Here is a 57,671-nt window from a genome sequence, read left to right on the forward strand (position 1 = left end):
AGAGATGTGACCGTATTCCCCGCGCGATAAATCATTTCTTCTTTTTCATAACTGCGTTCCTCCGCCCCCAGACAGGACAGCATCTCCCCGATTCCGGATTCGCCCGCGCCTCGAAACAGGGGGCTGCGGCTTAGAAGCTGCATTTCGAAGGGAGTTAAATTCAGGCTGGCGCCCGTTTTATAGTTTGATGCCATATAGATGTTGACCTTTCTGTTTTAACTAAGTGTTCTTATTATATCAAATATTTTTATATTTTTCTGCAATCTGATTTCCCGTTCTTGCACATCCATGCAACTTCTGCGATAATAGAAACATTCCTATATCAAATGAAGCTTTAAACCAGAAGATTTATCGGACAGGATATTTACATAAAGAGGAGACTTTCAAATGATCGAGCCAAACCAGCTTCTTCAGACATATATCCGCCAGTATCAGGCGGCAAGCAAGAAAAAAAGAAAGACCAGTTCCCGCCCCCGCGATCTGAGCGAGCGGACCAACCGGCTGTTTAAAACACTGAAACGCACCAAACCGACACAGGTCACCAGCCTCTCGCTGGAGGAATGGCACCGCCAGATCAAAAATCTGGCTTATTTTGCGTACCGTTCGCACAACGATTCTGTCACAAAGCTCATTGAAACCAGCCTGCTGCCACAGCTCATCCGCCTGGATGAGGCAATGTTTCTGCCCGCCCAGCGCGATGATATTTCCGTGGATTTTCTGAATTATCTGGAAACAGAATTGGATGGTCAGCTCTGCACGCAGACACTTCTGGAGCTTTACCAGATCTATAAGCGCTACGTCATCCAGTATAAAATCATGGATCTCGTCCCATCCCGCCCAGAGCTGGAATTTCCGGAGACTATGGCGATGAACCGCCGTTTCATTCTCCACATCGGACCGACCAACAGCGGCAAAACATTTCACGCGCTGGAACGCTTAAAAACAGCGAAAAAGGGCACCTACCTCGGTCCGCTGCGCCTTCTGGCGCTTGAGGTATATGAAAAAATGCACGACTGCGGCGTTCCCAGCACCATGCTGACCGGTCAGGAGTGTATCGCCGACGATGACAGCCGGATCACAGCTTCGACGATCGAGATGGCAGATTTCTCCGAGGAATACGATATTGCCGTGATTGATGAGGCGCAGCTGACCGCCGATCCAGACCGCGGTCATTGCTGGACAAAGGCGATTCTGGGACTGAAAGCCCACGAAATCCATGTCTGCATGAGTCCCGCCGCTGAATCTGCTGTCACACATCTGATCCATCTGTGCGGCGACAGCCTTGCCATCTGCCGGTATCAGCGCAAAACTGCGCTCATCTGTGAGGACACGCCATTTTCCTTCCCGGAAAGTGTTCTTCCCGGCGATGCACTCGTCGTATTTTCCAAAAAATCTGTGCTGGATGTAGCGGGACGTCTGGAAGAAGAAGGTATCAAGGCAAGTGTTATATACGGAAGCCTGCCGCCGGAGATCCGCCGCCGCCAGATGCAGCTTTTTACCAGCGGCAAAACCAAGGTGGTCGTCGCCACCGACGCGATCGGCATGGGACTCAACCTGCCTGTCCGGCGTATCGTATTTGTACAGACCCAGAAATTTGACGGTACCACCCGGCGCGGTCTGTCCGTACCGGAGATCAAGCAGATCGCCGGACGCGCCGGACGCTTCGGACTCTTTGACACCGGCTACGTCAATGCGATGGGGCAGGAATCCCTCGATTATATCCGGGAACAGCTTACTCAGGAGGAGGAACCGATCGAAAAAGTCAGCCTCGGTTTCCCACAGATTCTCCTCGATCTGGACGAGCCGCTGGACGTTATCATCAAAGTCTGGAAATCCGTTGAGCCGACGCCTCCGTTTGAAAAGGTCAGCGTCGATGAGATTTTAAGCCTTTATGCGCAGGCAGAACGCCACAGAGACGATATCTACGGATTCGATGACAAACGGATTCTCTACCGCATGATCAGCTGTCCGATCGATATCAAGGATCATCAGGTTGTCCTGCAATGGCTGCGCTACTGCAAGGATTACCCGGCGGACAAACGCCTGAAACACCCGGACAAAGGCGCCGGTTCCAAGCTGGGACTGCAGAAATACGAAACGTATTACCGCAAGCTCGACCTCTACTACCAGTTCTCCCACCGTTTTGACAAGATCATCGACGAGGACTGGCTCGAACAGGAACGCAGCCGCACTGAGGGTACGATCATGCGGTATTTGTCCAAGGGCAAAAAAAGCTACATCGCCCGCTGCCAGCGCTGCGGACGGATACTGCCGGTTGGATATCCGTTTAAGATTTGTGAGCCGTGTTTTCATCACAGTTCCATTATCGATTAGCCCCTGATTTTACCGTTTTATTTTCCGGCTGTTCAACACCACCAATGCTGTAAAAATCAAAAGAATGCCCAGCACATTTTCAACCCGCAGCATTTCTCCAAATACCACAATCCCAGCCACAGCTGCCACCATCGGCTCAGCAAACGCCAGAACCGAGGCTTTTCCTGCCTCCATCTGGCGGAGTCCCGGTGTGTAGCTTACAAACGGAAAAAAGGTAGATACAAGTCCCAGCGCCAGCCCTTTGCCAAGAAGCGCCGGAGAGGTCATCAGGCTCGAAAACACCTCCGGTAATTTTACAAAGGGAATCAGGCTGATGGTTACAGCCATAAAAGAATCTTTATTCTGAGGTGATGATATAATAACGGAAGATGCCATGACGACATAGGGGATGATGTTTCGGGGCAGCGCATGACGTGCTGCCTCTTTTTTCGAAATTTATGCTATAATACAGAAAGAGGGAATCAAATTTTAGGAAAACAAGGAGAATTTCAATATGTATGATGTGTTAATTATCGGCGCCGGTCCCGGCGGTATCTTTTCTGCCTATGAGCTGATGGAACGTAAACCGGATTTAAAGATCGCTGTTTTTGAGGTAGGACATCCGCTGGAGCACCGTAAATGTCCCATTGATGGTGATAAAATCAAGTCCTGTATTCACTGCAAATGCTGCTCCATCATGAGTGGATTCGGCGGAGCCGGTGCATTTTCTGATGGAAAATACAACATTACCAATGATTTCGGCGGTACTCTCTATGAGTATATCGGAAAGAAGACGGCCATTGAATTGATGGAATACGTGGATGGAATCAACCTCCGCTTTGGCGGGGAGGGAACGAAGCTGTATTCCACTGCAGGAACAAAGTTCAAGAAAACCTGCATGCAGCATGGTCTGCATCTTCTGGATGCTTCGGTTCGCCATCTGGGTACGGATATTAATTATGTTGTTCTGGAGCACCTCTATGATCATCTGAAGAATAAGGTAGATTTCTATTTTGACTGTGCCATCGAAACCGTGGAGAAGACCGAGAAGGGTTACAAGGTTTACAGCGATGATACAACCTTTGAGGGTACGAAATGTATCATTTCCGCCGGCCGAAGCGGCAGTAAGTGGATGCAGAAGGTATGCAGGGACCTGGATATCCATACGAATTCCAACCGTGTCGACCTGGGGGTCCGGGTTGAACTGCCGGCTGAGATCTTTTCCGATCTTACAGATGAACTCTATGAGAGCAAGATCGTGTATCGTACGGAAAAATACGAGGATTACGTGCGCACCTTCTGTATGAATCCCAAGGGAGCTGTGGTAAATGAGAATACCAACGGCATCGTAACGGTAAATGGCCACAGCTACGAGGATCCTGCAAAGCAGACCCATAACACGAACTTTGCCCTTCTGGTAGCGAAACATTTTTCAGAGCCCTTCAAGAATTCCAATGAATATGGAGAAAGTATTGCAAAACTCAGCAACATGCTGGGCGGTGGTGTAATTGTGCAGCGTTTTGGAGACCTGATCCGCGGAAAAAGAAGCACGCAGCAGCGAATCAATGAATCTTTTACGGTTCCAACCCTCAATGCGGCAGCCGGTGATCTGAGTCTGGTTCTCCCGAAGCGGATTCTGGACGGTATTATCGAGATGATTTATGCCCTGGATAAGGTAGCACCGGGTACGGCGAATGATGACACCCTTCTCTATGGAGTGGAGGTAAAATTCTACAACATGGAGGTGGAAGTGGATCATAACCTGATGACCTGTCATGATGGACTCTACGTCATCGGTGACGGCAGCGGTATTACTCATTCCCTTTCCCATGCATCTGCCAGCGGTGTCTATGTGGCACGGCAGATCGCGGAGACAATTTAATAATAAACGGTCAGAAATGTCTATTAAAAATGGATAAGATGCAGCCCCTATCGTCTGCCATCTTATCCATCTCATTTCACTTCTTTCGCTTACCAACATCTCATTCAGATGCATTTTCCTTGATTCCCACTCAGATCCCCAACTTCCGAAACAACACATACAATTCTTCTGCCTCATCCATCGAAGGTTTCCATCCATATTGTTTTAAATCGACGCGGTCACCGTCCTCGGTGGAGTCCACCCGTATTCCATCCTGTTCCAGCAGTTTTTTCTGCTGTCCCGGATAGTCGAACGCCGCTGCGCCGCTTAGAAAGCCCTTGGAATTAATCACCCTGAATGCCGGGACATCGCCCAGGCGGTTGGTGCGGAGCGCATATCCCACCTGACGGGAATGGCGCGGTGCACCGCACAGGAGCGCTACCTGACCGTAGGTCGTCACGCAGCCGTCCGGAATGCGCCTAAATACTTCTTTCATTCTCCGATAGATGTCCATAATTATTTTCCCAGCACCTCGTCCGCATGATCAAGTGCTGCCTCGATATTCGGGCAGAAATGATCGCGTCCGACCATATCCACAAATCCTGCTTTCTCCATCACGTGCATCGGCTGCTCGTTGACATGGGACAAAATCAATGTGACGCCGTTCTTCTGGCAGCGCTCATAGAGGGCAACCATCGAATTCATCGCTGTACTGTCAACTGCCGGAACAGCACGCATACGAAGAACCAGGCATTTCGTCTCCTCGCGGGTTTCAATCTGGTTGATGCGGTCTGCTGCACCGAAGAACAGAGGTCCTGTAATCTCATAAACAGCCAGTTCTCTCGGTATCTCCCGCAGACGTGCCTGTTCTTTCATGGCTGCTTCTTCATCTTCTGCAGCTGCCGCTAAGAGCTGTGCCTCTTCCACTGAAAGCTCTTTTCCGGCTTTTTTCGCTTTTCTTGCTTCCTGCGCTTTGCGCTTCTGCTCCTCTACTTCTTCGACATAAAGCCAGCTTCTGACGCCCGTCTCATCGCTCATCCGCTTCATAAACAGCAGGCAGGATAACAGCATACCGATCTCGATCGCTACAACCAGATCGAAGATAACGGTTAAGAAGAAGGTCAGCACCAGAACCGCAATATCACTCTTCGGAGCCGTCTTGGTCAGACGGACGAAGGTTCTCCACTGACACATATTGTAGGCAACCATAAACAGGATTGCCGCGATGGTCGGCATCGGGATCCAGCTTGCACACGGCATCAGAACTACCAGAATCAGAAGCAGGACAACCGCATGAACCATGCCTGCAACCGGGGTACGGCCGCCATTTTTGACATTGGCTGCGGTACGCGCGATCGCGCCCGTCGCCGGAATACCGCCAAACAGGGCGGAAATAATATTACCCGCGCCCTGTGCCACCAGCTCCGTGTTGGAACGGTGTTTTCCGCCGATCATGCCGTCCGCTACCACGCAGGAAAGCAGAGACTCAATCGCCGCCAGAACTGCAATCGTAAACGCATCCGACAGGGAACCCTGAATCACATCGTAGCTAAACACCGGCAGACGAAACGCCGGAAGCTTGTTGCTGACCGTGTAAAGGTCGCCGATCGTATTCACATGCAGCGGCAGGAATTTTACCATTAAAATACCTGCGATAACCGCTACCAGCGATCCCGGAATTTTCTCCGTGATCATCGGCATCACGATCAGAATCGCCAGACACACCACGCCGACGATGACCGCGTGCAGGTTGACACTTCCGAATCCGGCTGCGAACGCTTTCAGCTTCTGCATCGTCTCGATCGTCTCCATTCCTGCCGGATAGGTCACGCCGAAGAAATCCTTCAACTGACCGATGACGATCGTCACCGCGATACCGGAGGTAAATCCGGTTGTAATTGTAAACGGAATAAACTTAATCAATGAACCAAAATGGCAGAATCCCATGACGACCAGGATAATACCTGCCATGATCGTCGCAACTGCCAGCCCTTCCACGCCGCTCTTCGCCACGATACCTGCCACGATCGTTGCAAATGCCGCCGTTGGACCTGCAATCTGTACCTGGCTGCCGCCTAAAAATGAGATCACAAATCCGGCTGCAATCGCCGTGTAGATACCCTGTTCCGGACCTACACCCGAAGCCAGCGCCAGCGCGATCGAAAGCGGCAGCGCGATGATCGCTACGATGATACCCGCTACCACATCTGACATCAGCTGTGCGCCGGAATACTTCTTCAATGTTGTAAACAACATTGGACGTATTTTTTCCATACCTCAAACTCTCCCTTTTTCTTCCCAATTTAAATAAAAAGTAATTGCCAGCCCTAAAAAGAACCGACAATTACCTATTATACCGCAAAATAAGGGGGTGTCCAGTTTTTTCGAAATTTTAACACAGATTTCTTAGTTGTGATTTTTTTGTCAAAATGACGGATTTGTAAACTTTCTGTCACAAACTTCCGGCTATTTTTTCGATTGACTTTCCTTTAAAAAAGTCTATAATTCGTACTTGTAAAAAGCATTGAGCAGGACACGATTTCCAATTCTCCACGTTTTCAGAGAGCTGCCGGGCGATGAAAGACAGTAACGCCGATGGAAATTATCCCCTGTGAGCTGATCGGACAAACGCATGCAGGATACCAGTAGTCCGGTCCGGATTCCTACCGTTAAAGAGGAACATATTCAGAATGATGGATATGGCTGAGAGATCGGCTTTACAGCCGGTAAAAGAAGTGGTACCGCGGATGCTTATGCCTCCGTCTTCTTGAACTTTTAAAAGTTTCAGGAGGACGGAGGCTTTTTTGTTTCCCCGCTCCCGAAACTCCGGCAAACTGCCGGGACACTAAAAACCATTTGACCTATGGGAATGGAGGTATCTTTATGAACACACTAGTTATCGTAGTTATCGCAGCCGGTTGTCTGGCGGCTGGTTATCTGCTCTACGGCAGATGGCTCGCCCATAAATGGGGCATTGATCCAAACGCCAAAACACCGGCCGTCACAAAAGAAGATGGTCAGGACTATGTTCCGACCGATGGCTGGGTTGTATTTGCCCACCAGTTTTCATCCATCGCCGGTGCCGGTCCTGTCACCGGTGCTATTCAGGCGGCTGTCTTTGGATGGGTTCCGGTCTTTCTCTGGATCATCCTCGGCGGCATCTTTTTCGGCGCTGTTACCGATTTTGGTGCCCTGTACGCCAGCGTTAAAAATGAAGGCAAATCGATGGGACTTCTGATTGAACAGTACATCGGCAAAACCGGTAAAAAGCTGTTTCTTCTGTTCTGCTGGCTCTTTACTTTAATTGTAACCGCCGCTTTTGCCGACATGGTTGCTGGTACATTCAATGCATATGAGACGGTAGACGGCGTGACCAGCTTATCCGCCGCCGCAACTGTCAACGGCGCAGCCGGAAGCATTTCCCTTCTGTTCATTGCCTTTGCCGTTGTATTTGGACTGATTCAGAAAAAGGCTCAGTTCCATGGCTGGAAACAGACCTTGCTCGGACTTGTCTGCACGGTAGCTGCTTTCGTCATCGGCATGAACTGCCCGCTCATTACCACCAAGGCGAACTGGTCCTACATGGTATTCGCTTACATTTTCCTCGCAGCCGTTCTTCCGATGTGGCTTTTGATGGAACCGCGTGACCTGATGACAACCTTTATGTTTGCCGGTATGATTATCGGTGCCGTCGTTGGACTGCTTGTCGCACATCCGGCAATGAACCTGGCGCCTTACACTGGTTTCCACAATGAGAAATCCGGTGACCTGTTCCCGATTTTGTTTGTAACCGTTGCCTGCGGCGCCGTATCCGGTTTCCACAGCCTGGTTTCCTCGGGTACTTCCTCCAAGGCAATCACCAATGAAAAGGATATGCCGAAAGTTGGCTTCGGCGCTATGCTTCTGGAAAGTTTACTGGCTGTCCTGGCTCTGTGCGTTGCCGGTGCTGCCGCTTCCGCTGATGGCACGCCTGCAACCGGTACTCCGTTTGCTATCTTCTCCTCCGGTGTTGCCGGATTCCTGGAAATGTTCGGAATCCCGGTTTACGCTGCCCAGTGCTTTATGACGATGTGCGTCTCCGCACTTGCCCTGACAAGCCTGGATTCCGTTGCACGTATCGGACGTATGTCCTTCCAGGAGCTGTTCAGTGTCGATGACATGGAACACGCCGAAGGATGGAGAAAACTTCTCTGCAACAAATATTTTGCAACTGTTATCACCTTGGTATGCGGCTACATTTTAACCCAGATTGGCTACTCCAACATCTGGCCGCTGTTTGGCAGCGCCAACCAGCTGTTAAGCGCCCTGGTTCTCATCACCCTGTGCGTCTTCTTACGCGTCACCGGCCGCGAAAACCGCACGCTGCTGGTTCCGCTGGTTGTTATGCTGTGCGTTACCTTTACCGCACTCGTTGAGCGCTGCATCGCACTGGTAAAGGCTTACAATGCCGGAACCGCTGTCTTTATGGTAGAAGGACTGCAGCTTATCATCGCGGTTCTGCTGATGGTTCTGGGTGTCATTATTGTGGTTCATTCCGGTAAAGTACTGTTTTCGAAATCGACTGCTTCGAAGACAGAAAACGATAAAAGATCTGAAATGAATAAACCGGCGCATTGCTAATGATTTCATCAAAATCAAATTATAACCCGACTATAGGTGCCAAAAAGGGAGTCTCTCGCTCACGAAACGAGACTCCCTTTTTTGGTATTTTTAATTCTATTGATAACCACTCTGCTACTATATGATGCCAACTCTTCACCTCTGAATCTTTCTCACCGCGAATAATTGGCACTTTTGTTACTGTTCACGCATACGTGCCCAGTAACGCACTTTTTTCTATTCTTTCATCTTTTCTCAAATTTCTCTGGTATTTCCCCTGCATTTCGTCTATAATAGGAAGCAAATTTTTCAACCGAGCACAGCGCTGACAGGCGTTGTATCAGACAGGAGGAGACATGGATATTGTATGTTTAGATCTAGAAGGTGTATTAGTGCCGGAAATCTGGATCGCATTTGCTGAAGAAACCGGAATCCCGGAGTTAAAACGCACCACCCGCGATGAGCCGGATTATAACAAACTGATGAATTACCGTTTAAACATCCTGCGCGAGCACGGACTGGGACTCAAGGAAATTCAGGAAACGATCTCTAAAATTGATCCGCTTCCGGGCGCAAGGGAGTTTTTAGACAAATTAAAAGAAATCACTCAGGTAATCATCATCAGCGATACCTTCTCCCAGTTTGCCGGACCTCTGATGAAGAAACTTGGCTATCCGACCATCTTCTGCAACTCTCTGGTTGTCAGCGAAAATGGCGAGATTACCGATTTTAAGATGCGCTGTGAGAAATCCAAATATACAACCGTCAAAGCACTCCAGTCCTGCGGCTTCGAGACGATCGCCAGCGGCGACAGCCACAACGACCTCGCCATGATTGAGGCAAGCAAGGCGGGCTTCCTCTTCCGCACGACGGAGGAGATCAAGGCAGAATATCCGCAGATTCCGGCTTATGAGACGTATGATGAGCTGTTAGAAGCGATTAAAAAGGTATTAGCGTAAACATTCCGTATTTTCATAATTGCATATGCAATCGTAAAAGCAGCCCCCGGAATCCACACTCCGGGAGCTGCTTTTCAATCGTTTATCCTCTCAAATGTTCACTGATTATTTTTCAATAAATAACTGTTTTACATCAAATGCCTCGTCGATCATGCCGGATTCATACATGAAATCAGCGGTCTTCTGGAAGCCTTCTTTGTCATCATCTGTGATCTCGGTAGAGAAATCATAGAGATCGTACATGCTTTTGACTGCATCGGTGTCCAGATCCAGCTCATCGGCTACGATCTGCATCGTCTCATCCGGTTTTTCTTCCATGAAATCAGCAATCTCGGTCTGTGCTTCTTCCAGCTTCTCGATGATCTCCGGGTGCTCGTCATAGAATTTCTGTGTCACTGCCACTGCAATGATCGCCTTAATCAGGCCTTCGCCGTCGGCTACCAGGTGGTAACCCTGCTTCCCTGCATTGTAAGCAGTTGCGCCAGCAACCAGAGCCACGTCTACACTGCCGCCGTCCAGACCTGCTTTTGCATCCGGGATCGACATATTGACATAGTTGACGTCGTCGATCGTCATGCCAGCCATTGCCAGATAGGAAACGAGAAGCTCATGCAGGTTGGTTCCGGTCGGTCCTGCGATTGTCTTTCCTCTCAGGCTTTCCGGCGTCGTCAGGGACTCATCCTTAGAATACATACAGAATGCCTTCGGAGAACGGCTGTACATATTTAATACCTTGATATCCGCTCCATTTGCTGCAGACAGAATCACCGAAGTACCGCCAACCGCATACAAAACCTGCACATCGCCGGAAGCCAGCGCCTGTGTCTGATCTGCCCCGGAGGTCAGCTCCGCATAATCAACCTCAATCCCCATATCGCCAAATGTTTTTTCAAAAATACCCTGATTTTTCTCGATGATCGTCGGCACATTGAGCGGAGAAGTTACATACGTAAAGGTCAGCTTATCCAGATCAGATTCTTTCGCTGTCTCCTCCTCGGCTGCCGCCTCCTCTGCGCTGGTTTCTGCCTCTGCCTGCGTGCTCTCAGCCGCATCTTTTGTACCGGAGCAGCCTGCCAGGGAAGCTGCGGTAAGGCAGAGTGCCATTCCCATTGCCATCCATCGTTTCATCATAATCGTTCCTCCTCTAAATAAAATGTAAATTATTGTAACTGTTCAGTAGGTCTGCGCATTTACTGCGCTGACTGTACGAAAACATGGGCCAGCAGGCAAAAATCCCATTGCCGTAGGCAATTTTTAATGGATTTTTGCGCGTGACTGTGAAGGCACTGAACAGTTATAAATTATTTATAATATCCCTTTTCAGGGTTATCATCTCATCCTCCAAAAGATTCCTCTCTTCCTGCGGCGCCTTGACCTCATAGAGCGCCTTGACCATGCCCTTTTCAATGACCGCAATCTGGCTTCCCAGAATCAGTGCCTCATCGATGCTGTGCGTCACAAACAGAATGCTCGCACTGCGCTCCTGCTGGACACGCAGAAGCTCTTTCTGCATCTGTTCCCTTGTAAAATAGTCAAGCGCAGCAAACGGCTCATCCATCATGATAAAGGTCGGCTCATACGCCAGCGCCCGCGCGATCGCCGCCCGCTGCTGCATTCCGCCGGAGAGCTGTGCCGGATATGCTTTTTCAAATCCAGATAATCCGACCGTGCGGATAACCGCCTCTATTTTCCCCGGATCTGTCTCCTTTTTTGAAAGCCCGAACACCACATTTTCCCAGACGGTCAGCCACGGCATGAGGCGCGGTTCCTGAAAGACAAATGCCGTCTTGTGGGCGCTCTCCCAGCGGATCTCTCCGCTGTCCGCCGTCTCCAGTCCTCCGGTCAGCCGCAGAAGCGTCGTTTTCCCGCATCCGCTCTGCCCCAGAATCACGGTGATTCTCCCCGCCGGAAGCGACAGGTTGATCCCGTTTAAAACGGGAATCTCCCGGTTATCCACCCGGTATGTTTTATGAATATCAATCAGTTCAATTCCAGCCATTTTCCCCGGATCCTTTCAGCACAAATCCTATCATCCATCCAAACAGGCGATCCGTCACATATCCAACTGCCCCGATCGCCAGAATCCCCACGATCACCTTGTCGGTCCGCGACATCTGCTGTGCAAATAAAATCATATGTCCAAGCCCGGTGGACGCCGCCACCATCTCCGCACCGATAATGGCGCGCCAGCTATAGCCAAGCCCGATCCGCATTCCGACCAGAATATCTGCCCTCGCATAGGGCAGAATGATGCGGAAAAATTTACGGCGCTTCGAGTAGCCAAACATATCGCCCACTTCCAGAAGTTTCGAATCGCACCCGGTAAATCCCTTCACGATATTTAAGTACATCGGGAAAAAGGACGCCAGCACAATAATCACCGTCTTCGTCGTCTCTCCGATTCCGCACCAGAGAATCAGCAGCGGAATCATGCTGAGCGGCGGGACATTGCGGAAAAACTGCACAATATACTCATAGTAAACGCTGCTGCCCGGAAACAGCGCCCGGAACGTTCCCAGCACAAAGGCAAACAGGAACGCAATCGCAAATCCCTTCATGACACGCAGGAAACTGATTGAAATATCCCCCCACAGTTCCCCGGTTTTCACCATTTTTAAAAAGCTCGTCCACACCCGCGCCGGGGACGGCAGCACATACGCACTGACCATCTCCATGCGGCAGACCAAATACCAGATCAGAAATACCGCTCCGATTCCCAGCGCCGGACCGAAGTATTTCTGCCAATTATCCTTGAATTTCTTCGTTTCTTTCATTCTTCCCATTCTTTTGCCGCAATTCGTGCATTTTCCGCTTCTTCAAGCGTTTTCCATGAACCGCAGCTTTCTCTCACTCTGTCTGCACGCCATCCCCGTGATGGCATCCATCCTTACAATACAAAAGTTCCAGCAGATCCGCCTGCTTCCAGCTTCCGCTCTCCACATATGCCCGGATTTTCTCCGGACTGCTGACACTCTCTACCTTCGCCGCTTGTCCATCTTTCCGGCAGATTCCCGCAAAATACCCCGGCGGAATCGGGCTGTCTTCGATCGCCCGGACGCACACCTCACCGCCCGCCAGACGATTCCATGCGATAAACCGCGTATTCTCAAGTCCCAGCGAATTTCCAAGCACCGCAAGACTCTGGCATGGCGTCGTGATGATCTTCTCCCCATCCGCCAGATCCGGACGCGTGCTTAATTCCCGCGCACAGTGAAGTAAAATCGGCTCGATCGGGGCAACTTTCAGGTTTTCAATTCCAGATTCGTTTTCCGGCTCCTTCTGTATCTCTTCAAGCAGCCGAACTGCCTCCGGACAGCGCGCATCCGCAAGCGTCACGCCCGCCCGCAAACTAGCTTCATATCTTTCCCGGACGATCCGTCCCCAATCGCCCCGGCACTCGACCCGCGTCAGACCATGCCGTTCTAAAAAACGCTTCAGCGAATCTTCCTCACACATCCCGGCAGAAACCGGATTTATCCACAAATACTGCATTGTTTCTCCACTCTATCCAATCAGGCTGCCTAGCTTTCACACCTATGCACCTAGTTTACTTCGTTTTCACGTTCCCTGCAAGTTAGTTTTTTCTAACTAGCTTATCATAGCAAAAAATCGATATATTGTCCAGTTTTGATTGTAAACTTTTACAATTTTATAAGTTGACACTAGCCGGTAAAAATGATAAAATCGGTTTTAATGATTCCTATTTTCATACATCTTTAATAGGTTTTGTTCCGAACGGATTCCTGTTTTTATTGAATCCTATAAAAAAATATGCCTTGGCACATCCTCTCGGAGCGTTTTTTGATTGGAAAATGATGGAATTTAGTTACTTCTGTTTACTGCTGGCATACCATCTGCTACATAACTTCAAAAATTTATATACATTGATTACATAATTCACAAAGGAGATTTTTCTATGAGTACAGCTACTTCTACCCAGACCTCTTCCACCGAATGTCCTTCTACCGAATCCAGCACTACCGCCGCTGATCCAGTTCTGACCCGCGAAGAGGCGATCGCGATCCTAGCGGGTCCGGACAGCGAACTGCCGGAACTTTTAAAACGCGCCGGTGCGCTGCGCCGCAAATATAAGGGGAACCGCGTCAGCATTCACCTCTTAACGAATGCCCGCAGCGGCAACTGTTCCCAGAACTGCGCCTACTGCGCCCAGTCCTGCCGTTCCAAGGCGGATATCGAGACTTACAAATGGGTCGATGACAAGAAACTCTACGATGACAATGAATTTGTCCACGACCATCACCTTGCCCGCCATTGCATTGGTCTGAGCGGTATGGGATTTTCGGACGATGAGATCCGCGAGCTGGCAGACCGCATCCGGGTCATGAAAAAACAGGGAACACATCTTTGCTGTTCCATCGGATTCCTGACCGAAAAACAGGCGCTGATGCTCAAGGAAGCCGGGCTTGACCGAATCAACCATAACTTAAACAGCAGTCGTTCCTATTATCACAACATTTGCACCACCCACACCTTTGATCAGCGTGTCAACAATATCAAAATGCTGCAGCGGCTCGGTTTCGAGATCTGCAGCGGCGGTATCATCGGCATGGGCGAAAGCCACGCGGATGTGGTCGATATGTTATTAGAGCTGCGTGAGATCGCACCGCAGGCGCTTCCGATCAATTTCCTGCTTCCGATTCCGGGCACCCCGTTAGAGCACACAGACACCTCCGGTCTTACGACCGAATACTGCCTGAAAGTCCTCTGTCTTGCCCGACTGATGGTTCCACAGACCGATCTGCGCTGTGCAGCGGGACGCGAGGTCTATTTCAAAGGACGCGAGGGGGATCTTTTACGCGTCGTAGACTCCATCTTCGCATCCGGTTACCTGACGGCAGGCGGACAGGGCATCAAAGATACAATTCAGGCGATCGAAAATGCCGGATATACCTATGAGATCGAGTCGGATGACCGTGAGGAATAATGAGACCCATTCAAACAGAGCGTCTTTTCATGGGACGCTCTTTCTATGAAAAAAGGTTTTAACCAGTTCACATATTTATCGTGAAAACCAGCTAAAACCATTTTTCATTACAGCATATTAATAAACCCGGTCGATACCAGGAAAAGAACCAGCATGACAGCCGGCACAATATACCGGATTAAGAAGCTGTACATACCTGCTCTTGAAAAATGTTCCCCATTTTTCTCGACTTCTTCCACGATCCACTTCGGTCCGACCACCCATCCAATCAGGATGCTGGTTAAGAAGGAAATGATCGGCATAAGGAAGCTGTTGCTGATATAATCCATCACATCAAGCAGCTGTCCGGTGGAACCGTTCGGCAGCTTCAACTCAAAATACAGAACATTGTAGCCCAGACAAATGAGAACCGCCGTGATCAGGGAATAGATTCCGACCATCACACACATCTGTTTTCTCGTCTTTCCAAACACTTCCATGCAATTGGCAACCAGCGTTTCCATGACAGAAACGCAGGATGTCAGCGCCGCAAAGCCAAGCATCAGGAAAAATGCAAGTCCCACGATATGACCGGCGCCTCCCATCGCCTGAAATACCTTTGGAAGCGAAATAAAGGTCAGACTCGGACCGGACGCCATGCCGTCGCGTCCTAAAAATACAAAGACCGCCGGAATAATCATCATACCGGACAGAAGCGCCACACCTGTATCAAAAAATTCAATCTGGTTGGTCGCCTTGTTCAAATCGATCTCATCTTTGACATAAGAACCATATGTTACCATAATTCCCATCGACACACTCAGTGAGAAAAAGAGCTGGCTCATCGCATCCAGCAGTACTTCCAGAAATCCTTTTACCGTCAGTCCCGTAAAATCCGGGCGCACGTAGACGAGGAATCCCTGTATTCCCGTCCGGACCGTCCCATCCGCATCCGTGTAGGAAAGCGTCAGTGAAAAAATCGCGATTCCGATGACTAACAGGATCAGTCCCGGCATGATAAAACAGGAAAATTTCTCAATTCCCTTCTCCACACCTCTGTATACAACCCAGATTGTGAGCGCCAGAAAGATTCCCGTGAAAATCAGCGGCGCATTCTTTTCCGTGATAAACGATGTAAAATATCCGTCCTCCGCCACATCCCTGCCGGATGTCGTCAAATACTCAAAGAAATATTTCGTGATCCATCCGCCGATGACCGAATAATACGTCATAATTAACATCGGAACCAGAAACGTCAGGTATCCAACAAACTTCCACTTCGGATGCAGCGTTCCAAACGCCCGCAGCGCATTCTCCTTCGTTCTTCTGCCGATCGCCACATCCGTCGTCAGAAGTACAAATCCAAATGTCGCCACCAGCACCAGATACACCAGCAGGAACAGTCCGCCTCCGTCTTTCGCACATAAATACGGAAAACGCCAGATATTTCCTACACCGACGGCACTTCCGGCTGCTGCCAGCACAAACCCCAGCGAACCGCTGAAGCTGTTTTTCTTTTTTGCCATTTACTTATAACCCCCGTGATTGTAACTTTTATGTCCGTCTCCCGCGGACATAGACAGCTTCTATTCTACCTGTTTTTATTAGAATTACAAGTATCTGCCAGCAATTTTCTCCTCAAATCCCCCCCTCCCGCTTTTCTTCCCAGCCGCCCCAACGTTACTGTTCACGCATCATGCCCAGTAACGGAATTTGCCGTGGCTTCGCATTTAATTTATTTCCTCCCTTTCATCTCTACTTGCCTGCCTTATCATCTTCTGCTAAAATTAAAAAGATAAAAACAGAAATTTTCTCATGGAATGAGGCATATACACAATGAACAACAATCAAACATTCCCGCGTCTTTGCCGGGTTTTAGAAATATACGAAGCCGATTTTGGCTGTGAAGAACGCCCGGACGGACAGGAAACGATGGTCTGTGTCCGTCTGCTGGACACAACTGAAAATGCAAACCTCTCAGAGCATCCAGAATATACGATACGCACCGCGGATCAGGCACTCTATGATGCCGGAATCGATGAGGGCGATCGCGTCTGGTTTGACCCGGAATCCGGGCAGATTGAGAAAGCGGCTGAATCACACTAAAATATAAAGAATTACAAAGGAATATCAAAATGGAACCATTTTACTATAATCACATGAACAAGAACCAGCAAGCCGCCTACCGCGCCATGCAGCAGGGGCTTACCAATCTCTCCGACGAATTTCAGATTCCGCGCCTGGAGGGAAAGGATTTAAGCAATGTATTTTTTGAACTGCGGCTCGATCACCCGGAGATTTTCTGGGCTTCCGGCTTTAAATATAAGTATTACCCAGATTCCCCGAACCTGATCCTGATACCGGAATACCTCTTTGACAAGGGCAAGATCCGCGAACATCAGAAAGCGATGGGCGCCCGCGTCGAAAAACTTGCCCGCCCGGCAATGAAGCTGACTGAACTGGAAAAAGAACGCTATATCCACGATATTATCTGCGAACACGTTCACTATGACAAATTAAAAAAGCCCTACTCCCATGAGATCATCGGACCTCTGGGACAGGGCGTCGGCGTCTGCGAGGGCATTGCCAAATCGGTCAAAATTCTTTGTGATACGCTCGGCATCTGGTGCATGATCGCGCTCTGCGGCAATAACCCTGAAAAGGGCATCAAATACCGCCATACCTGGAACATCGTCAAGATCGGGAAAACGTACTACCATCTGGACGCTACCTTCGACAACAGTCTCGGCAAATGCAGCCAGACAGGGGAGGAGATCCGCTACGATTACTTCAATCTCGACGACAAGGCGATCTTCCGCGACCACGAACCGCTCATCGCCCCGGCGCCTGCCTGCACGGACAGCGATCATTTCTACTACAAAGAAAAGAAGCTTTCCTTTACCAAACAGGAGGATGTTTACAAGCGCTCCTTACAGGCGGCCAAAAAAGGAAAAACACTGACGTTTCACTGGCGCGGCGGCTATCTGACAAAGGAAGTTCTGCGTGAACTGCTCGATCTAATCGAAAAAGCCGGAAAAGAACGGCAGAAAACAGCCCTAATCAAGCTTAACTGGCCCCAGGCTGTCCTGCGCGTCCGCTATACTGATGAGGCCATCCAGCCGATTGTCACCATGGAGAAAGCCAATGAAGGGGAAGAAACCCCGGAAGGCACAGCGTCTTTATAGTTCGCTGTGCTTTTCCGCGGAGCATTTTTGTGTCATAGGACGAAGTTTCCTATGACATGAAGATTCTAACAATCATAGAGATCATCTTCCAAAACCAGATCCTGATGTTTATCAAAGCTGCCTGCCAAAGGAGCTTATCCAGAAAGTTTTACGCTGTTTTTTTGCTATACGTCAATGATTAGGATGAAATTTCTTAGAATTTTTCTCAAAGGAACTATTGCTATAGTCTCTCTTTTACTTCCATAACTGGGCACACACCAACTCCAGTACACTTCCCGCGATACATCTCGCCTTGTCCGAGATCAGAAAACAGTTGGAAAGTTCCTCTTTTCTCGGATCGACATCTGCTACCTTGAAATGTTCCGTCACCCGATAACCATCCCGCAAAAGACCTCGCAGAATGCCCGTGATCTGTGTCTGAACCAGAAGTTTCGTTCCGTCCTCCTGCCAAATCTCCGCGATCGTGTCCCCGGCTTCAACGATATCACCGATCACACGCACATTTTTGAAAATACCCGCTGCCTGCGCGTGAATCACCCGCTCTGCACCGTATCCACCGATCACGCCCGGAATCCCCGTATTCGGGATTGCCGCACCCTCGCGAATAATTCGCCCCAGCCGGTGACCGCGCTTTGTCTCCACCACAACATCCACATCCTCACCTGCCGTAAAGCCCGGACCAAGTGCAATAGTGAGCGGTGCCATATCCCGGCGGGTTCCAAGATTTCGCTTTGCTAGAATCGCATCGATCACAACAGCCGGTTTCAGCGCTCCAATCGACACGCCTTTCGGATCAATCAAAATCGGCACGCTATTTTCCTGCCAGACCGCTTCTGCCTCCTCATATCGATCAATCCGGACAGCACGAAGCCCCTCGACCTCAGTTGTTTTTGTATAAACCGCCTCACACAGAGCTACCTGTCGCCGGATCGCCGCCGGATTTTCAATCTCCAGCACCAGCACCCGAAGCCCTGCCGCCCAGAGCCGATGAATCGTTCCAGTTGCCAGGTCACCGCCGCCGCGCACAATAATTAAATCATCTCGTTTCATGAGGATGCCTTCTCCTATCTCACTTTTGTTACTATTATTTCCATTACCTGTTTATGCAGCTTCTTCTTCAAATAATTCTTTTGATTGTGTTTTCTGCTTTTAGAGTAATTCTTTTTACTGCCACACACACGACACCTTATCATAAACAGAAGTGTCTATCCGTCCGCTCCACTGCTCCCACTCCTCCGGGCGCATCCGCCACGCGAGACCACAGCCAGCAGAAATCTCTCTCGGAAGAGGAATCAGACGTCCCGGAATGCCGGTTTCCATACATCGTTTTTCCCATTCCATCGCCGCCACGGTCGTGTGAAAAGATAGAACAATAAATGGATGTTTTTCTCTCATACTGCCGCTTTCTCCTCATTCCCTACTTTTTTGCAGACCCATTGAAAACCCGATTTTTTCCCCAGTTTTTACGCTTCCTCTGCCAGTGCCCGAACTGCTTCTGCTGCCCTCTCAATCTCCTCTTCCGTATTAAAATGCGAAAAACTGAACCGCACCACTCCCTGACCGACCGTTCCAAGCGCCCGGTGCATGAGCGGCGCACAGTGTGCCCCCGCGCGGACGCAGATGCCGTATTCTTCCCAGAGTGCATCCGCCACACGTGCCGAATCTTCCCCGGAAAGGTTGAGGGAGACGATCGGCGCATGACATTTTGCCGCCGGATCTCCATACACAATGATGCTCGGAATTTCCTTCACCTGTTCGTAAAAACGGCGTGTTAAATCCCTCTCCCGTTTCTGCAATTTCTCGATCCCCTGATCCATCCGGTAACGGATGCCTGCTGCCAGCCCCGCCAGACCATGGACATTGAGCGTCCCGGCTTCGAGTGCCGTTGGCATTTCCTTCGGATGGTGTTCATCATAACTGTGAATACCGCTGCCGCCAACCAGAAGCGGTTCCACCGAAAGTCCCGGCTTCACATACAGCCCGCCGGTTCCCTGTGGTCCCAGAAGCGCCTTATGCCCGGTAAAACAGAGCACGTCGATTCCGAGCTTCTGCACGGAAAACAGTTCTTCCCCTGCAGTCTGCGACGCATCCACAATCAGAAGCAGTCCATTCCGTTTAACAAACGAAGAAATATAGGAAAGATCCGTCACATTTCCTGTCACGTTGGACGCGCCGGTAATTACCACCGCACGCGTCTCTGGGCGCAGAAATGCTTCCAACTCTTCATATTTTAGATTTCCACGCGCATCCACACCCACAAAACTAAGCATCGAACCCCGATCACGCAGACGATAAAGAGGACGCAGCACCGAATTATGCTCACAGACCGTCGTGATCACGTGATCGCCCGGACGAATCAGCCCGGAAATGGCTATGTTCAGCGCCTCTGTTGCGTTTGCCGTAAAGGCAATCCGCGATGCATCTTCCGCATCGAACAATTCTGCTGCTGCCGCACGTGCCCCGTACACCAGTCTTGAAGCATGTAAGGTTGCCTCATGCGCGCCGCGCCCCGGATTTCCTGCGGTGCGAAGCGCCTCAAGGACTGCCTGTTCCACCTGCAGCGGCTTTTGAAGCGAAGTCGCCGCATTGTCCATATAAATCATGGTTTTACCACATTTCCAGCGCCCAGCATTTTTTCAGCGATGACATACATGTTGGTTACACCGCCGACTGCCAGCTTCTCGGTCAGACCATAGAAATTCAGGCAGGTGCCGCAGGTCAGAATCTCCACACCTTTTGCCTCCAGTGTCTTCAGATCCTCCAGCATCGGAGATCCTTCACAGGTCAGACTGGCTCCGCCGTTATAGAAAAGAATGGTTTTCGGCAAGTTGTCCTGCTGGGTCAGGGCAAATGTAAATGCCTTCAAAAGCGTCTTTCCAAGTTCCTCACTGCCCTCGCCCATCTTATCATTGGCAATCACAACCACGGTATCGGTACGGCTGTCCGGAATACAGGCTTCGCATCCGGCTCCTGCCTGTGCTTTTTCCTCTTCTGTCTGTTCACCCACCGTAAAGATAACCTGATATTCCTGATCCGCCAGCTTCTTTGCACTGCTCTGATAGCCCTTCTGCTCTGCCATTTTCGTCAGATTCTGAACTGCAATCTCATTATCCACCAGCACTTCCACCTGTCCGGCACCCGAAAGTTCCTCTATCGCGTGTTTTGCCTTTACGACCGGAATCGGGCATGCGTCTCCTCTTGCATCTACTTTCTTCATTTCTGTTTCCTCCTATCCTCGTACAAAAATTTCAACCTCTCCCGGTTCCGTGATCGTTCCCACGATCCGCGCCGGAAGCCCGGCGTTCTGCAGCTCCTGTTCCAGTTTCTCCGCCTCATCCGGGGCAGCTGCCATCAGAAGTCCGCCGGAGGTCTGCGGGTCAAACAAAACCTCTTCCATTGAAAACGGTACATTTTCAAACTGCACCGCCGCCCCGACATGGTTGCGGTTTCTCTGTCCTGCCGCCGTGTATAAAAACGCATCTGCCGACTCACGTGCGCCCGGAAGCACCGGAATATGGTTCACATCAATCTCGCACGACAGCCCGCGCCCCATCATTTCATGCAGATGCCCCAGAAAACCAAACCCAGTCACATCTGTGCACGCGTGAACCGTGTACTTCCGGCTGATTTCCGCCGCTGTTTTATTGAGCGTCGTCATCGACTGTACCGCCCCGTCCATCTGCTCTTTTGTCACTTCTCCGACGCGGTTTGCCGAACAAATCAGCCCAACCCCCAATGCCTTTGTCAAAATCAGGCGGTCGCCCGGCTGTCCGGCATCATTGGCGTACAGCTTTTTCGGATTTACCAGTCCCGTCACGGACAAACCGTATTTCACGCCCGTGTCCGCGATCGAGTGACCGCCCGCGAGAATGCCGCCTGCTTCTGCCACCTTCTCCGCGCCGCCCTGTAAAATCTGTCCCAGAACATTCAAATCCATTGATTCCGGAAAACACACCAGATTCAGCGCCGTCTTGACCTCACCGCCCATCGCGTACACGTCGCTCAGCGCATTTGCCGCTGCAACCTGTCCAAAAATATACGGATCGTCCACCATCGGCGGGAAGAAATCAACCGTCTGCACCAGCGCCAGATCCTCCGTGACCTGATACACTGCCGCATCGTCCCGGCTGTCATATCCGACTAAAAGATTCGGATCCTTCTCGCCGCGCGGTAGTTTTTCCAAAATGCGGCTTAAAACACCGGCTCCCAGCTTTGCCGTACAGCCGCCGCCCGTACAAAATACGATATCCTTTTTCTCACTCATCTCTCTCACTCCTGATTTCATTCTGTTCCTGAAAAGGAAGTTAAAATTCCCTGAATTCCGTAGCTATGTTTCAGGATATCCAGTACCTTTCTGCCATCCTCCCGGCGCTCTGACGTGTCCGCCTGGTTCAGAACCGCAAAAAACGAACGCCCCGATATATCTTTTCTGGCACCGTTTTCGCTACCAAGAAGCCACGCCAGAAGTTCTGGGGTCAAAGGCGTATCTTTCGAAATGGGCACTTCTTTGATCAGTCTTTTTCCTTCTTTGGGATAAGCTGCGTCCCCATACTCGCACACATCCCTGTTCCACGCCTCAATCGCCAGTTCCGCCCGGAAGCACACCTCCCCCAGCGGACGATACAGGGCACTCAGCCCCGCGACCGCCAGCACGATATCGCTCTGCGGCAGTATCACCGGCTCATGCGCCGCCGGGAATTTACACGGAAGACATTTCGCGCCATCCGCCTCCAGAAATGTGATATCTGCATCCGAAATCCACTCGCTTCGAATCGCTTCTGGCAGAATTGTCAATTTTTCGTGTGGGGCTGGGGTTCCGGCTACGACGTAGGTTCCCTGCTGCCAGAGACGATCGCGCTCTTTTCCGGCATTCTCCCACGCGGTATTTTCTTCCTCATTTACCGCAATCCACGGCACATTTACCGGCTTCCGAATATGCGTCGTCGTCGCCGTCAGCACCCGCCATCCCTTCGCCGTGCAGTACGCCGACAGCGCATACAGAAGCGTCGTCTTTCCGCCTCCGCCAATCAGCGAGACCACGTGTCCTTTTTCACGTAAGAAAGGAAACTTCTGCTCCCAGTCCATCACCGCAGCTTCTCTTCCCATTCCTTCTCCCGAAATCCCGTTAAAACAGTATCTCCATCCACAATGACAGGGCGTTTTACCAACATCCCATTGATGGCAAGCAGCTTCAACTGTTCGTCCTCGCTCATCTGCGGCAGCTTATCCTTTAACTGCATTTCCTTATATAACATCCCGCTCGTATTGAAAAATTTCTTGATCGGCAGCCCGCTTCTCGCTTGCCACTTCTTCAATTCCTCATACGTCGGATTTTCCTCCACGATATGGCGCTCTGTATATGAAATTTCCTGTGCATCCAGCCATTTTTTCGCTTTCTGGCAGGTACTGCATTTTGGATAATAAATAAACAGCATCTTATTCCTCCTTTGTGAGTATGCTTGCTATTATACGGCACCTTCTATTTTAAATGCGACCGTTCTAAACAAAGCATTTTACCTTTTTAAATTACCTACAGAAATTATACCCAGACACCAGAAAGATTGCAAGGGATGCCTGAAAATGATACAATAATAATATCTGCAACTATATTCAAGTCGAACGTCCGTGAGACTTGGCGCGTGATCCTGGTCAGCGAAGCTGACATATTCCTATCAGAATCACTGCGCAACCTCGCGGAGCGTTTATCTCAGTCGGAGACAAGGCTTCCACTGAGACAAATTTGCTATTACTCACCACCTGAAGAGGTAGGAATCTTCTCGACTGAGATAACTCCCCCTCTTTTATACCAACAGGGAAACACATTCACCCAAAAATTATTATAAAAATATCCACTATGAAAGAAAAAATATTTAACATCATCCAGATCGGCGACAAAAGCAACCGTATCAGCCGTGCATTCGATATTTTCATCACCTTCACGATCATCTGCAATATCATTGTCACGTTTCTGGAAACATTCGATCAATTAACATCCTTCGGTGGTCTGTTTACCATGCTGGAACATGCCAGTGTCCTGATTTTCTGTATTGAATACGCGCTGCGCATCTGGACTGCCGACTATCTCTATCCAGAAAAAACACCGGGACGCGCCCGGTTCTGCTTTCTCATTTCCTTTGATGGAGTGGTGGATCTGCTGACGATCATCCCTGTCTTTTTTCTGTCGGGCTTCATCATTTTCCGTATGCTGCGCGTGGCGCGGATTTTCCATCTGTTCCGGCTCAATGCGAAATACGACTCGTTCAACATCATTACCACCGTACTCTATGAAAAACGGAACCAGATCATTTCCTCTGTATTCATCGTCATGGTGCTGATGCTGGCGAGCAGCATGTGCATGTATAGTGTCGAGCACAACGCTCAGCCGGACATTTTCCGCAATGCATTCAGCGGCATCTGGTGGAGTATGTCCACGCTGCTGACCGTCGGTTACGGCGATATTTACCCGGTCACAACGCTTGGGCGCGTGATGGCGATCTGCATCGCCTACCTCGGAGTCGGTGCCGTCGCAATCCCAACCGGTATCATCAGCGCCGGTTTCGTCGAACAGTACCAGCGCAAGAGCAGCCTGTCCAGCATGAAGGACGCGGATATTCAGGAAATTGCCGAGGTTTTCGTCGATAAACGGTATGCCGGAAAAACCATTGAAGAGATGGAAGAAGAGCAGAATATCAAGATATTTCTGGTGCTGCGCGATGATCTGTCGGTGCTTCCGCAGAAAAATATGGTTTTGAAATTAAATGATATTGTGATTATACGAATAGAAAATGAAGCGTAATCAAACTTATCATCAAACATTTTTTGTGAACACAAAAAGACTGCCGTCCAAAGTTTCTCTCTCTGGACAGCAGCCTTTTCTTTCCTTCAAAATCAGCTTCTCAGCTCAATTCCATACGTCTTATTCAGCTGTTTCAGCACTTTCTTGACATATCCGTCAACGGTATCTGCCTTGAACGCCTCTTCCTTCGGAGTGAAGAGAACGGTAAATGCCATCGATTTCTTATCGGCTGCGATCTGTCTGCCCTCGTATACGTCGAACAGGCTAACATCCTTGACGTAAGCACAAGCCTCGCGGATACAGCCCTCAACCTGTCCGCAGGTGATGTCTTTGTCCATAACCAGCGCCAGATCACGTTTTTCCTCCGGGAATTTTGGAAGCGGCTCAAATACTTTGGCTTTTCCATACCATTTCTCCAGCGCTTTCATGCTGATCTCCAACACATACGCATCTTCGCGCATTGCCTCTTCCTTCATGATCTCATATTTTACCTTACCGAGGTAACCAATCTCCTCGCCCTCGCAGAAGATCGCTGCGGTCTGATACGGATGCAGGAACGGTTTCTCTGCTTTTTCATAGTTAAAAGTAATATTTAAAACATCGGCAACTGCCTCTGCCATTCCCTTTAAGGTAAAGAAAGACTCTTCCTTACCAAATGCACCGATGCACAGCGTCTCTCGCTCTTCCGGATATTCCGTCAGAGGCAGGGACTTCGGAATAAATGCATTTCCAATCTCGAAGATACGTCCCTCGAAGATGCCTCTCTTCTGGTTGCGTCCCATCGCATGAATCATCTGCGGTGCCAGTGTTGTTCTCATCAGGGACAGATCCTCGTTGATCGGATTCATGATGCGGATCGCCCTGCGCTCTGGCGCGTCCTCTGCAAATCCCATTTCATCCAGATCCGACGGGGAGAAGAAGGAATAGTGGATTCCCTCAAATGCGCCAACACTGCACAGCGTTCTCTTTACTTTCAGAATTGTTCTCTGACGCAGGTTGCTTCCACCGATCGTCACCTTAGCACTCGGCATGAAGGTCGATGTGATGTGATCGTAGCCGTACATACGGATCACTTCCTCGGCAACATCCGGATAATCTTCCATATCCTCGCGGTATGCCGGGAAATGCATGGTCAGTTCGTCGCCGTTGATCTCCGGCTGGAAGTTTAAGCCAGTCAGGATGCGTAAAATATCCTCGTCCGGAACGGTAATACCCAGAACAGCGTTTACCTTCTTAACACTTGTCTTGAAGGTAGTCGGCTCTAAGGAGTTTCCGGTATTTACATTTTTATGGGTCTTGGAAATCTTACCAACTCCCAGCTCCTCAACCAGGTGCAGGGCACGTTTCATCGCCATCTCGGTTGTGTACTCATCAACACCCTTAGAATATCGCTGGCTCGCGTCGGAGCCCTGTCCTAATGCACGGGAGCTTCTGCGGATGTTGTCACGGGCAAATTTAGCTGCCTCAAACATCACTTCCGTCGTGGTATCACGGATCTCAGAATTTAAACCACCCATGATTCCGGCAAGTGCTACCGGCTTTTTGCCGTCGCAGATAACCAGATTGTTCGGATTTAAGGTAAATTCTTTCTCATCCAGCGTCACGATCTTCTCGCCCTCGGCCGCGCGTCTTACGTTGATCGCATTGCCCTCCAGATAATCGCAGTCAAACGCATGAAGCGGCTGACCTAACTCACGCATGATATAGTTTGTAATATCAACAATATTGGAAATGGAATTATTCCCTACCAAAGCCAGACGTCGTCTCATCCATGCCGGGGACTGACCCAGTTTTACGTCATATACATAGTGTGCAATGTAACGCGGGCAAAGATCCTGTGCCTCTACCGTTACGTTGAAGCCTTCTTTCTCAACTTCTGTCTCAGTGTAATCCAGTGCCGGTGTCTTGAGCGGCTCGCCCAGTGCGGCGGCAACCTCTCTTGCCAGACCGAAAATACTCTGGCAGTCCGGACGGTTTGCCGTGATAGAAACATCGAAGATCCAGTCATTTAAGCCAGTCAGCTCTTTGACATCCGAACCAATTTCCGCATCCTCCGGCAGAACCAGCAATCCGTTGTAACCAGCACCCGGATACAGATCCTCGTTTAAGCCAAGCTCGGTACCGGAACACAGCATACCCTGGGACTCATAACCTCTCAATTTACCCTTTTTAATGGTAGCCACGCCCTCGATCGTCACATGATCTTTTGCAGTTGCATATACTTTCGCGCCAATCATGGCAACTGGGAATTTTCCGCCAGCTTTTACATTGTCAGCGCCACAGCAGATCTGTAAGAGTTCCGGACCACCTACATTGACCTGGCACACATGAAGATGTGTTTCCGGAATCGGCTCACAGGAGTCAACATAACCAACGACGATGCCACTGATATCCTTGCCAACCTGCCATTTTTCTTCTACCTCAAATCCACAGTCAAAAAGCTTCTTCTCCAGCTCATCTGCGGAAATATTAATATCTACATAATCTTTTAACCAGCTTAACGGTACAAGCATTTCTAATCCTCCTGTCCTGATCAGTCATCGATCTGATCCAGCACACGCAGATCAGACTCAAAAAGCATCTTGATATTGTTGATGCCGTATTTCAGCATTGCGATACGCTCCAGACCCAATCCGAATGCGAATCCACTGTATTTATTGGAATCAATGCCGCAGTTTTCCAGTACCTTCTTATTTACCACACCAGCGCCGAGAACCTCGATCCAGCCTGTTTCCTTGCACAGACGGCAGCCCTTGCCGCCGCACTGGAAGCAGCTTACATCGACCTCAACAGACGGCTCCGTGAACGGGAAATAGGACGGACGAAGTCTCGTTTTTGTCTGCTCACCGAAAATTCTCTGAACAAACATATCCAGCATACCCTTTAAATCACACAGGGTGATGCCCTCATCAACAACCAGACCTTCCATCTGGCTGAACATCGGAGAATGGGTCGCATCATCGTCAGAACGGAATACTTTACCCGGGGAAACAACCTTGATCGGCGGTTTTTTCGCTTCCATAACATGAACTTGTCCAGCCGATGTCTGGGTACGGAGCAAGAATTCCGGAGACAGATAGAATGTATCCTGCATATCGCGCGCCGGATGATCCTGCGGTGTATTTAAAGCTGTAAAGTTATAATAATCGGTCTCGATCTCGGTTCCCTCATATACCTCAAATCCCATAGAGGTGAAGATATCCGTCAGCTGATTGCGGACCGTCGTAACTGGATGCAGATTACCGTAACGGATTTTAACCGGCGGCATCGTGATATCAATCTTCTCCGATTCATAGCGCTGCTGCTGCTCTTTCTCTTTTAATTTCTGATCCAGCTCGTCAAAGAAATTGTTTGCCCACTCCTTGGCGCCGTTGATAGTCTTACCAAATTCCGCTTTCTGGTCATTGGCAACATTGCGCATTTCTTTCATCAGCAGACCAATTCTGCCCTGCTTATTATCCAGAAAGGTCTTCTTAAACTCATAGACACTCTTGGAAGTCGTCAGAGCATCCGCACCCTGGCGGATTTCCTCTTTGATCGCAGTGATCACTTCATTCAGCTCTTTTAAATCCTGCATGATTTCTCTCCTTCTATTACTTTTGTTGCTTTTTATCTTGATATTGCTTTAACTTGTGGACACGAATTTGTGCATAAAGGATGTTCTCTGGCACATTCGGGCGTCTCGCGCGGTCGCTTGCGACATGACATAAAAAAATCCCTTCGCACAAAACGTGCAAAGGGACGATCATATCTATACCGCGGTACCACCCAGCTTCCTGTCGGCAGGTCATTTTTTCGTCTGCCACAGACACTTTCCGGTATGTAACGTACACCAGACGGCAATGCCTACTCTAAATTTCAGCAATGCAACTCCCGTGGGAAATTCGGATATCTGTCTGAACGGAAAAAGGCTCACAGCCGCTGACCTCTTCTCTCTGACCGGAAACAGTATCTTATAGAACACGATCATAGCTTTTGGTTTGTTTGGTTTGATTGATTTCATGTATGCAATCTGTTTATTATTTTAGGCATGTTGGTGGGAAATGTCAAGGGATTTCTTTCCTTGATATTTTCATTGATATTTTCATCTTGGTATTTTCAAATTATAAGAAATTTTACTTACTGCAAGCATTTTGCAAGCACAAAGCCCAGAAACCTCTAAAAAAGCAGATGTTTCAGTTTGAAAACTTCCGTGTAAGGAAGCTCACTGCAATCAATGCCCTAAATTTTTATATTACCCTGTGCATGGCATTTCTGGCACATATATCCATGAAATCAGAAACGCATGCCCTGAAGGTTGCAATCATACAGAAAGCAGACCCTATAAAAGAAAAAATCCATTTCAGCTATTATCGGCTGGCTAAAGGTATCTCAGGCATACTGTCGTATGTAAAAGAAGGGATCAGGCTATGGTTTCGGACAAAACGTCCGATATACCGTCAACTTTGCCTTAAGCTGGTCGCTTAAATAGATAAAAGAATAACTCTCCCAAGTAGTGAAAGGAATCATCCATTTATTATTTATCTCCTTCTTCTATCATATAGAATAATTATAATTCAAACATTTAGAATTGTTATTATATTTGTGGTGTATGTCAACAACTTTTTTTCTTTTTAATTCTACCAGCAGACAGCATCTCTTTTTATGAAAGGTTATCATTTTATCAACTGTATAAGCACGCAAAAAAGCACCAGCCAACTAAGTGACTTATGCTTCTCACATCTGATATCCTTTATTTTTTATAAACTGTATTCCCTTTTGCAATCACTTCAACAAGCTGAAGTTCCTGGTCGAGAATACAAAGATCCGCATCATAGCCTTCTTCAACCTTACCTTTTCCCTTAAGACAAAGAATATCTGCTGGATTCGATGTAATTGTAGAAATTGCTATTTCTAAAGGAATTTCTGTTTTAAATACACATTCCTTTACTTCCTTCAGAAGGCAGCTGGACTGTCCAACGCCCATTCCAAGGAATTTGCCATCACTACTATACATCGGAAGGCTTCCCTGCCCGTCAGAAGAAATTGTTATGCGGTCAGGATTTACTCCTGCATCTAACATCCGTTTGATACCATTACATACACGTACCTCATCACAGATAGTTTCCCAATAGTCAATATCTTCATTTCCAGTAAAGTCTACTGCTCCGCCTTTCAGTGCATACTCAATCGACTTGCCAAAAAGCATCTCATTTCGATTGATATGTGTTGGCAGTATTTGAGTTGCCGGTATCTCTGTCTCATCGACTACTCGTTCAATCAGATCTAAGCATCTCGGACTATCGCCCAGATGAACATTTACAATGCCAGCTTTCCCGGAAAGAACACCACCAAGCCTTGTATCCGCAATGACACGTGCAAATTCCTCGAAAGTCGGCTGTGAAGAACGATGATCAGAGATCGCGATTTCTCCCGTTCCAATGATTTCCTGAATCATCATAATATCTTTCACAATACTGTCAGTCAACGTGCGGACCGGAATCTGATAACTTCCGGTATAACAGTATGCAGACATTCCCTGCTCATTCAATCCTTTTGTCTTTGCAACCAGTGCACACATATCACGACCGATTCCATCTGTTCCAAGGCAGCCAACAACGGTTGTCACTCCAAACTTCGTAAGTCCTTCCATGGTTGCTTCCGGAGTACGATTGGCGAATCCGCCTTCGCCACCGCCTCCGAGTACATGAACATGACTATCAATGAATCCCGGAGTTAAAAGTAGCCCCTCTCCATTGATCCTTTCTGCCTCAGAAAGAAATCCGTCTGCGGATATAGAACCCGCATCTTTAATCTTAACAATCTTATCATTGATTATAAGTACATCTTTTTTCCCCAGATGCTGTGGAGCATAAACATCAATATTCTGAATTAATTTCATCACAAATCACTCCCACTGAGACAAATTTGCTATTACTCGCCACCAAAAGAGGTGGGAGTCTTCTCGACTAAGATAAAATACATATTTTAGAATCCAATTCCAACTGCAACAAGAACTGTAATGATTGCACCAATCATTAAGACACCAAGGAATTTCCACATGAATTTAATCCAGTTAGACCACTCAATCTTTGCAATTGCAAGAGAGCCAATTAAGCATCCGGATGTAGGAACAATCAGGTTGGTAAATGCATCACCCAGCTGGAATGCAACTACAGCTGTCTGACGCGAAACACCTAACAGGTCTGACAGCGGAGCCATGATCGGCATTGTGATGGCAGCCTGTCCTGTTCCGGATACAACGAAGAAGTTAAATACGGACTGGAACAGATACATAAGTACGGCTGCAACTGCTCCGGAAACTCCAGACAATGCATTTGAAATATTATACATAATTGTATTAATAACTGTAGGTGTTGTCGGATCAGAACCACCAAGAACCTGCATGATTCCCTGTGCCATAGCAACGACAAGGGCCGCACCGATCAGGTCTTTTGCTCCATCTTTGAAAGATGTTGCAATATCATTCAGTTTCATATCATTCAGTTTAAAGATAACTCCAAACACACCGGAAACAATTCCCATAATAAAGAACTGTGTTGCAATCTCCGGCATGTAGTATCCCTGAGTCATAACTCCCCAAACTACCCATACTACTGTAACAGCCAGTGTCAGAAGGACTAAAATGTGTCCAAGACCAAATGAATGTCCTTCGTCAATTCCTGTTGTTTCATTCTGCTCACGGAAATATGAATCCGTCTTATATGCGATTGAGATTGTCGGATTCTTTTTAATCTTTGATGCATAGAACATAGTCATTCCACAGCCGAGTGCTGTAAATACGACCCACATTACCATACGGAATCCTGCACCGGAGAATACGTCAATACCTGCAATACCCTGTGCAATGCCTACAGAGAACGGATTCATCCAAGATGAACCGAAACCAATCTGTGTGGCAACATAAGTAACAAGAACTGCGATAACTGAATCATATCCAACTGCTACAAACAACGGACAAAGAATCATAGTAAACGGAAGCGCTTCTTCTCCCATTCCGAAAACTGCTCCACCAAGAGAAAACAGTACGAAAAGTATCGGAATCAGTAGTTTTTCTGCTCCCTTGGCCTTACGGATCAATCCGATCAATCCAGATTCAATCGCACCTGTACGGATCATGATACCAAATGCACCACCTACTACCATAAGGAATGCGATAATCTCGATTGCAGAACTATTTACGATTCCGTTGTACATATAGTTGAAAAATCCTGTTCCACCATCTCCACTAAAGAGTGCTACTCCTTCTGTTACTGCGTTTCCCGCATCATCTGTCAGATACTGGAAACTTCCGTCTTTGATTACTGTACGGGTTTTCTCAACACCATTGATCATATATGAAATATCCTGTGTTTCATAAAATCCCTTTGGTACAAGGAATGTCAGAAGTGCTGCGATAACGACTACTAAAAAGATGATAATGTAGGTATCTGGCACTTGGAATCCCTTGTTAAAGGACTTTAGCCCTTTTTCTTCTTTTTTGCTCATTTTTGAGTCTTCCTCCCATTTTTTGATATACCATATTAGTGTACCATAGAATGCGTAAAATCCAAGTGAAAATTTACATATTTTATGTCATTCTTCTGTATTTTTATACATCAAAAAAGAACCCGGCTTCTGCCGGGCCCTTTCATAGCTAAATTTGTATATGTTTTGAGAATAACCTTTCGTTTCACTTACTCTGCCGGATTCCCTGCTTCATTCTCTACATTTTCCTTCTTCTCTTCTGTTTCCGTAATTGTTTCTTCAGTCTCCTCCTTTTTTTCAGTGGTCTCAGTTTCTTCTATTTTCTCCTCTTTTCCTGCATTCTCTGTTCCCTCCGGCTTCTCTGTTCCCTCCGGCTTCTCTGTTCCCTCCGGCTTCTCTGTCTCACCTGTTTCATGGGTATAATATACAAATACCTTCACATCCTTATCCACCGTAAATCTAGGATCCGGATTTGATTCCAGTGTATGACCATCAAATTTCTCCACCGGAGTTGTGATGATGCTTCCGTTTTTCACACGCCCTTTGCTCTGAGACAATACCTTATCATCTGTCGTACAGAGATAAACTATCGTAAAATTATAATATCTTGCATAGCGAACCTCAAAGACGTTTTGGGAACTGATTTTATTCAGTGTAAACGGCGTAATCTCCTGATCAAGTTCATAGCCCTCAAAGGTTTTCTTTTTCGGTGTAACGGTGGTGCCAGCCCTTCCGGTTCCTTTTACCACGTTCAGAACGCGTCCATTTTCATCTACATATTTGATCTGGTACTCTGTTGTGACCAGATGATCCGGTTTCTGAGATATCAGATACTCCTTAACTGCCTCCGGTCCGTATTTCGTTCCTGTTGCCTTCAGCGAATTCGGACTCCAGGTTTTGTGAGATCTCTCGTTCCGAATCTTATCATCCGTCAGATTGATGTACTTGTTTCTGAGATTTCCAAATCCATAGGAATTGCCTCCAATTGGATCCTCCCAGGTTACATCCACATGATACCAGTCACCATCCAGCTTAACCAGATTCCATGCATGGGAGGAATTGTGGATATATCTTGCATCCAGTCCGCAGAGCTTGGCTGTCTGCAGAAATGCATCTGCATATCCGGCACACTGTGCCTTGCCGAGAATGATACAGCTGTATGCGGTAGAGCGGGACCAGTCGCTCTTGGACTGATACCGGCAATTCTGCACCAGCCATTCGATAATCTTAATCTCCTTTTCCATGTCACTCATGCCATCGGTAATATATTCCTGTTTGAATTTCTCGATAGCGGCTTTTGTTTCCTTCCACTGGCTGGAAGTCATCATGCCGAAATTCGCTGTCTTGAAATCATTGGCAGAACCGGACACCGATCCATCTGCATAATCATCCCATTCATCATCGTCATCATCCTCATATCTGTGACTGCCGCCATGAGAACCTCCGCCGGATGAAGAACCGCCTCCGCCGGATCCTGTTTTTCCGGATGTTCCGCCTCCGACACCGGCGGGTCCACCACCTCCTCTGGTTGCTTTTTTCGTTTTCACTACCTGGTTCTCCACCCAGGCGCCTTCTGCATTTACCAGGAATCCATCCGGTGTCAGTCCAGAAGTGACAGCCCAGCCATTATCGTCGAAATAGTAGCATTCTGCCACACCATCCTGATTGCCGTCCAGCCACCTCCAGGTATGGATCGGATAGCTTCCATTGGGATTCAGCCACCACCATTTACCTGCATTGACTCCGTCTCCCTTCACCCATCGGCCTTCCGGCACGGTAACGGTTTCCGGTGTTCCCATGGTTTTCACGGTTCCATTCTCCACCCAGGCACCTTCTGTATTTACCTGAAAACCGTCCGGTGTCACGGTATTGGCAAGCATGTAGCCATTCGGTGCGAAATAGTAACATTCCGATACACCATCCCGGTTTCCGTCCAGCCACTGCCAACTGCCTGCATGATAGGATCCGTCATCGTTTTTCCAACGCCATCCTGCTGCATCCTGCTGCCAGGAACCTGCCAATGCCGGCATCACATTGCCTGCTGCCATTAAGAATGCCAGAGTTAAAAGTCCACCGCTTTTCATCTTTTTATTCTTCATACTCATTACCTCCATCTCTTTGATGAGTATATTGTAACAGGCAGTTTTCATCGTTTTTGGACACTTACAAAGGTATTCCCACTAAAATGAAAGAACCAGGAAAATCCATTTACCATTTCCCGGTTCTTTTACATTTCTGCTTATTTACTGTTGTTCTTTTTTCTTTTTTTGAATATAACTCCTCTGAAATTCATCAGCGCTCTTATCCCCACAAACAGTATAATAAAACTGCACAATACATGAAGAGGCACGATAATATTCAGATGACCCTCGCCCATAAAGTCCTCAATCAGTGTCTGCAGATAGTCACATCCATCAATCAGCGCTGAGAAAATAGCTAAGAACGAAAGCGCTGCCAATGCCCGCTCCATCTTGCCTTCCTGCTCAGCCCTGACTTCCTCGGCCCATTCCATCTGCATGCTGCTGAGTTCGCTGACCGGTTCCATCACATCGTCAAATAATGCAGTCAGTTCCATCCTCTCTTCGATTTTTTTATACAGATTGTGATACTGCGGCACTTCTGTGATCCGTTCATACTCATAATCCGTCCGATAGATATTCAGATGCTTCTGATAAGACTTCAATGTCTGCAGATCATTCTGCTCTCCGATGCCGAAATCGGTCATAATCTTATACAAATCGAACTTTCGATGCAGCAGAAGGATATAGGTCAGCAGATATTCCGCCTGAAACCGCTTCTGAAACCGTTTCGTTACATGTTCTGTTTTCTGCAGCACCAGACAAGCCAGATTTTCCCCGGTCACCCCCCATACGTAGTCACCGGAGGTAAACAGCGTCTCATTCTCCTGATCCATCCACTCGTTATAGAAGAATCCCTCAGTACGGTAAGCATTTTTCAAAAAATACAGATGCTCTTTCCATTTTTCCCGTTCCGGCTCAAAGGCAAGACTCATGGTATTGGCCCGCTCCATTCCCTCATTCAGATAAGGAAAGAAACGAAGCTTTTCTTTCAGACAGGGTGGAAAGAGTCCGCGGACTGCTTCCAGAATAGTTTCTGTTTCTTCCATCTGAGCATCCGGAATCAGCATTTCCTGATGCACCTTTTTCAGGTAATACAGGCCTTCTGCAATATAGAGCGGAGCATCCTTGGCAAATTCCAGCTGAATCGCCGCTATCTTTATTTCCGTCTTGAAGGTGAACAGATGCACCGTTTGAATCTGAAACCGGATGTCAGTATCCTTGATTCGATAGAGCCTTCCAGCCTCACCCCAGCCGCGTTTTCTGGCTGCCTCATCTGCGAGGCAATAGTGCAGATACAGACAGTCCGCTTTATTTCCCAGATCCATCTTGTCCGTAATATAACGGTAGATATAGCGGTTACTGTCCTTATCATCCTTCAGTTTCCACGCATCGCCCTTCTCCAGCTCTTCCCGGAATGTTTCACAGCCCATCTTCTGCTCCGCCGTTTCATGGTCTAAATCCATCGGGATAAAAAGAAATGCCGTTCCCAGCGTTTCATTTTCAAAAAAATCATCCTGATTCATGTTCTTATCCTTTCCCTGCAGCACAGTCCACGGTCCGTGCTGCTGTTATCCCACACATGCCTAGCAGCCTTTCCGCTGTTATCCCAAAAGGCGGTGTGCTTCTGATTTGACCTTTTCTAAGTCTACTGGAATATACTCGGTAAATGGAGTCTTCCGAAGTGCGGTCATATCCTTAACCAATGGATATTGTGCTGCATAAAGCCTAAATCCGGCTCCTCTGGCATCATCCCGAGCCATCTGAATCTGTTCCAGACCGGCAGCATAACTGGATTCTCCCACCTGATACAGATACTGGATAGATACCCAGATTCCCATTCCTTCATACAGAATATCCCGGGCAGCTGCCGTATAGGCCTTCTTCTCCATTTTCAGATTCCAGGCCTTTTCCCTGTCTTTCCAGTTCAGATACTGCCAGATATGAGTCAGCTCATGAACCATGGTTTCAATAGCTGCCAGACGCGGACTTCCGTTTTCCACTACAATCCGGCAGATACCGTTTTTCATCTGTGCATAGCCCACTGCACGAACTGCAAACTTCGTTCCGGGCTTATACACAATTCCTGTCTGCTTCGCCACTTCTTCTGCATTGGTCACATGAAGCTGAATCGGTGCGTGAATCTTGATTCCATACAGAATTTCCATCATCTTCAGGCATCGCAGGAATATCTCCTGAAATTCTCCTGTGGTCTCCACAGCACTGGACGCACAATCGCTGCATCGGATCCGGCCATCATTCAGACGCTCATAGCTGACTTCCGAAAGTGGAAGGCCACAGAAATCACAGGTATTAACTGCCTGCAGATCGAACTCCCTGGCATCGATAAGCTCCTGTTTTCTCGCATGGGTCAGTGGATTTTTTCTGCTGCCGCAGCGCTTTAGATAATCCCGTATCTCCGAAAGCTTCAGATGACTGCTCACCTTTTCGCCTCCAAAAAGGAAGTAATGTTCCTTCCTGTAGGGATCTTTTTTTGCCTCTTCTGATTCTCCTTCTGTCTGCTCTTTCTCCTCTTCTGCAGCCTCTTCTCCCAACTTTTCAAGATGCCAGGAAAGATAATCCTCCAGTATCTCCATCATACGCGGCATATTTCGGATCACACTGTCAAGGAGTCCCAGATCAAGTTCACTGTCTTCCACTATGTACAGATTCTCTGTACTGTTTTCTTCTTCCAGGTCATAAGTCAGGAGACTGTATGTTTCTTCTAAATCTTCCGGTTTTTTCGCGAGAACAGCCAGATACGCCCATCCGGCTGGATACAGTGAACGAAAAAGTTCGGAGAATAGAAGCCCCAGCGTATAGCGCATATCTTCATCCATATCCGGAAGCTTGACAGTAAGAATCCGCTTATTGTGATAGCTTCGTCTGTAGGATCCGGCCTTCGGATCTTCTCTCAGATCCACGTGTCTGGCTGTCCTGCAGTCATGCAGATCCTGCATATCCAGATAACCATCCGTATCTACAGAAAAGTCACAGCAGCCTGTCATAAGCTTCATGCCTGCCACATTCCGGCTGCTGACCATCTCACTCTGTTCTACTTTACCCATATGATAGGTTCTGAGCTGACGGTAATACCGTCGGCTGCTGTACAGATCAGAGGCACGGCGCAGCACAATTCCGTAATCCGGAGAAATCTCATGCACTTCATAATATTTTCCGTTGTAAACCACATACTGGCCTGAAAGGATCGTCTGGGTTATATGTCCGAAAAATTTTGCATCTTTAATAATGATAGCACAGTTCATGCAAAATCTCTATGGTATCTTAATTTTATGCCAGCTATAAAGCCGCCAGCTGCAACTGTTCCAGGCAGGCATTTTCCGGACTGAAAATTCCGTACCATACAGTTCTGGCAGCAGTTTTTTTGCAAATTCCATATTCATTTTAAGACTTTTCCACCATTATCTGGTATACTCAGAGTATCACATCAAGTCAAACATATGAGAGGATTTTGCTTATGGGATCAAAGAAAGTGGAAGAAAAGCTTCAAACACTGATTCATGCATTTTATGAACAAAAGGAACTGTCTGCAAAAAACATCCAGAACCTTCTTGTCTGCAATCGGGCCAGCACTTACAACTACATAGAACGCCTCAAAGAACGAGGTTTTGAACTGGAAAGCACAACCAGAAATAAAACTGCCTACTATACACTCATCTCAGAAGATCCGTCTGCTCCTCCTGTTTACTACCTACCGATATCCAAGGAAATTTTACGAAAATACAATGTTATCCAGAACCTCCAGCGCAAACACGACACTGCGAAATTGCTAAAAGATCGCTATTTCCTGCCAGGTAACAATAGTAAAACAGACGATAACTGTGATAAACTGCCGATGGATATCACTAAAACCGCATTCGACAATCTGTGGAATGCACTAATACAGGAAAAAGAAATTGCCATTACATCCGATGGCACATACCATGCCACCGGTCGTTCCGTTCCGATTCTGCATCATTTTTCCAAGGAGACGGTCAGCAAACTTTTAGAACAGGTAAAACTGCTTCCAGCTGCCTCTCCTTACCACAGCCAGCTGAATTCCATCGCACATAAACTAGAAATCATAAAGCTATCCGACAATCTTGGTTCCGTCTCCAGTCCCAACTACTTGACCTACGGAAAACAGCACGAAATGCTGGAGGAGATTAATCAATGGATGAAAAAGCTCTCGGATTCCAGCTATGCGGAAAAGCTGATACGCATCACTTACAAAACCAAAGCCGGCCAGATGCTTACGATTCTCTTCCAGACCGGCCTGGTTATCTACAGTGTAGAAAAAGCAAAGCTGTATCTCCTGGGAAAAGAATATACGGAAGAACCAGCTCTGACCGAAAAATACAATTCGATTATCGATATGAGCCGTATAAGCACCATTGAAAACACGGATTTTCCAAATGACAGCTATCGTTCTACCACATATCAGCATATCTTCTCCGAGATGTTCAGCATATCGCTGGAAGAACCGCTTATGGTCAAGGTCCGCTTTGATCTGGAAGCCAATGTCAAACGAAAAATTCACTACCTGAAACAGCATCGCAGCGGTGCTTCCATCACCTATTTTCCGGAAGAAAATCAGCTGGAATACCAGGACACCATCCGCGGTCTGGGCGATTTTGCAAATTATCTCCGGCAATTCGGACGTAGTGTCCACGTCATCGAACCTGCCTCATTAAAGGACAAAATGAATTTTTCCATAGACCGAACCTTATCGAGATACGAGGAGGATGAGTATGAATAATTACGAAAACCCTTATATCCGTCTTCAGACCTATTACAGCTGGATCTCCAGAGGCAGTTATGACCTTGACGGAATGTCCATCCTGGAGCTCCATCATTATACGCAGATTCCGATCGATACGATCCGCCTGGACATCGCTGCTATCCTGAAATGGCAGGCAGCCATAAACTCAAAATATGATGGTGATATTTCTTTTATCCCGGAGAATCTGGAAAACAGGATCTTCCTGGATTTCGAAAATATCAAGGATCTGTTTAAAGAAAATCAAAGCGATGGTGACATGTCCGATGAAGATAGCCAGTTTGAATATACTATCGCAGATATGCTTAACCGTTTTGATCCAGATTTAGAAGAAAAACTTTTAAATGGTGGCTTCGATCATATCCCGATTGATATCGAAAACTGCTCCTTAACCGAATCTGATAACTTCAATATTGCTTTAAGTTACGATGAATCTCTGGCACTGGATGCCATACGGAAGGATATTACACCTGACAAGCCTTCGCCAATTACAAAAACATCCTTTCTTCAGATAAAGGACAGCTATCGTACCATCCATGATTACCAGGAATTGACATCCCGCCTTCAGATCATTGATGAAGCAATCAAAAAAAAGAAATCTCTTTCCATGAATTATAAAAACTCCATAGGAGAGATTCTAAAGATTACCTTCCAGCCCTTGAAGATATCCTACGATGAGTCTGAAAACCTGTACTGCGTCCTGTCTGTTTCTGAGAATAAGATTCAGGTTCACCGCTTAGATCGCATCCTGGATCTGCGGCCCGGGACTGAGAAAGTCGATGCAGGCGATAGTTCCATCATTGATTCCATCGCTCCCCAGGTATGGGGAAACTGCTTCTCCGAACAGCCGGAACATGTCAAGGTAAAGTTCTATAACGAGGCTAATGTCTGGGAAAAAGTAAAACGGGATCTGGCCTGCCGTACAAAGGGACATCTCTATGAAAAAGACGGCTATCTGTACTACGAAGATACCGTCTACGGCATCAGCAAGTTCCGTCCCTGGATCTACGGATTTGGAAGTTCTGCTATCGTACAGGAACCTAAAAGTCTGAGAGAACACATCATAAAGTCATTAAAAGAGCGAAAAAACCGGGGATAATCCCGGTTTTTTCTATGGGTGGGAAACTATCTGTTCCACATTATGAATCGATTTTTATTCCTGCAAACACGCTGGCCATAGACGTGGTCGCATTGCCACTGTCTTTATATTCTCTGCTTCCTGAATTCTTATTTCCATAAGAATTATTCTTGCCCCATTTTCCACTGTTATATCCATTTCCATGACTACCCTGACCAGTCTGTGCCTGAGTTTTTCTCTTCTCCTTACCCATAACAACTCCAATGGTATCCAGCGGAATCTGTTCCCTATTGCGGACCTGATAGTCGCTGTCACGCCCCTCGATGCTCATATAATGTGTCTTACTGTCATCCGGGATCTCATTGCCATTTTTCATCAACAGGAAATCACGAACCGGCGGATGTTCCATCACATCTTTTCCGAGGAACCGGGTCATATCTTTCTTAGCTTTATCCACATACTCACTGCAGCGTTCTTTCTCTTCCCGGTAGGGTTCTAAGCAAAGGGTCTCACTGTCATACATGGCAGCCGTATCCAGAATATTCAGCTGTTTCAGCGAAATCTCTACACGGCCAAATCCATAGGGTTTTCCTTTTCCTATGTTCTGCTGGCTGTTCTTTTCCAGAAGCAGGCTCCAGAGAAGCATACCAAGCTCTTCTTCACTCAGATTTGAAAAACGAATCTGCCCGGTGAAAGAAGTTTCCTTCGGGTATGGATAGAAATCAGATCCTACGTCCTTGTTATTTCCAAGGCCACTGGCAGCCTCTTTCGTATGAAGCCAATACTGTTTCATACCTCTTAAAGCAAAATCACCGCGATACGTAACTGCTTCACCATTCTTTCCAACCAGATAATCCAGATAACTGGTAGGCTTCGGTTCCCCAAGCACTACCGCTGTTTTTCCATTTTCAGAAATATTCTTATCTATCACGGCCTCCTGGAAAGAAAGTCTGGAACGGTAGCTTTCATTATCTGTCGCAAATCCGAACATGGACTTGCAGTAGTCAAGGCTATTGTCTCTCTGTTTTTTCGACAATCCATCATAGATTTCCTTCTCATAGAAAAGACGAAGTCTTGGAGTAAATCCGAAGTACAGTTTTCCATCTAACTCAATATAGAATACCGGTTTGATCTCACCATTCTCCGGCAGGCCAAAGAAACGGCTCACTTCCTTTTTCAGTTCTTCTTTCTCATCCTTCTCCATCTTAGCCAGATTAAATCCGGTTGCCACGGTCAACTGATTCTTTCTTCCCTCAAAATCACGTTTAAAACTATCTATATCCTGAGGTGCAATCGGGATCCACTCGCTTACCGGAAGTTCTGCCATCTCCGGGATTACATAAAATGCTTTTTTCTGATTCATGAAACCGGTGGTGATAAGTGTACCCTTTTTATAACCATTCTTCGGTTCTTCTGATAAAGCAGAAATATTCCGCATTCCCTTCGGCTGATAATAAACTGTTTTGAAATACGGCTTATAATTTACATTCTTGTCGCCTTTATACTGAACACGGTTTCCTCTTGCTTCTTTCACAAAAGGTCTCGTGTTGGAGTTCTGAAGTACACAGGGACTTTTTCTCAACATCTCAAATCCACGAAACTTATCTTCAATGATCCGGCGCTCACTTAAAACATAGTAATTCATCTCGCCTAGTTCACGCTGAAGTGTCTGGATGCTGGATGGAATAATGTAATATTTTCCATTCTTGCAGCCGATATATCCACCCTTAACGTTCTTTAAGACAGAAAATCTTCCCTTGCCGACAACAACCGTATCAGAACCTAAGGTACCATCGTACACCTTTTTATTCAGGTTTCTTGAACTTCCGCCTACGCACCGGTACATCAGCTTTGCATTTGCAATATCATCCGCGATAGAAGACTGACTTAAGATCTGCATATTGCTGCGCACCAGCCCCCGCATGGTACTTCCCGGAATGGCTGCCTTTCCATCCTTATTTTTATAAAAATGCTTATCTCCGCCGTCAACTATGATAGGAGTTTTGGCAGTAACCTGATACTCCAGATATCCGGATAAGCCACTTATCTCACTGTGCTTTGTGATTTCGTCTTTCCGGTATACTTTTTTGCCCAACGGTACGAAGTTATAGGGTGCTCCTACATAACTCATTCTGCTTTCGCCTCCAATCCAAAGGGTCTTGTATAGACAACTACAGCCTGTCCGTCTTCATCCGCCTCGAGATACTCTTTTACTGCAAGTCTGCATGGAGATTTGACAGCGGAAACTGATTTACGAACCTGATAGTACTTGATCACGGTATCCTCTTCTGCATCAGCATTCTCTTTCTCCGTAATCTCTACAGCCTTCAAAGAACCATTCTGCTCGTATACATGCAGTTCGCCTTTTTCATCAAATGCTCTTAATTCCACCAGTTCATCCCAGTTAATCCCATCATGAACACAGTTTCCGCACAGGATGTCACTGTACATATGAGCAATTACATAAGGATACTGTGCTGCTTTTTCCTTCAGTTCTGAACGCTCCGCAGATACCGCCCGGACATCCAGATGTTTATATGTTTTCATAATCTGCCATCCCTTCTCAGACCGCTTTCACATACTCTATGATCAAATCTGCGCCCTGTTCAATCTGTCTGCTCTTTAAGTTGATCTTTGCGATCACTTCGGTTCCTTCTTTGATCAGCAGCTCACTTCCGTCTATATAACCTCTGCCGATGCTGCTTCCGCTTCCCAGAGGGAGAATACCCAATCCTACGTCACGCAGTGCCATAAGAAGAAGGCCTGCAGCCTTTTTATTCTCCTCCTCCAGATCAACCCGGATAGTGAGTTCACCATAAGCCGGAGTCTCACTGAAAAGTCCTCCATACATCACACCACCGGTAAATTTATCGATGTGAATCCGCTTCTGTGGCGGACGCTCACCGCCTTTTTCCAGCATCGCATCAAAGAAATGAATGCAGCCCAGAAATCCTTTTTCTTCTTTTTCTGCATTTTTACCGAATACAGCCTCAATATCCGATACCGGAAGCTGTCTCAGCTTTGCGATTTTCTCCATCTGGCTTCGCAGCACACCTTTAATCGAAGTGGCCGGAATCAGAAGTTCTCCGTCTGCTCTGCGCATCTGTTCTGCATCCGCTGATTCCTCATTATAATCTCTTACATCGATGGATTTGACCAGGATCTCGCTGTCCACTTTACCCTTCAGTTCAAAATGAATGCGGTGATCCAACGTGGATACCCGTCCTTTTAGCTCCTCCAGAATAGACTGTCCCTCTTTTGACTCATCTCTCCAGAGTTTCCGGTCTTTTTCCCGGGTCATATCATAATCGGTTTTCATCAGCTCTTTGAACTCAACATATCCGCAGCCATTGCTCTTCTGACCGCCAATCTGAATATTGCCGGCCTGCAGGGCACCTAATATCCGCTCTATTGTGGCTTCATGTTCATGATTTCGTTCATACAGGTACATCTTAAATGTAAATTCAGAACCCGCTGCCACTGACTCCATCTCAAACTTCTGGCCGGACCAGTTCTGTCCACCCTTTGTCTGAACCGTCTGGCAGGTACCAGTTTCCCGGTTAATCTTAACTCTTGGTCTTAATTCGGTATCTACCACATTTCCCGCGAAAAATGCATCGCTGATGCGGACTTTACTTCCTGTATCGGTGCCGTCTGCACTAGAGCCAAACAGTTGATTCTGCAGTCCCGGCTCATCTGCAAGGTAATCTCTCATCGCTCCGGCTAATCCGGTTGCCTGAATAAATGGGACATTCTTTACCGGATGAATCAGAATTCCTCCGGCTCTGTCATCGTTTCCGCCGATGTGCAGCGGTTCCTTACATATCGCCGTGATCTGATAGGATACGATATGATCATATAAACTTCCGTATTTATCAGCCATGATTTCTTCCCTCCCTGTTTGCGTAGCGTATCTGCCGCTCCATCAGCTGAAGCTTATACCGAATCTGCTCATCCGGCTCAAACAACTGATCAGCCGGGATTCCCATCACCTTTTTTCCGTCTATTTCAAGCAGTTCAAACAAATCAGAATTAAGCATTTTCTCCAGATAACGATGGTAGGAATCCGGTTTTTTCTTGTTATCCTGCTTTTTGTAGCGTTCTGTCTTTTCTTTGGAATGAACCAGAAAACTTCCAAGCTTCCACTCTGCCTTTTCCGGCTTATACTGACAGCTGATACACATCGATGCAATCACGCCCAGCTGACTGGAGGTAATTCCTCTCAATTCATCCGTATGTTCTACTACATAACGTTCCATGCCTCGTTCAATCCGATGCTGTAAAAGTCCTCTGGCTGCCAGTCGGCAATCCTCCTCTGCATGGATTTTGCTCTTTTCAGGAGTCTGTACTGTTTCCACCTGCTCAGCCATTTTTTCCATCGGTTTTTTATAGATGATCTGACCAAATCCTTCCATAAATGCCACCTGGCCAAATCCTTCCACAGTCCGGATACCCAGTCCTTCTGTTTCTACACGGCGGAAATTTTCCTCTGGAATCTCCTGATCGGCAATCAGGCAGAACACACTTCCTGCTTCGTACATGTTGGCGGAAGGAATGGTCCCCTTCCAGATCCGGTTATAACCATAGATCTGGGCCGTAGAGGTTGCACAACGTTTCAATTCCAGTTTATCACAGCCTAAACGCTCTGCCAGTTCATCCAGGTTCAGCCCGCAGAGCTCTCCGAGCTCACTTCTCATCACCAGATTGGAAAGAAGCACCAGATAGAACTCCTTCGATGATTTCTGAGTCCGTACCTCTCCGTAAGGAGCTGCCCCATTCATGGCTTCCAGAACCGTACAGCAGGTTCCATAGCCGCCGCTGCGTCTGTTTCCTACCCGGATCTCTTTGCTCAAAACTTCCAGAACCGCTTCCCTAAGCTCTACATCGATGTCATCTGTCATCGATACATAACCGGTAAAATTCTGTCCTTTTCGCAAGTACTGACTCCGGAAAACATTTCTTTCACTTGTGCGTCCCATATTAATATTGATATCTTCACTCAATTCAAGACCTGTATAGCAGATGCAGTCTCCCTCAACATAGCAGTAGCTGCCGAGAGATGCCCGCTTATATCCCGGCTCCACATCCTTTTCAATAACGTTCTGAATCTCTTTTTTATCAATACAAGGTGTCTTATCTTCGAAAAATCCCTTTAAAGAAGGAATTAATTCCTTTCCATTCACCGTCAGATAGGCATTCATAAAACGAATCTGTCCATTGAAGAATGCCGGTTTCCAGGTCTCAAACTCAGCCTGCTTTGCCAGTTCTGACATCACATATCCCCGAAGCGCGCTGCCAGGAATATAGCGCAGTGTGTCTGTCTGTCCGTGCTGACTGCTTTTATCATCCGCAATTCTCAGCGGATCCATGTTTTTCAAACGAATCTTCCAATAATTATTCATGCTGATCCTCCACGCAGATACTTACTTCTCCAAAACCGCGGTTTCTCATGGTACCGACCCATTTGATCAGTCCTAACACCTCTTTCACCAGTTCAGCATCCTGTGCATCGCAGACACAGGTGCCGTAAAAATGAAATCCGCTCTTTACGCAGCGGCACTGGCGAAGGGAACCTTCCTTAGCCATACCATTTTCCAGGCTGGTAAAATCTCTGGTATACGTAAACATAGCTTTATGTTCTGAAAGATCTCCTGTTTCCTCCTCTGCTGCACTGCGCAGAAGGGGATGAACTACTAAGTCGGAAAAACTAACTTTTCTGGATTCATCCAGAAGTTCTGAACCGCCTTCTCCCATCAGAGTGCAGACGATATGGTCTGTCTCTGCCGTATCTTTTCCAGTCCATCCAAGAAGGTTAATCAGTTCTTCCCGGAAGATTCCCCTGAAGGTATTTCCCTTCAGATACGGAAACCCTGCATCATCCATCTGTGTTGCGATATCTTCTCCGCCCGGAATGCTGAGTCCGTTGCCAAACACGGCATCCGACTGCAGTGTCATTTCTATCAAAAGCTTCATGCCTGCTCTCCTTTCTCTTTCAGACCGATAAAGGTATCCAGCATCTCAACTGCATCAAAATAAAGTGAATGCTTCTTTCCATCGATATCCAGGAATGCACGGCGCTCTAATCCGCTTCCGGTTCCAATCTGTCTGAGCTGTTCTTCCAATTTATGATCTTCAAAAATATCCAGATTTAAAATATCCATAAGAGAAGACTGAAGATAATATTCGGTTGCCTTTTCGCCTTCTTTCAGTACCCCTCGAAGCTCCTTGATCTTGCCTCTCGCATAGACTTCTTTCTTATCAAGCAGCATGCTTAAAAGCTTCTTGAAAGAGCGATAACGGCGTACCTTTTCTAATTTCCAAAGCTCCGGTTCTGCACACAGCATATAGGGTCTTAACTCCAGGGTTCCGCCATCCTCTGTCTCATATTTCTGGCGCATCTCAGCAAGATCATCGATGATCTCACCGAATTCGATATGCCAGTCAATCGCACAGCCCTTGGTTCCGGAATCCTTAATCCGGTCATCATATGAAGCCAGGAAACGCTTTGCATTAGAACAAAGCATCTCTGATAACTCGTAGGCTTTGTAGAACGGATATTTCTGATGTACAATCGCAACACCCGCACAGGCTGTATATTTCTGATGATCCACTGCATTTTCCAGTGCAGATAACTTCTCAATAAAGATACGTGCTGCCTCCAGACCGATTCGGCCTTCTGTGACAAAGCAGACATCATCACCGGCGAGAATCAGTTTTCTAACCGGGAAAGAACGGTTCTTCAGGTTCAATCCTGCATCCACCAGAGCCGGAATCTGCTCTCCGATCTCATCTAGCATGCCTCGAAAAGCTGTCTTGAAATCCGCATCAATCGCATCACTAAAGCTGCGAAGTGTTTTCTTATATTCCTCCCACGAAAGATCCTTACACTTAGTTCGAAGGTTTTCCACCCGTTTGCCCATGCCGTTTCCATCGATATGAACAATCGCCACAAAACTGGAATCATCCTTGCTGACTCCCAGTTCTTCTAGTTTATAAGGCATAACATAACCTTCCGGCACATACTCATGCTCCGTCGGCATCTCAATTTTGTCCACACGTCCGGTAATTACCTTGGCACGGCGAAGATTCGAATCTTTCTCTTCTACTCCGAAAGAGCCCTGATGGAACGAAGCTGCACGAACTGATTTTTTCTTTTCCAGTTCCTGGGAAAGACGGAACAGGTTCTCTCCCGCTCCCTTGCTCTCATCATACTCCATCGTCTTGATAAAGTACTCCAGCTCCGGATACTCACGGCGCACCCGAGAAGAGATCGCATAAGCAAACTTCTCTGCGGACTCCCGATCCGGGAACTCCAGAACCGTATGGCCGCCGCCGGAATATACCACATTTTTCTCCTTGTCAAAAGCAAGGCCGCTTCGCTTTGCAGCCAGTTCAAAATATGCCGGATCTGTCACCCTGCATATCTCCTCTGACCGTTCCACATTTTCTTTCAGTTTCGTACTCTCAAAGATGTACGCCTGCTTTTGAGATACTTCTAAAATCATCAGTTGTCTCATGAAATTGTCCATCCTTCCTATAATTTTCGAACACTTTTAGGCAATTATACCACTGTAATCAAATAATTGTCCATCTTTTGCAGTATTTGTCTATCTAAAAACACACATCAAAAGTGCGTCTACAAATATTCATTTTCGTTTCATGAGTTAAGTCTAACATGGGGAATTCAGAAAAATTAGACAAGTTGTTCTTTAACAATAAGTATTTCAACTGTTTTCATAGATTTGCGCAAAAGAATAATGCCTCAGATTAGTATCAATGCCCTGAAAGGGGCGACCTTCATTTCTACAGACTCTTGACTTAACAACGGAAAAAGGAAGGAAAAAAGTGTCAATGCCCTGAAAGGGGCGACCTTCATTTCTACATGCTCATGTCAATTTCAATGATCGTGTGCCTTGTAATGTGTCAATGCCCTGAATGGGGCGACCTTCATTTCTACCCTGCGCGGAATTAAGGAAAATGATGTGATTATCATTGTGTCAATGCCCTGAATGGGGCGACCTTCATTTCTACCCTTGCCTTTGGAAACCCTTGTAAATCAAGGCTTTGCGGGTCCATTTTTCCAGAAGTTTTTCAGAATATTCTGAAAAAGGCATTTTTGAAGGGTGTTTTTTGGAAGTTCACAATTTGTTCATATTTGACAGTCCCATTCCTTCTTTTAGTATACCTCTTTTTTCTGGGTTTGAGAACTACTTACAGCACACTTTTAATTGGTTAATTTTAATTGACTCCATCAAAAAAAGCTGAGTAATGATATCTTCTCATCATCTCCGATACAGAATGGGCATCTAAACCGACCAGATAATCGTCGGTACAATATTTCCAGAATATCTCCGGATAATACCAGTTTGCTTCCATTGAACTGATATTTTTTTCTAAAGGAATGTGATATTCTGCGGCGGCATTAATTAGTTCTTTTACAATTCCTATGTCTGCTTGTTCTCCAGGTTTTAAGTAGCGATAGCTCCGATCCGGATGTGCTATGCCGGAAAAATATCCGCTTTCCACTCCCTCTAGCTCTGCTCTGACGATTCCGTCTGCACGGCCGCTCAGTCCTTTTTTAGAGAAACTGTATTCACCGGGCGCTAACTCATAAAAATGTTGTCCCAAAAGCAGATATTCTATCCCTTCGTCTTCTTTCAGCTTTTCATAATAAGCTTGAAATCCGGGCAGATATTCCGCCTCTAGTCCTATTCTTACCTGTATTTTCCCCTGATATTTGGCTCGAAGCTCCCACAGTGTGTCTTCATACTCCGGAAGTTCTTCCATTTTCATTCTTCCGCGGAAAAGATCACCTGGAAATGGTGCATGATCGGTAAATGTGATCTGTTTCGCTCCCAGGCGAATGGCAGCTTTGATATACTCTTCCTCTCGTTCTTCTCCGGCATGCCCACACCTCCAGGTGTGAACATGAAAGATTTCCTCTGGATTTAAACAAACTGATTTTCTCACTTATTTCTCTCTTTCTATTAAGTACCGACCAAAATCAAAACTATTATTTCTTCCTATATGGAACAACTCTCCCGCTAAAAGTTCTTCCAGTCTTTCTTCGGTGATGTCTTCCATCACGACTACACCCCGTATTCCTTTTAACTCCATCTTGCTCTTATGGGTATTCGAATACCGGCGGATTCCGGAACGTGCAATATGAGATTCCAGCATCCGGGGCCAGACAAGAGGCTTTTCCAGTTCAACCGGATTTTCATCAAAACAGCTCATCATCTGAATTTTCCGGTGTACAGCTCTCCAGATAGCATCTGCATCAAAATCATAGAGATCGATGCGATCCTTCCGAAGGGCCAGGGGTGTGAGGAAGTTAATCCGGCAGACATGCTTCTCTTCCCTGCCGCATCCCCTTCCGATTCCAAGCTCCCATTTTCTCTGAGATATATAATCTCCTACAGTCCGGATCCGGAAGTTCTCCATATGAATCTGATTTTCATCTAAAATCATGCTTTCATCTTCTGATAAAACCGCTGCGATTTCAAATCTGGCATGATCTTTTCCGATTCCGGCCTGTCCAAGCTGCCAAAACGCATCCAGATATTGGCTGAACAGCGCAATATTGCGTCCAAATAGTTTCAAGCGGAATACAAATCCATGACGCGGATCCATATCCGTTTCCTGATTGTCGCACTCTATCAGGTATCCCAGGCTTTCTTTTCCGGTCATATATGCCGGTTTAAAACGCATTGGTGTATAAAATGCATTCCATACGATGCAGCTGTCCTGAAACCTGCATTCATCACAATTGCGGTCTGCCACACAGTTTTTTCTCAGCAGCATCTCACCCAGACCACCGCGCAGAGCTGAAACCTTCTGTTCCGGAACTTCCGATGGTTTCAGAAAGCGCAGACAAAATGTTAAGGTAATATAAGGGATCTCCAGCCATGACACTGTAGTTTCTTTGATCATAATTCTACTTCCTCGCATTCTCATTTGCAGATATTATTTCGTAATTTCATCACTCAATCACTTCGCCGTTCGCCAAAAGTGAGCAAGCTCCCTATGGCTCTCTTGTGCTCATTATATCGCATTTTCTCCGGAACCGGGGGAGTATTTCCATTATTTTACATATTTCACTGGTTTCTATCTCTGTTCCGGTTCACCACAATCCACTCTTCCAGTGTCAGCGGTATATAATCAGAAAACATGCAAAAACAATTAATCAGCTGGCATGGTGTCTCATCCTCTCTTTTTAGAACGCAATTCCATTTCGGATGTTTACGTACATCTTTCAGATATTCGCGGATCTTCTGTTCATCCGGACCGTTATGCACATGTCCGTACAGCATATAGGTCTTTGGCCGCCCTTCCTGATCCAGAATATACTGTCCATTGTAAAAAAGAATCGGATAATGTGATAATACCAGGCTGTACCTCCCATCCTGCAATTCCAGATAAGGGACTGCCTGTTCAAGCAGCCCCTTATCAAATGCCGGATCCTGAAGGTATGTGTCATGATTTCCTATTAACAGTGTTTTCCTGCCCTTCAGACGATGAAGAATCTGATTCACCTCCTCTCCCTGGGAAGAAACACTCAGATCTCCTAAGATGAATACATGATCCCCATCTTTTACCCGTGAATTCCACTGGGCAATCATATATTCATCCATCTGTTCGATGCTTTCAAAGCCCCGGCCATCAATCTTCTCATTGAGCCGGGCATGACCAAAATGAAGATCTGAAATATAGTAGTTCATTACCCCCTTCCTCCTTTTGCTTTGATACGTACCAGGCACTCACGGCCAAAGAAGAACCAGCCGCAGCACATGGAAGCCATCAGTTTCACGCCGAAATAGATCAGCCATCCCATAATTGGGAGGAACAGAATCCACTCAAAATAGCGTGTCACCTTAGATACAAGGTTCCAACCGTATGGGATTCCTCCGAAAAGGAGAAATGCCATCGGTGTCCCGATCATCATCCCCACAAGGCTGGCGTTTCCGTCCCCGCTCTCACTGAACGCAGTCAGTGTGCCCAATATCGCAATCACCACTGCGATTACAAAGCGGCGTTTTTCCGCTTTTCTGTATGCCTCCTGCTCTGCTGTCATTTCTACTGTTACATCCTGTAAAACCTGATTTGTATTCATACTCATACTCATTTCCTCCTAATCGTCTGTTAACAATCACTTTGATAATAATAGAATAACTTATCTTCTTCACTGTTTTTGGACACTTCCTTTAATAATTGCGAAGTTCCTTCAAACATTCCATCTTTCCGTTTCTGCGGGAACAGGTGCGGCGCTTATCCGCAAAAACAACCGGACGTCTGTTCCATACCGGACCGCGCTCAGCCGGCACAGCCATGCTCTTTTCAATTGACTTCTTATCGTGTTTTGTCAGTTTTGCCATATTCGTTTCCCTCCATCTCTTTGATGGTTATATGATACAGCAGGAGTTTCACTGTTTTTGGACACTTGAATTATATCAGATGCGAGATAACTCCCATCTGATATGGTCCCCGGCAGAATTGTTTAAGGTACGCAAAAGAAGAAAAACATCGTACAAAAGCATATCTATGTGCATATTTGTGCAAATTTATGTGTAACCACAATAAAGTTTATTGTGATTTTTGCAATTTTGCCGTATAATTCATCATATATGCAGTCTGACGGATCTGCTTTTTCAGGACTGTAAGTATGAGGAGGTCAAATATGGACGAAAAAATAGTTAGTGATTGTGCTAAAAAAACTTTTACACTTCCAGCAAATGGCAGCTTCTTCGACTTTGCTCCCGATAGTCCAGCTGAAAAAGGAACCAAAAATCTCCTTCTGCTGACTTTGAGCACGATCAGCCCGAATCCCCGTAAAGGTATTGCGATGCTTTCGACGGATCAAACCGAAGTTCCGGAAGAATACTATTATCAGTTAGAGCCTGTTCCTTATATGCTGATGCATCAATTTGCAGAAAAGAACAATGGTGAAAAACTGGATGGAATTCTTATGATCTGTTCTCCAGCTACTCTGGACGACACCGTTGAACTGACTGATCCAAGATACGGCGATTTTAAAGATACAGCACGAAACTATTTCGCATTCACCACATCCACATTTGCGCAAAAACATCAGTCGCCACTGTCCTACAAAGAGATCTGTACAAATTTCGGCAGTAAAGAAACTGATCCGGTAAAACGTGCGGAGGAACACTCCGAAAACAGCCGTCAATTTATCCATGATGTGATTGAAGAGATCCGTCTTCTTAAGAATCATTATCCGGATTTAAACATCCTTGTAGATACCCACGGTGGTTTCCGTACAGCTCAGGAGATTTTAAATACTGTTTTATCCCTGCTTCAGATGGAAAATATCGAGATCAAACCTGAACATATCTATAATGTAGAATTCCAGCCTGTAAATGGAGTCAGCCGCGCCTACTTCACATCCTCAGCTGAGATTTTCGACATTATAAACTTTGTTTCCGGTATCCATGAATGTATCAACTATGGGCAGATCAAATCTCTTGATCAGTCTATGAAAAATTTCAAAGGAGAAATCGAACAGAAGGTTCTGGACAGCATGAGAACAACAGCCGAAGGTATTCAGCTGTGTGATGTCAACAAATTTGAATCCGGTTTATCAAACCTTTCCGATTCACTGAAAAAACTTGGAGGCACTCCGGCATCGCTTGATAATTCCAGCTATTTAAGACTCTTCCAGGATTTGATTCATGACAGCTATGGTGATGAGCTTTTAGACAACAGCAAGCGAAAAACCATCAACGAAATTAAATGGTGTATTGAAAAAGACTTTATCCAGCAGGCTCTCACTCTTGTGGAAAGCAAGATGCCAAAAGAGATCATTGAACATAACTTCCTGTATTGCAAAGAATTATTTGATGTGACTCCTTCCGGCACAATCATTAAGAAAAGTGAGAAAGAGCACTTAAACGATGATAATTCTCCAAAGCAGCGTTGGGAATCTGTAGAAAACTATATTTTCCAGAAATTTGGCTGGACAAAGAAAGATAAAAATAAAACTTTCTTCCTCAATTTAAGTGAAATTGACGATCTGGATAAAATTGAATATTACCGTGGATATCCCAATTGCTATATCAATCCGCCCAAAAAAGATACTGCCTGGGAAAGCCGCTGCTACCGCATCAGTGAACACCAGAAAGAAAAGAAAGACATTAACGTTTTAGTACGTCTTCACATGGAATTGAAACAGATTCGTAATCAGGCTAATCATGCTGGTGAGGATGACAATCGATACAGCATTGATACAGTACGAAAGGCACTGAAGGCCTACGTTGAACTCTATGAAAAAATAGAAAGAAAATTACATCGATAATTAATTTCTCTCCTCCGACTGCACCTGACGGTACAGCCGGAGGATTTTTTTAATACTCCCGAAACTGTACAAAACGGAACACGCTTCGCTTTTCCGTACCGTTTTCTCCGTATACTTCCTCAACTATCCGCTCGCTGCAGGCTGCTGCCACCCGAACTCCCGCTTCTTTCAGGCGGGCAATCACATGCCAGCTTAAACAGAATTCTCCCTGGCACATGACACAGTCTGGTTTTTTCGCAAGAATTTTTTCCGCATATTCTTCTGCCAGCTTACGAACACCATCCGTACTCATATTTGCCGGAACCTGCGGAAAGGCCAGATCCTCAATCGTGCCATACTGAAGAGCCGCATTTCTCTCATCCTCTGCCCAAAGTTTGCTTGGATGATTGGAAAAATTGATAAACATAGTAACATCCCCCTCGTTTTTATCTTATCTTAAATCCCCGTTCTTCTTCACAGGGAATCTCTGTGATCTCCATATCCGCCACGTTGATCCATCTCTGTTGCTGAATCCGATCTAACATTTCCCGAATGGAAGCTTCGCTTCCCTGCACTTCCATCTCCACTCTTCCGTCCCACAGGTTCTCCACCCAGCCGGCCAGGCCAAGGGACTGGGCGATATAAAAGGAGCGGTAGCGGAAGCCGACGCCCTGGACATCACCTGAAAAAAAGATGTGTTTTCGTACCATAATTTACATCTCCTCCGGATACTGAAATCCCCATTCTTTTCTGAATTCCGTCATCATACCCATCACATCTTTTGTATAATCCAAATGCATGCATTCTGCATCCCCACGGATGGCTTTCTCCATATCCGCCAGCTCATAAGCCAGCGCATCTGCATGCTCGCCGGCCTGAATCACTTCCGTTTCTCCGGAATCTGTATAGGTGATTCTCGCTTCCCAGGCTCTCGGATATTCCATGATTTCTATATATTCCTTTTCACAGGATACCATGCCTCTTTTCGGCTGCTTGGAATGCAGCGACAACATGACAGATGCCATCTGGCCTTCCTGATTCATCAGCAGCAATCCTGCCTGTTCATCCACTCCTGTAGGTGCCGGTTTTACCTGGGATAAAAGCTGATCCGGCTTGGAATCCATAAACCACCGAATAAAGGAAAGCGCGTACACCCCGATATCCAGCATGGCACCTCCTGCCAGGTTTTTATTAAAAAAGCGGTTGTTCATATCATATTCTTTGAAGCTTCCAAAATTCATAGTGATCAGATTCACCTTTCCAAGTTTCCCTGACTCAAGAATCTCTTTAAGCTTTTTATAAATCGGCATATGATAAATCGTCATGGCCTCACCTATGACAACACCCTTTTTATCCGCCAGAGCAATTGCCTCATCCAGTTCCCGGCTGTTTAAGGTAATGGATTTTTCGACCAGAATATGCTTTCCATTCTCAATTGCCCTGCGCATAAAATTAATATGGGTATTATGGGGAGTTGTGATATAGATTACATCAATATCCGGGTCTGTAAACATGTCATTATAATTATCATATACCTTTTTTATCCCATATTTTTCTGCAAATGCAACCGCTTTCTCATGGGTTCTGTTACCCACCGCATCGATGTTTCGCCCGTTTTTCTTTAAGGCCACGGCCATTTCATTTGCAATCACTCCGGTTCCAAAAACTGTCCATCTGATGTTCTGCATGGATCTCTTACCTTTCTTTATCCAACTAGCACTCCACCGCTACCTTAATCACTCCATCTTTCTTGTTCTCAAAAAGCTCGTATGCATCTTCGATCCGGCTAAGCGGATAGGTATGGGTAATAAGCGGTTCCGTATCGATCTTGCCCTCTGCAATGAGGCGAAGCGTCTCCTCACAGTCGCATCCATCTACACCGCCGGTTTTAAAGGTAAGATTCTTGCCATACATATCCGGAAGCGGCAGCGTCTGGGCTTCGTCATAGAGCGCTACCACTGTGACGATTGCATTAGGCCTTGCACATTCCCAGGCTAACCGGAAAGTAGAGGGGGCTCCTGCCACCTCAAGGACTACATCGGCTCCGCCATGATCACTGTTTTTCTGAACATATTCCAGACATTCCTCCGGTAAAACGGTGTATACATCCGGATAGTGCTCCTTTATAAAGCGGACGCGGTTTTCATCTTTCTCGCAGACAATAATTCGTTTCGGTTTCTTTAACATTACGCAGAGAAGGGTACAGATACCCGTCGGACCGGCACCGATGATCAGAACTGTATCTTTCTCCGTGATCTCAGAGATTCTCGACGCCCAATAACCGGTCGCCAGCACATCTCCCACAAACAGTGCCTGCCGGTCTGTCACTCCATCCGGAATCTTATTTAATCCCTGATCTGCAAATGGAACCCGCACATATTCGGCCTGTCCGCCATCGATACGGCATCCCAGGGCCCAGCCGCCATTCTCGTCCGTACAGTTATTTACATATCCATTTTTACAGAAAAAGCATTCACCGCAGAAGGTCTCTACGTTTACAGTGACCCTGTCCCCCGGCTTCACATGGGTCACCGCTGCCCCAACTTCTTTCACAATTCCTACCATCTCATGGCCGACTGTAATTCCAGGGACCGCCCGCGGCACACTTCCGTGTTTGATATGCAGATCACTGGAACAGATGCTGGCCAGTGTTACCTTTACAATCGCATCCCGTTCGTGCATAAGCACCGGTTTTGGTTTTTCCACTAATTCAAACTTTCCCTTAGAAATATATGTATATGCCTGCATTGCTTAACCCCCGTCTTTCTATTATTCATACTGAATCCTATTATAGGCGAAACTTGGGGTTATTAGCAAGATTTGCCGTAAAAAACATGCTTCTGCTTCATTGAAACATTCCGCGTACATGATGGCTAGTTCCAACTGCTGGCAGGCTCCGGTATCATATGTCATTTTTTCAGAAGAACGTCCAAAGCGAGTTGCCTGCGCAAGGTTCCATTGTTCAAGGATCACCTGCATCTGCTGGTTTGTCCGTTTCAACTCATCCGTAAGAACAGCCAGCTGGCTACGTAATTCTTTTTCCTGCTCCATGCTTTCAAGCAAGAGCTGCAGGATATCTTTTTTATTCAGTTTTGCCAGCTGTTCTTTTGATAACGCAAGTGCCATACGGACGATCCGTCTCCTTCGCTTTTATGGATCCAGTATAACAGAAGAAGCGAAAATTTCATTTGGATCAGCTGTTACAGACCTCTGCACAGGGAACTGCTTTGGCTGCGTTACTTCAACAAAGCCGCTTTCTACAAGCAGGGCCTCTTTCACTTTGCGGAGCCAGTAATAATAAGAGTCTCATGAAAGCTGATGCTGTGCACAATAATCTTTGACAGACAGACCAGATTCGTTGCGCTCCTGAATAATAGCAGCCCAGTTTTTTACACGGATCTGTGCTGTGGCAAGTTTGGTGTTCATAATTGACCTCCTAGTGTGAAAAATGGGAAAAGTGTATTGTACAACTTTTCCAACATTATCTCAAACTTGGAGGTGTAGTTCTAGAGATGTGTGGTTTACCATTTACGGTCGAAATGTTCCAAGACAAACTCAAACCAGATAAATAAGCACGACAAAAGCCCTTAGCTATGAGTTTTATACCCACAGCTAAGGGCTTTTTAGATAAATATGGATTTATTTGTTGCACAACCACCTGTCATCATTCTCTAACCCTAAAACCACTGGATTACAAGAATAATGGCTCTCATGCAGCTGTTATCAATTTGTTATCAAAAGACTTCTTGAAGTGCTGCAAACCCGCATAAATACTGGGTTCTTAAAGCATTTCAAATTATTCAAACTCGGTGTGTTCTTTGTGGTACTTAACTATGTTAGTTTAGGTTTTATGCAGATACACACCGTTTTTTACTTCAATTACATCATTTATTCTGGCTTACTGATTTTCTGTTGCCAAAATGTTGCCGCTAATACCAAAGATTTTATTCTAAGTTAAAATCTTCATAACCACATAACATAACGTATCCCACATAATCACAATACGAAGATCCGCATTTTCCACAAGGCTTACACCTTCCTGATTTTCGCTTGTTTTTATGACTTTTATTTACAATAATTCTATTTTCCTTTCTGATCTCTCCAATATACTTTCCAGAAAAATCATATAATTCATCATCATAGAATACTCCTAAAGGATTACCAGTCTTTGAATAGAGATAATCGCCTGACCGTCTGCCTATATATTTTCCGCCCCATGCCCAATAATTCATAGTCCATTCGCTCCTATCTTAATTATATTCCAGAAACAATTTCATCCACATTATCAATTATATAACTTGGTACAATATTAAATTTAATAATATCCAAAAAGTGCAGAT

Annotated in this window: 52 protein-coding genes and 1 other annotated feature (2 of these 53 cut by a window edge); of the genes, 11 read left to right on the top strand and 41 right to left on the bottom strand. The window is 46.7% G+C overall.

Annotated elements, in window-relative coordinates; all coding sequences use genetic code 11:
• A protein-coding gene (locus DXC57_RS09545; RefSeq protein WP_181357208.1) for a Crp/Fnr family transcriptional regulator crosses the window boundary here: on the bottom strand, positions 1–143 show its start. Its footprint begins 523 nt before the window's first position; 143 of the gene's 666 nt are visible here — the first part of the coding sequence; its start codon is at positions 141–143; its stop codon lies off the left edge, out of view.
• A gap of 244 nt (positions 144–387) precedes the next feature.
• Between DXC57_RS09545 and DXC57_RS09550 the strand changes: the two genes are divergently transcribed.
• A complete protein-coding gene (locus DXC57_RS09550) occupies positions 388–2,334 on the top strand; it encodes a DEAD/DEAH box helicase (protein WP_118652320.1) in 1,947 nt (648 codons plus the stop codon).
• Positions 2,335–2,343: 9 nt separating this feature from the next.
• Here DXC57_RS09550 and DXC57_RS09555 read toward each other — a convergent pair whose 3' ends face one another.
• Positions 2,344–2,661 (bottom strand): EamA family transporter, encoded by a 318-nt coding sequence (locus DXC57_RS09555; protein ID WP_182457272.1) that lies wholly within the window; start codon positions 2,659–2,661, stop codon positions 2,344–2,346.
• 166 nt (positions 2,662–2,827) lie between these two features.
• Between DXC57_RS09555 and DXC57_RS09560 the strand changes: the two genes are divergently transcribed.
• Positions 2,828–4,195, top strand: coding sequence for an NAD(P)/FAD-dependent oxidoreductase (locus DXC57_RS09560; protein WP_118652324.1), 1,368 nt, complete (start codon positions 2,828–2,830; stop codon positions 4,193–4,195).
• 130 nt (positions 4,196–4,325) lie between these two features.
• Here DXC57_RS09560 and DXC57_RS09565 read toward each other — a convergent pair whose 3' ends face one another.
• On the bottom strand, positions 4,326–4,688 hold the full coding sequence (locus DXC57_RS09565) for an MGMT family protein (protein WP_118652326.1): 363 nt from the start codon (positions 4,686–4,688) through the stop codon (positions 4,326–4,328).
• Between the two features lie 2 nt (positions 4,689–4,690).
• Complete coding sequence (locus DXC57_RS09570) at positions 4,691–6,448, bottom strand: SulP family inorganic anion transporter (protein WP_118652328.1); 1,758 nt, start codon at positions 6,446–6,448, stop codon at positions 4,691–4,693.
• A gap of 241 nt (positions 6,449–6,689) precedes the next feature.
• Positions 6,690–6,944: a binding site (T-box leader), on the top strand.
• Positions 6,945–7,057: 113 nt separating this feature from the next.
• Here DXC57_RS09570 and DXC57_RS09575 point away from each other — a divergent pair.
• Positions 7,058–8,794, top strand: coding sequence for a carbon starvation CstA family protein (locus tag DXC57_RS09575; RefSeq protein ID WP_118652330.1), 1,737 nt, complete (start codon positions 7,058–7,060; stop codon positions 8,792–8,794).
• A gap of 335 nt (positions 8,795–9,129) precedes the next feature.
• On the top strand, positions 9,130–9,732 hold the full coding sequence (thrH, locus tag DXC57_RS09580) for a bifunctional phosphoserine phosphatase/homoserine phosphotransferase ThrH (protein WP_022359071.1): 603 nt from the start codon (positions 9,130–9,132) through the stop codon (positions 9,730–9,732).
• A gap of 105 nt (positions 9,733–9,837) precedes the next feature.
• On the opposite strand, the gene DXC57_RS09585 is transcribed toward thrH, so the two are convergent.
• From DXC57_RS09585 to DXC57_RS09600, 4 genes are all read right to left on the bottom strand, one after another.
• Positions 9,838–10,863, bottom strand: coding sequence for an NrtA/SsuA/CpmA family ABC transporter substrate-binding protein (locus DXC57_RS09585; protein ID WP_347501961.1), 1,026 nt, complete (start codon positions 10,861–10,863; stop codon positions 9,838–9,840).
• 163 nt (positions 10,864–11,026) lie between these two features.
• On the bottom strand, positions 11,027–11,731 hold the full coding sequence (locus DXC57_RS09590; protein ID WP_118523920.1) for an ABC transporter ATP-binding protein: 705 nt from the start codon (positions 11,729–11,731) through the stop codon (positions 11,027–11,029).
• On the bottom strand, positions 11,718–12,506 hold the full coding sequence (locus DXC57_RS09595) for an ABC transporter permease (protein WP_118652332.1): 789 nt from the start codon (positions 12,504–12,506) through the stop codon (positions 11,718–11,720). Before DXC57_RS09595 ends, DXC57_RS09590 begins: the two co-directional genes overlap by 14 nt.
• A 73-nt stretch (positions 12,507–12,579) precedes the next feature.
• Positions 12,580–13,224: a hypothetical protein gene (locus tag DXC57_RS09600; protein ID WP_118472182.1), complete on the bottom strand. Its 645-nt coding sequence runs from the start codon at positions 13,222–13,224 to the stop codon at positions 12,580–12,582.
• 424 nt (positions 13,225–13,648) lie between these two features.
• On the opposite strand from DXC57_RS09600, the gene bioB reads away from it, so the two are divergent.
• A complete protein-coding gene (gene bioB / locus DXC57_RS09605) occupies positions 13,649–14,677 on the top strand; it encodes a biotin synthase BioB (protein ID WP_118652334.1) in 1,029 nt (342 codons plus the stop codon).
• Positions 14,678–14,784: 107 nt separating this feature from the next.
• Here the strand turns inward: bioB and DXC57_RS09610 are convergent, their stop codons facing one another.
• Positions 14,785–16,182, bottom strand: a complete 1,398-nt coding sequence (locus DXC57_RS09610; protein ID WP_022359076.1) for a sodium-dependent transporter — start codon at positions 16,180–16,182, stop codon at positions 14,785–14,787.
• 310 nt (positions 16,183–16,492) lie between these two features.
• Between DXC57_RS09610 and DXC57_RS09615 the strand changes: the two genes are divergently transcribed.
• Positions 16,493–16,762: a hypothetical protein gene (locus DXC57_RS09615; protein ID WP_022359077.1), complete on the top strand. Its 270-nt coding sequence runs from the start codon at positions 16,493–16,495 to the stop codon at positions 16,760–16,762.
• A 29-nt stretch (positions 16,763–16,791) separates the two neighbouring features.
• The gene (locus DXC57_RS09620; RefSeq protein WP_118652336.1) at positions 16,792–17,841 is read left to right on the top strand and encodes a transglutaminase domain-containing protein; all 1,050 of its coding nucleotides are present in this window, start codon (positions 16,792–16,794) and stop codon (positions 17,839–17,841) included.
• Positions 17,842–18,075: 234 nt separating this feature from the next.
• On the opposite strand, the gene yqeB is transcribed toward DXC57_RS09620, so the two are convergent.
• The 7 genes from yqeB to DXC57_RS09655 all read right to left on the bottom strand — a co-directional run bounded on the left by yqeB (position 18,076) and on the right by DXC57_RS09655 (position 23,276).
• Positions 18,076–18,891 (bottom strand): selenium-dependent molybdenum cofactor biosynthesis protein YqeB, encoded by an 816-nt coding sequence (gene yqeB, locus DXC57_RS09625; RefSeq protein WP_118293485.1) that lies wholly within the window; start codon positions 18,889–18,891, stop codon positions 18,076–18,078.
• A gap of 114 nt (positions 18,892–19,005) precedes the next feature.
• Positions 19,006–19,236, bottom strand: coding sequence for a DUF3343 domain-containing protein (locus tag DXC57_RS09630; RefSeq protein ID WP_118468191.1), 231 nt, complete (start codon positions 19,234–19,236; stop codon positions 19,006–19,008).
• 68 nt (positions 19,237–19,304) lie between these two features.
• Positions 19,305–20,444 (bottom strand): aminotransferase class V-fold PLP-dependent enzyme, encoded by a 1,140-nt coding sequence (locus DXC57_RS09635; protein ID WP_118652338.1) that lies wholly within the window; start codon positions 20,442–20,444, stop codon positions 19,305–19,307.
• Positions 20,441–21,058 (bottom strand): sulfurtransferase-like selenium metabolism protein YedF, encoded by a 618-nt coding sequence (gene yedF, locus DXC57_RS09640; RefSeq protein WP_118652340.1) that lies wholly within the window; start codon positions 21,056–21,058, stop codon positions 20,441–20,443. Before yedF ends, DXC57_RS09635 begins: the two co-directional genes overlap by 4 nt.
• Before the next feature lie 12 nt (positions 21,059–21,070).
• Positions 21,071–22,105 carry a selenide, water dikinase SelD gene (gene selD / locus DXC57_RS09645; RefSeq protein ID WP_118628943.1) on the bottom strand — a complete coding sequence of 345 codons (1,035 nt, stop codon included), beginning with the start codon at positions 22,103–22,105 and terminating at the stop codon, positions 21,071–21,073.
• Positions 22,106–22,122: 17 nt separating this feature from the next.
• A complete protein-coding gene (gene yqeC / locus DXC57_RS09650; RefSeq protein ID WP_243101434.1) occupies positions 22,123–22,947 on the bottom strand; it encodes a selenium cofactor biosynthesis protein YqeC in 825 nt (274 codons plus the stop codon).
• On the bottom strand, positions 22,926–23,276 hold the full coding sequence (locus DXC57_RS09655) for an arsenate reductase family protein (protein WP_118652342.1): 351 nt from the start codon (positions 23,274–23,276) through the stop codon (positions 22,926–22,928). The genes yqeC and DXC57_RS09655 overlap by 22 nt, the downstream gene beginning before the upstream one ends.
• 419 nt (positions 23,277–23,695) lie before the next feature.
• Between DXC57_RS09655 and DXC57_RS09660 the strand changes: the two genes are divergently transcribed.
• Positions 23,696–24,637 carry an ion transporter gene (locus DXC57_RS09660; RefSeq protein WP_022359086.1) on the top strand — a complete coding sequence of 314 codons (942 nt, stop codon included), beginning with the start codon at positions 23,696–23,698 and terminating at the stop codon, positions 24,635–24,637.
• Positions 24,638–24,729: 92 nt separating this feature from the next.
• Here the strand turns inward: DXC57_RS09660 and pheT are convergent, their stop codons facing one another.
• From pheT to DXC57_RS09705, 7 genes are all read right to left on the bottom strand, one after another.
• The gene (gene pheT, locus DXC57_RS09665) at positions 24,730–27,150 is read right to left on the bottom strand and encodes a phenylalanine--tRNA ligase subunit beta (protein WP_118652344.1); all 2,421 of its coding nucleotides are present in this window, start codon (positions 27,148–27,150) and stop codon (positions 24,730–24,732) included.
• A gap of 20 nt (positions 27,151–27,170) precedes the next feature.
• Positions 27,171–28,214 (bottom strand): phenylalanine--tRNA ligase subunit alpha, encoded by a 1,044-nt coding sequence (gene pheS, locus DXC57_RS09670; protein ID WP_022359088.1) that lies wholly within the window; start codon positions 28,212–28,214, stop codon positions 27,171–27,173.
• Between the two features lie 1,155 nt (positions 28,215–29,369).
• Positions 29,370–30,518 (bottom strand): beta-aspartyl-peptidase, encoded by a 1,149-nt coding sequence (gene iadA / locus DXC57_RS09685; protein WP_107000542.1) that lies wholly within the window; start codon positions 30,516–30,518, stop codon positions 29,370–29,372.
• 86 nt (positions 30,519–30,604) lie between these two features.
• Positions 30,605–32,125, bottom strand: a complete 1,521-nt coding sequence (yfcC, locus tag DXC57_RS09690; RefSeq protein WP_118652346.1) for a putative basic amino acid antiporter YfcC — start codon at positions 32,123–32,125, stop codon at positions 30,605–30,607.
• Between the two features lie 188 nt (positions 32,126–32,313).
• On the bottom strand, positions 32,314–34,203 hold the full coding sequence (locus DXC57_RS09695) for a MucBP domain-containing protein (protein WP_118652348.1): 1,890 nt from the start codon (positions 34,201–34,203) through the stop codon (positions 32,314–32,316).
• A gap of 140 nt (positions 34,204–34,343) precedes the next feature.
• Positions 34,344–35,708 (bottom strand): hypothetical protein, encoded by a 1,365-nt coding sequence (locus DXC57_RS09700; RefSeq protein WP_177272985.1) that lies wholly within the window; start codon positions 35,706–35,708, stop codon positions 34,344–34,346.
• A 78-nt stretch (positions 35,709–35,786) separates the two neighbouring features.
• Entirely contained in the window at positions 35,787–37,448 is a 1,662-nt protein-coding gene (locus DXC57_RS09705; RefSeq protein ID WP_118652352.1) for a hypothetical protein, read from the bottom strand.
• A gap of 212 nt (positions 37,449–37,660) precedes the next feature.
• On the opposite strand from DXC57_RS09705, the gene DXC57_RS09710 reads away from it, so the two are divergent.
• The gene (locus tag DXC57_RS09710; RefSeq protein ID WP_118652354.1) at positions 37,661–38,941 is read left to right on the top strand and encodes a WYL domain-containing protein; all 1,281 of its coding nucleotides are present in this window, start codon (positions 37,661–37,663) and stop codon (positions 38,939–38,941) included.
• The gene (locus tag DXC57_RS09715; RefSeq protein ID WP_182457274.1) at positions 38,934–40,061 is read left to right on the top strand and encodes a WYL domain-containing protein; all 1,128 of its coding nucleotides are present in this window, start codon (positions 38,934–38,936) and stop codon (positions 40,059–40,061) included. Before DXC57_RS09710 ends, DXC57_RS09715 begins: the two co-directional genes overlap by 8 nt.
• A 40-nt stretch (positions 40,062–40,101) precedes the next feature.
• Here DXC57_RS09715 and DXC57_RS09720 read toward each other — a convergent pair whose 3' ends face one another.
• The 11 genes from DXC57_RS09720 to DXC57_RS15520 form a co-directional block, all read right to left on the bottom strand.
• Positions 40,102–42,171: a TIGR03986 family CRISPR-associated RAMP protein gene (locus DXC57_RS09720; RefSeq protein ID WP_118652358.1), complete on the bottom strand. Its 2,070-nt coding sequence runs from the start codon at positions 42,169–42,171 to the stop codon at positions 40,102–40,104.
• Entirely contained in the window at positions 42,168–42,587 is a 420-nt protein-coding gene (locus DXC57_RS09725) for a hypothetical protein (RefSeq protein ID WP_118652360.1), read from the bottom strand. The genes DXC57_RS09720 and DXC57_RS09725 overlap by 4 nt, the downstream gene beginning before the upstream one ends.
• A 16-nt stretch (positions 42,588–42,603) precedes the next feature.
• The gene (locus tag DXC57_RS09730) at positions 42,604–43,923 is read right to left on the bottom strand and encodes an RAMP superfamily CRISPR-associated protein (RefSeq protein ID WP_118652362.1); all 1,320 of its coding nucleotides are present in this window, start codon (positions 43,921–43,923) and stop codon (positions 42,604–42,606) included.
• Positions 43,916–45,442 (bottom strand): hypothetical protein, encoded by a 1,527-nt coding sequence (locus DXC57_RS09735; RefSeq protein WP_118652364.1) that lies wholly within the window; start codon positions 45,440–45,442, stop codon positions 43,916–43,918. The genes DXC57_RS09730 and DXC57_RS09735 overlap by 8 nt, the downstream gene beginning before the upstream one ends.
• On the bottom strand, positions 45,435–46,013 hold the full coding sequence (locus tag DXC57_RS09740; protein WP_118652366.1) for an RAMP superfamily CRISPR-associated protein: 579 nt from the start codon (positions 46,011–46,013) through the stop codon (positions 45,435–45,437). The genes DXC57_RS09735 and DXC57_RS09740 overlap by 8 nt, the downstream gene beginning before the upstream one ends.
• Positions 46,010–47,557, bottom strand: a complete 1,548-nt coding sequence (locus DXC57_RS09745; protein WP_118652368.1) for a hypothetical protein — start codon at positions 47,555–47,557, stop codon at positions 46,010–46,012. The genes DXC57_RS09740 and DXC57_RS09745 overlap by 4 nt, the downstream gene beginning before the upstream one ends.
• 721 nt (positions 47,558–48,278) lie before the next feature.
• The gene (locus tag DXC57_RS09750) at positions 48,279–49,010 is read right to left on the bottom strand and encodes a PHP domain-containing protein (RefSeq protein WP_118652370.1); all 732 of its coding nucleotides are present in this window, start codon (positions 49,008–49,010) and stop codon (positions 48,279–48,281) included.
• On the bottom strand, positions 49,011–49,973 hold the full coding sequence (gene cas6, locus DXC57_RS09755) for a CRISPR system precrRNA processing endoribonuclease RAMP protein Cas6 (RefSeq protein WP_182457276.1): 963 nt from the start codon (positions 49,971–49,973) through the stop codon (positions 49,011–49,013).
• Positions 49,974–50,137: 164 nt separating this feature from the next.
• Positions 50,138–50,761: a metallophosphoesterase gene (locus DXC57_RS09760; protein WP_118652374.1), complete on the bottom strand. Its 624-nt coding sequence runs from the start codon at positions 50,759–50,761 to the stop codon at positions 50,138–50,140.
• Entirely contained in the window at positions 50,761–51,159 is a 399-nt protein-coding gene (locus tag DXC57_RS09765) for a hypothetical protein (protein ID WP_118652376.1), read from the bottom strand. Before DXC57_RS09765 ends, DXC57_RS09760 begins: the two co-directional genes overlap by 1 nt.
• 85 nt (positions 51,160–51,244) lie before the next feature.
• Positions 51,245–51,415 (bottom strand): hypothetical protein, encoded by a 171-nt coding sequence (locus tag DXC57_RS15520; RefSeq protein ID WP_182457278.1) that lies wholly within the window; start codon positions 51,413–51,415, stop codon positions 51,245–51,247.
• Positions 51,416–51,717: 302 nt separating this feature from the next.
• Here DXC57_RS15520 and DXC57_RS09770 point away from each other — a divergent pair, with 302 nt between their 5' ends.
• Entirely contained in the window at positions 51,718–53,352 is a 1,635-nt protein-coding gene (locus tag DXC57_RS09770; protein WP_182457280.1) for a TM1812 family CRISPR-associated protein, read from the top strand.
• Positions 53,353–53,401: 49 nt separating this feature from the next.
• On the opposite strand, the gene DXC57_RS09775 is transcribed toward DXC57_RS09770, so the two are convergent.
• The 7 genes from DXC57_RS09775 to DXC57_RS09805 all read right to left on the bottom strand — a co-directional run.
• Positions 53,402–53,758 carry a CRISPR-associated protein gene (locus DXC57_RS09775; protein WP_118652380.1) on the bottom strand — a complete coding sequence of 119 codons (357 nt, stop codon included), beginning with the start codon at positions 53,756–53,758 and terminating at the stop codon, positions 53,402–53,404.
• A gap of 19 nt (positions 53,759–53,777) precedes the next feature.
• The gene (locus tag DXC57_RS09780; protein ID WP_182426641.1) at positions 53,778–54,041 is read right to left on the bottom strand and encodes an acylphosphatase; all 264 of its coding nucleotides are present in this window, start codon (positions 54,039–54,041) and stop codon (positions 53,778–53,780) included.
• Between the two features lie 3 nt (positions 54,042–54,044).
• The gene (locus DXC57_RS09785) at positions 54,045–55,019 is read right to left on the bottom strand and encodes a Gfo/Idh/MocA family oxidoreductase (protein WP_118652382.1); all 975 of its coding nucleotides are present in this window, start codon (positions 55,017–55,019) and stop codon (positions 54,045–54,047) included.
• Positions 55,020–55,044: 25 nt separating this feature from the next.
• Positions 55,045–56,079, bottom strand: coding sequence for an alcohol dehydrogenase (locus DXC57_RS09790; RefSeq protein ID WP_118652384.1), 1,035 nt, complete (start codon positions 56,077–56,079; stop codon positions 55,045–55,047).
• A gap of 21 nt (positions 56,080–56,100) precedes the next feature.
• Complete coding sequence (locus DXC57_RS09795; protein ID WP_118652386.1) at positions 56,101–56,457, bottom strand: hypothetical protein; 357 nt, start codon at positions 56,455–56,457, stop codon at positions 56,101–56,103.
• 818 nt (positions 56,458–57,275) lie between these two features.
• The gene (locus tag DXC57_RS09800) at positions 57,276–57,563 is read right to left on the bottom strand and encodes a hypothetical protein (protein WP_118652388.1); all 288 of its coding nucleotides are present in this window, start codon (positions 57,561–57,563) and stop codon (positions 57,276–57,278) included.
• Positions 57,564–57,585: 22 nt separating this feature from the next.
• Positions 57,586–57,671: the final stretch of an AAA family ATPase gene (locus DXC57_RS09805; RefSeq protein WP_118652390.1), read on the bottom strand. The gene runs 2,038 nt beyond the window's last position; only the last 86 of its 2,124 coding nucleotides appear in the window; its start codon lies off the right edge, out of view; the stop codon is at positions 57,586–57,588.

This window comes from Clostridium sp. TF06-15AC (genome assembly GCF_003481165.1).
GTDB lineage: Bacteria > Bacillota > Clostridia > Lachnospirales > Lachnospiraceae > Otoolea > Otoolea fessa.

Coding starts and splice junctions, on each gene's coding strand:
- DXC57_RS09730 (WP_118652362.1), bottom strand. CDS start 43,923: ATGGCTGATAAATACGGAAGTTTATATGATCATATCGTATCCTATCAG.
- DXC57_RS09560 (WP_118652324.1), top strand. CDS start 2,828: ATGTATGATGTGTTAATTATCGGCGCCGGTCCCGGCGGTATCTTTTCT.
- DXC57_RS09795 (WP_118652386.1), bottom strand. CDS start 56,457: ATGGCACTTGCGTTATCAAAAGAACAGCTGGCAAAACTGAATAAAAAA.
- DXC57_RS09550 (WP_118652320.1), top strand. CDS start 388: ATGATCGAGCCAAACCAGCTTCTTCAGACATATATCCGCCAGTATCAG.
- pheS (WP_022359088.1), bottom strand. CDS start 28,214: ATGCAGGATTTAAAAGAGCTGAATGAAGTGATCACTGCGATCAAAGAG.
- yqeC (WP_243101434.1), bottom strand. CDS start 22,947: ATGGGAAGAGAAGCTGCGGTGATGGACTGGGAGCAGAAGTTTCCTTTC.
- DXC57_RS09570 (WP_118652328.1), bottom strand. CDS start 6,448: ATGGAAAAAATACGTCCAATGTTGTTTACAACATTGAAGAAGTATTCC.
- yedF (WP_118652340.1), bottom strand. CDS start 21,058: ATGAAGAAAGTAGATGCAAGAGGAGACGCATGCCCGATTCCGGTCGTA.
- DXC57_RS09765 (WP_118652376.1), bottom strand. CDS start 51,159: ATGAGTATGAATACAAATCAGGTTTTACAGGATGTAACAGTAGAAATG.
- DXC57_RS09615 (WP_022359077.1), top strand. CDS start 16,493: ATGAACAACAATCAAACATTCCCGCGTCTTTGCCGGGTTTTAGAAATA.
- DXC57_RS09725 (WP_118652360.1), bottom strand. CDS start 42,587: ATGAAAACATATAAACATCTGGATGTCCGGGCGGTATCTGCGGAGCGT.
- DXC57_RS09705 (WP_118652352.1), bottom strand. CDS start 37,448: ATGAACTGTGCTATCATTATTAAAGATGCAAAATTTTTCGGACATATA.
- DXC57_RS09655 (WP_118652342.1), bottom strand. CDS start 23,276: ATGCTGTTTATTTATTATCCAAAATGCAGTACCTGCCAGAAAGCGAAA.
- DXC57_RS09800 (WP_118652388.1), bottom strand. CDS start 57,563: ATGAATTATTGGGCATGGGGCGGAAAATATATAGGCAGACGGTCAGGC.
- thrH (WP_022359071.1), top strand. CDS start 9,130: ATGGATATTGTATGTTTAGATCTAGAAGGTGTATTAGTGCCGGAAATC.
- DXC57_RS09745 (WP_118652368.1), bottom strand. CDS start 47,557: ATGAGACAACTGATGATTTTAGAAGTATCTCAAAAGCAGGCGTACATC.
- DXC57_RS09770 (WP_182457280.1), top strand. CDS start 51,718: ATGGACGAAAAAATAGTTAGTGATTGTGCTAAAAAAACTTTTACACTT.
- pheT (WP_118652344.1), bottom strand. CDS start 27,150: ATGCTTGTACCGTTAAGCTGGTTAAAAGATTATGTAGATATTAATATT.
- DXC57_RS09715 (WP_182457274.1), top strand. CDS start 38,934: ATGAATAATTACGAAAACCCTTATATCCGTCTTCAGACCTATTACAGC.
- DXC57_RS15520 (WP_182457278.1), bottom strand. CDS start 51,415: ATGGCAAAACTGACAAAACACGATAAGAAGTCAATTGAAAAGAGCATG.
- DXC57_RS09780 (WP_182426641.1), bottom strand. CDS start 54,041: ATGGTACGAAAACACATCTTTTTTTCAGGTGATGTCCAGGGCGTCGGC.
- bioB (WP_118652334.1), top strand. CDS start 13,649: ATGAGTACAGCTACTTCTACCCAGACCTCTTCCACCGAATGTCCTTCT.
- yfcC (WP_118652346.1), bottom strand. CDS start 32,125: ATGAGCAAAAAAGAAGAAAAAGGGCTAAAGTCCTTTAACAAGGGATTC.
- yqeB (WP_118293485.1), bottom strand. CDS start 18,891: ATGAAACGAGATGATTTAATTATTGTGCGCGGCGGCGGTGACCTGGCA.
- DXC57_RS09590 (WP_118523920.1), bottom strand. CDS start 11,731: ATGGCTGGAATTGAACTGATTGATATTCATAAAACATACCGGGTGGAT.
- iadA (WP_107000542.1), bottom strand. CDS start 30,518: ATGAAATTAATTCAGAATATTGATGTTTATGCTCCACAGCATCTGGGG.
- DXC57_RS09555 (WP_182457272.1), bottom strand. CDS start 2,661: ATGGCTGTAACCATCAGCCTGATTCCCTTTGTAAAATTACCGGAGGTG.
- DXC57_RS09695 (WP_118652348.1), bottom strand. CDS start 34,203: ATGAAGAATAAAAAGATGAAAAGCGGTGGACTTTTAACTCTGGCATTC.
- DXC57_RS09610 (WP_022359076.1), bottom strand. CDS start 16,182: ATGGCAAAAAAGAAAAACAGCTTCAGCGGTTCGCTGGGGTTTGTGCTG.
- selD (WP_118628943.1), bottom strand. CDS start 22,105: ATGAGTGAGAAAAAGGATATCGTATTTTGTACGGGCGGCGGCTGTACG.
- DXC57_RS09710 (WP_118652354.1), top strand. CDS start 37,661: ATGGGATCAAAGAAAGTGGAAGAAAAGCTTCAAACACTGATTCATGCA.
- DXC57_RS09575 (WP_118652330.1), top strand. CDS start 7,058: ATGAACACACTAGTTATCGTAGTTATCGCAGCCGGTTGTCTGGCGGCT.
- DXC57_RS09600 (WP_118472182.1), bottom strand. CDS start 13,224: ATGCAGTATTTGTGGATAAATCCGGTTTCTGCCGGGATGTGTGAGGAA.
- DXC57_RS09595 (WP_118652332.1), bottom strand. CDS start 12,506: ATGAAAGAAACGAAGAAATTCAAGGATAATTGGCAGAAATACTTCGGT.
- DXC57_RS09620 (WP_118652336.1), top strand. CDS start 16,792: ATGGAACCATTTTACTATAATCACATGAACAAGAACCAGCAAGCCGCC.
- DXC57_RS09740 (WP_118652366.1), bottom strand. CDS start 46,013: ATGAAGCTTTTGATAGAAATGACACTGCAGTCGGATGCCGTGTTTGGC.
- DXC57_RS09700 (WP_177272985.1), bottom strand. CDS start 35,708: ATGAATCAGGATGATTTTTTTGAAAATGAAACGCTGGGAACGGCATTT.
- DXC57_RS09720 (WP_118652358.1), bottom strand. CDS start 42,171: ATGAGTTATGTAGGAGCACCCTATAACTTCGTACCGTTGGGCAAAAAA.
- DXC57_RS09785 (WP_118652382.1), bottom strand. CDS start 55,019: ATGCAGAACATCAGATGGACAGTTTTTGGAACCGGAGTGATTGCAAAT.
- DXC57_RS09630 (WP_118468191.1), bottom strand. CDS start 19,236: ATGAGAGAAAAACATCCATTTATTGTTCTATCTTTTCACACGACCGTG.
- DXC57_RS09735 (WP_118652364.1), bottom strand. CDS start 45,442: ATGAATAATTATTGGAAGATTCGTTTGAAAAACATGGATCCGCTGAGA.
- DXC57_RS09790 (WP_118652384.1), bottom strand. CDS start 56,079: ATGCAGGCATATACATATATTTCTAAGGGAAAGTTTGAATTAGTGGAA.
- DXC57_RS09775 (WP_118652380.1), bottom strand. CDS start 53,758: ATGTTTATCAATTTTTCCAATCATCCAAGCAAACTTTGGGCAGAGGAT.
- DXC57_RS09660 (WP_022359086.1), top strand. CDS start 23,696: ATGAAAGAAAAAATATTTAACATCATCCAGATCGGCGACAAAAGCAAC.
- DXC57_RS09585 (WP_347501961.1), bottom strand. CDS start 10,863: ATGATGAAACGATGGATGGCAATGGGAATGGCACTCTGCCTTACCGCA.
- DXC57_RS09760 (WP_118652374.1), bottom strand. CDS start 50,761: ATGAACTACTATATTTCAGATCTTCATTTTGGTCATGCCCGGCTCAAT.
- DXC57_RS09565 (WP_118652326.1), bottom strand. CDS start 4,688: ATGGACATCTATCGGAGAATGAAAGAAGTATTTAGGCGCATTCCGGAC.
- cas6 (WP_182457276.1), bottom strand. CDS start 49,973: ATGATCAAAGAAACTACAGTGTCATGGCTGGAGATCCCTTATATTACC.
- DXC57_RS09635 (WP_118652338.1), bottom strand. CDS start 20,444: ATGATTTATATGGACAATGCGGCGACTTCGCTTCAAAAGCCGCTGCAG.